This window comes from Pseudomonadota bacterium (assembly GCA_010028905.1).
Classification (GTDB): domain Bacteria; phylum Vulcanimicrobiota; class Xenobia; order RGZZ01; family RGZZ01; genus RGZZ01.
Map to the genome: position 1 here is coordinate 1 of RGZZ01000005.1, position 40919 is coordinate 40919.

40 protein-coding genes and 1 tRNA gene are annotated in these 40919 nt (G+C 66.2%); 23 read left to right on the top strand and 18 right to left on the bottom strand.

Features of this window, described 5'->3' with window-relative positions; translation table 11 throughout:
* On the bottom strand, window positions 1–441 hold a 441-nt coding region (locus EB084_00740), incomplete at its 3' end, for a YebC/PmpR family DNA-binding transcriptional regulator (protein ID NDD26782.1).
* A 61-nt stretch (window positions 442–502) separates the two neighbouring features.
* Window positions 503–1642, bottom strand: a complete 1140-nt coding sequence (locus EB084_00745; protein ID NDD26783.1) for a hypothetical protein — start codon at window positions 1640–1642, stop codon at window positions 503–505.
* A 117-nt stretch (window positions 1643–1759) separates the two neighbouring features.
* On the opposite strand from EB084_00745, the gene EB084_00750 reads away from it, so the two are divergent.
* On the top strand, window positions 1760–2359 hold the full coding sequence (locus EB084_00750) for a hypothetical protein (protein ID NDD26784.1): 600 nt from the start codon (window positions 1760–1762) through the stop codon (window positions 2357–2359).
* 185 nt (window positions 2360–2544) lie between these two features.
* Window positions 2545–3027 (top strand): hypothetical protein, encoded by a 483-nt coding sequence (locus EB084_00755; protein ID NDD26785.1) that lies wholly within the window; start codon window positions 2545–2547, stop codon window positions 3025–3027.
* A 177-nt stretch (window positions 3028–3204) separates the two neighbouring features.
* Here EB084_00755 and EB084_00760 read toward each other — a convergent pair whose 3' ends face one another.
* From EB084_00760 to rimO, 3 genes are all read right to left on the bottom strand, one after another.
* On the bottom strand, window positions 3205–4527 hold the full coding sequence (locus tag EB084_00760) for an asparagine--tRNA ligase (protein NDD26786.1): 1323 nt from the start codon (window positions 4525–4527) through the stop codon (window positions 3205–3207).
* A gap of 73 nt (window positions 4528–4600) precedes the next feature.
* Entirely contained in the window at window positions 4601–5866 is a 1266-nt protein-coding gene (locus EB084_00765) for a tetratricopeptide repeat protein (protein NDD26787.1), read from the bottom strand.
* A gap of 47 nt (window positions 5867–5913) precedes the next feature.
* Window positions 5914–7338 (bottom strand): 30S ribosomal protein S12 methylthiotransferase RimO, encoded by a 1425-nt coding sequence (gene rimO, locus EB084_00770; protein NDD26788.1) that lies wholly within the window; start codon window positions 7336–7338, stop codon window positions 5914–5916.
* 156 nt (window positions 7339–7494) lie between these two features.
* On the opposite strand from rimO, the gene EB084_00775 reads away from it, so the two are divergent.
* Window positions 7495–7899 carry a hypothetical protein gene (locus tag EB084_00775; GenBank protein ID NDD26789.1) on the top strand — a complete coding sequence of 135 codons (405 nt, stop codon included), beginning with the start codon at window positions 7495–7497 and terminating at the stop codon, window positions 7897–7899.
* Between the two features lie 362 nt (window positions 7900–8261).
* Here EB084_00775 and dctA read toward each other — a convergent pair whose 3' ends face one another.
* Window positions 8262–9506 carry a C4-dicarboxylate transporter DctA gene (gene dctA, locus EB084_00780; protein ID NDD26790.1) on the bottom strand — a complete coding sequence of 415 codons (1245 nt, stop codon included), beginning with the start codon at window positions 9504–9506 and terminating at the stop codon, window positions 8262–8264.
* A 183-nt stretch (window positions 9507–9689) separates the two neighbouring features.
* On the opposite strand from dctA, the gene EB084_00785 reads away from it, so the two are divergent.
* Both EB084_00785 and EB084_00790 read left to right on the top strand, forming a co-directional pair.
* Complete coding sequence (locus EB084_00785) at window positions 9690–10343, top strand: nitroreductase (protein NDD26791.1); 654 nt, start codon at window positions 9690–9692, stop codon at window positions 10341–10343.
* Between the two features lie 88 nt (window positions 10344–10431).
* Complete coding sequence (locus EB084_00790; GenBank protein ID NDD26792.1) at window positions 10432–10782, top strand: STAS domain-containing protein; 351 nt, start codon at window positions 10432–10434, stop codon at window positions 10780–10782.
* A gap of 66 nt (window positions 10783–10848) precedes the next feature.
* Here EB084_00790 and EB084_00795 read toward each other — a convergent pair whose 3' ends face one another.
* The 7 genes from EB084_00795 to EB084_00825 all read right to left on the bottom strand — a co-directional run bounded on the left by EB084_00795 (window position 10849) and on the right by EB084_00825 (window position 19563).
* The gene (locus EB084_00795; GenBank protein NDD26793.1) at window positions 10849–13017 is read right to left on the bottom strand and encodes a hypothetical protein; all 2169 of its coding nucleotides are present in this window, start codon (window positions 13015–13017) and stop codon (window positions 10849–10851) included.
* Window positions 13014–14150, bottom strand: a complete 1137-nt coding sequence (locus tag EB084_00800; GenBank protein NDD26794.1) for an ABC transporter ATP-binding protein — start codon at window positions 14148–14150, stop codon at window positions 13014–13016. The genes EB084_00795 and EB084_00800 overlap by 4 nt, the downstream gene beginning before the upstream one ends.
* Before the next feature lie 215 nt (window positions 14151–14365).
* Entirely contained in the window at window positions 14366–15955 is a 1590-nt protein-coding gene (locus EB084_00805; GenBank protein NDD26795.1) for a hypothetical protein, read from the bottom strand.
* Window positions 15784–16785 (bottom strand): hypothetical protein, encoded by a 1002-nt coding sequence (locus EB084_00810; GenBank protein NDD26796.1) that lies wholly within the window; start codon window positions 16783–16785, stop codon window positions 15784–15786. The genes EB084_00805 and EB084_00810 overlap by 172 nt, the downstream gene beginning before the upstream one ends.
* Complete coding sequence (locus tag EB084_00815) at window positions 16782–17882, bottom strand: hypothetical protein (GenBank protein ID NDD26797.1); 1101 nt, start codon at window positions 17880–17882, stop codon at window positions 16782–16784. Before EB084_00815 ends, EB084_00810 begins: the two co-directional genes overlap by 4 nt.
* The gene (locus EB084_00820) at window positions 17855–18478 is read right to left on the bottom strand and encodes a hypothetical protein (GenBank protein NDD26798.1); all 624 of its coding nucleotides are present in this window, start codon (window positions 18476–18478) and stop codon (window positions 17855–17857) included. The genes EB084_00815 and EB084_00820 overlap by 28 nt, the downstream gene beginning before the upstream one ends.
* Complete coding sequence (locus EB084_00825) at window positions 18475–19563, bottom strand: ABC transporter substrate-binding protein (GenBank protein NDD26799.1); 1089 nt, start codon at window positions 19561–19563, stop codon at window positions 18475–18477. The genes EB084_00820 and EB084_00825 overlap by 4 nt, the downstream gene beginning before the upstream one ends.
* A gap of 122 nt (window positions 19564–19685) precedes the next feature.
* On the opposite strand from EB084_00825, the gene EB084_00830 reads away from it, so the two are divergent.
* Window positions 19686–21416, top strand: coding sequence for a HAMP domain-containing protein (locus tag EB084_00830; GenBank protein ID NDD26800.1), 1731 nt, complete (start codon window positions 19686–19688; stop codon window positions 21414–21416).
* Window positions 21417–21438: 22 nt separating this feature from the next.
* Here EB084_00830 and EB084_00835 read toward each other — a convergent pair.
* A tRNA-Val gene (locus EB084_00835) sits at window positions 21439–21514 on the bottom strand.
* Window positions 21515–21771: 257 nt separating this feature from the next.
* Between EB084_00835 and EB084_00840 the strand changes: the two genes are divergently transcribed.
* The 12 genes from EB084_00840 (at window position 21772) to ylqF (ending at window position 31265) form a co-directional block, all read left to right on the top strand.
* Window positions 21772–23271: an SGNH/GDSL hydrolase family protein gene (locus EB084_00840; GenBank protein ID NDD26801.1), complete on the top strand. Its 1500-nt coding sequence runs from the start codon at window positions 21772–21774 to the stop codon at window positions 23269–23271.
* Between the two features lie 123 nt (window positions 23272–23394).
* Complete coding sequence (locus tag EB084_00845) at window positions 23395–24762, top strand: signal recognition particle protein (GenBank protein NDD26802.1); 1368 nt, start codon at window positions 23395–23397, stop codon at window positions 24760–24762.
* 277 nt (window positions 24763–25039) lie between these two features.
* Window positions 25040–25327 (top strand): 30S ribosomal protein S16, encoded by a 288-nt coding sequence (locus tag EB084_00850; GenBank protein ID NDD26803.1) that lies wholly within the window; start codon window positions 25040–25042, stop codon window positions 25325–25327.
* Window positions 25328–25506: 179 nt separating this feature from the next.
* Window positions 25507–25734 carry a KH domain-containing protein gene (locus tag EB084_00855; GenBank protein NDD26804.1) on the top strand — a complete coding sequence of 76 codons (228 nt, stop codon included), beginning with the start codon at window positions 25507–25509 and terminating at the stop codon, window positions 25732–25734.
* Window positions 25734–26108, top strand: coding sequence for a hypothetical protein (locus EB084_00860; protein ID NDD26805.1), 375 nt, complete (start codon window positions 25734–25736; stop codon window positions 26106–26108). The genes EB084_00855 and EB084_00860 overlap by 1 nt, the downstream gene beginning before the upstream one ends.
* Window positions 26078–26659, top strand: a complete 582-nt coding sequence (gene rimM, locus EB084_00865; GenBank protein NDD26806.1) for a 16S rRNA processing protein RimM — start codon at window positions 26078–26080, stop codon at window positions 26657–26659. The genes EB084_00860 and rimM overlap by 31 nt, the downstream gene beginning before the upstream one ends.
* The gene (gene trmD, locus EB084_00870) at window positions 26659–27408 is read left to right on the top strand and encodes a tRNA (guanosine(37)-N1)-methyltransferase TrmD (protein ID NDD26807.1); all 750 of its coding nucleotides are present in this window, start codon (window positions 26659–26661) and stop codon (window positions 27406–27408) included. Before rimM ends, trmD begins: the two co-directional genes overlap by 1 nt.
* Before the next feature lie 275 nt (window positions 27409–27683).
* Window positions 27684–28187, top strand: coding sequence for a signal peptidase I (gene lepB, locus EB084_00875; GenBank protein NDD26808.1), 504 nt, complete (start codon window positions 27684–27686; stop codon window positions 28185–28187).
* A 197-nt stretch (window positions 28188–28384) separates the two neighbouring features.
* Window positions 28385–28741, top strand: coding sequence for a 50S ribosomal protein L19 (locus EB084_00880; GenBank protein ID NDD26809.1), 357 nt, complete (start codon window positions 28385–28387; stop codon window positions 28739–28741).
* 60 nt (window positions 28742–28801) lie between these two features.
* Window positions 28802–29725, top strand: a complete 924-nt coding sequence (gene lepB / locus EB084_00885; GenBank protein ID NDD26810.1) for a signal peptidase I — start codon at window positions 28802–28804, stop codon at window positions 29723–29725.
* Window positions 29722–30348 carry a signal peptidase I gene (lepB, locus tag EB084_00890; protein ID NDD26811.1) on the top strand — a complete coding sequence of 209 codons (627 nt, stop codon included), beginning with the start codon at window positions 29722–29724 and terminating at the stop codon, window positions 30346–30348. The genes lepB (EB084_00885) and lepB (EB084_00890) overlap by 4 nt, the downstream gene beginning before the upstream one ends.
* Window positions 30349–30350: 2 nt before the next feature.
* Entirely contained in the window at window positions 30351–31265 is a 915-nt protein-coding gene (ylqF, locus tag EB084_00895; GenBank protein ID NDD26812.1) for a ribosome biogenesis GTPase YlqF, read from the top strand.
* A 65-nt stretch (window positions 31266–31330) separates the two neighbouring features.
* Here ylqF and EB084_00900 read toward each other — a convergent pair whose 3' ends face one another.
* The gene (locus EB084_00900) at window positions 31331–32074 is read right to left on the bottom strand and encodes a ribonuclease HII (protein NDD26813.1); all 744 of its coding nucleotides are present in this window, start codon (window positions 32072–32074) and stop codon (window positions 31331–31333) included.
* Window positions 32075–32258: 184 nt separating this feature from the next.
* Between EB084_00900 and EB084_00905 the strand changes: the two genes are divergently transcribed.
* On the top strand, window positions 32259–32621 hold the full coding sequence (locus EB084_00905) for a YraN family protein (GenBank protein ID NDD26814.1): 363 nt from the start codon (window positions 32259–32261) through the stop codon (window positions 32619–32621).
* On the opposite strand, the gene EB084_00910 is transcribed toward EB084_00905, so the two are convergent.
* Window positions 32622–33149 carry a hypothetical protein gene (locus EB084_00910; GenBank protein ID NDD26815.1) on the bottom strand — a complete coding sequence of 176 codons (528 nt, stop codon included), beginning with the start codon at window positions 33147–33149 and terminating at the stop codon, window positions 32622–32624. It abuts the gene before it with no gap.
* Between the two features lie 54 nt (window positions 33150–33203).
* Between EB084_00910 and EB084_00915 the strand changes: the two genes are divergently transcribed.
* The 3 genes from EB084_00915 to EB084_00925 all read left to right on the top strand — a co-directional run bounded on the left by EB084_00915 (window position 33204) and on the right by EB084_00925 (window position 36535).
* Entirely contained in the window at window positions 33204–34739 is a 1536-nt protein-coding gene (locus EB084_00915) for an ATP-binding protein (GenBank protein ID NDD26816.1), read from the top strand.
* Window positions 34740–34887: 148 nt separating this feature from the next.
* The gene (locus tag EB084_00920; protein ID NDD26817.1) at window positions 34888–35691 is read left to right on the top strand and encodes a hypothetical protein; all 804 of its coding nucleotides are present in this window, start codon (window positions 34888–34890) and stop codon (window positions 35689–35691) included.
* A 91-nt stretch (window positions 35692–35782) separates the two neighbouring features.
* On the top strand, window positions 35783–36535 hold the full coding sequence (locus EB084_00925; protein ID NDD26818.1) for a competence/damage-inducible protein A: 753 nt from the start codon (window positions 35783–35785) through the stop codon (window positions 36533–36535).
* Here the strand turns inward: EB084_00925 and mutY are convergent.
* Complete coding sequence (mutY, locus tag EB084_00930) at window positions 36520–37635, bottom strand: A/G-specific adenine glycosylase (GenBank protein ID NDD26819.1); 1116 nt, start codon at window positions 37633–37635, stop codon at window positions 36520–36522. The genes EB084_00925 and mutY overlap by 16 nt on opposite strands.
* Window positions 37596–39038 (bottom strand): cysteine desulfurase, encoded by a 1443-nt coding sequence (locus EB084_00935; protein NDD26820.1) that lies wholly within the window; start codon window positions 39036–39038, stop codon window positions 37596–37598. Before EB084_00935 ends, mutY begins: the two co-directional genes overlap by 40 nt.
* Window positions 39039–39855: 817 nt before the next feature.
* On the opposite strand from EB084_00935, the gene EB084_00940 reads away from it, so the two are divergent.
* The coding region (locus EB084_00940; GenBank protein NDD26821.1) for an FHA domain-containing protein at window positions 39856–40919 on the top strand (1064 nt) is incomplete at its 3' end.

The following is a 40919-nucleotide window of genomic DNA, read 5'->3' on the forward strand; positions in this document are numbered from 1 at the left end:
GATGGCGTCGAGGGCGAGCGAGATGATGCCCTGCTTCTTGAACATCCAGCCGACGCACCCGCTCTCGCCGAGATTGCCGCCGTACTTCGAGAACAGGTGGCGCATGTCGGCCGCGGTGCGATTGCGGTTGTCGGTTGCCGCGTCAACCATGATGGCCACGCCGTGAGGACCGTAGCCCTCGTAGGTGATCTCCTCGAAGTTGGCCCCGTCGCCGCCTCCCGTCGCCTTCTCGATGACGCGCTTGATGTTGTCGGCGGGCATGTTCACCTCGCGGGCCCGCAGAATGGCGTTCTTGAGCGAGAAGTTGGCGGCCGGATCACCCCCGCCGCGCCGCGCGGCAAGGAAGATCTCCTTGGAGACCTTGGTGAACATCTTGCCCTTCTGGGCGTCGACCTTCGATTTCTTGACCCGGATGTTGTGCCACTTCGAATGTCCGGACACGACCGTCTCTCCTTCTCGAGGTTTGCCTGGTTCTTGGGATGGATGCCGCTCTCTTCCTGTCTCAGGGAGGGCTGGCGGGACAAGGGGGAATGGGAAGGGAGAGGATGAACGCAGCGCCCCCGCTCGCCGTGCCCTCTACCCGCACGTCGCCCCCATGCGCCTGGGCAAAGGCGCGCCCCGCCACCAGCCCCAGGCCAGCGTTCTCGCTGGACGCGCGCGTGGTGTAGAACGCCTCGAAGATGCGCGCGCAATCCTCTTGCGCCACTCCCGGTCCGCTGTCGGCGACCACGATCTCGATGACCGATCCGGAGGTGCGGGTGGTCACCTCGAGCAGTCGGTCCCCCGTGGTGAGCATCGCTTCGATGGCGTTGAGCACGAGGGCGAGCACGGCATGGCGCAAGGCGCTCACGTCGACCACGATGCCAGGGAGGTGCGCGTCGAGTGAGACGCTCACGCGAATGCGGTTGCGCTTCGTGAGGTACTCTGTGAAGGCGAGGACATCATCGACGATCGGGCCCACCTCGACGGCCACGGGGGCGGCGCGATCGACGCGGCAGAAGCGAGCCAGCCGTCCCACGAGGTCGCGACAGCGCTGGGCGCATCCCTCGATCTCCTTGATGTCTTCGAGCGCTGTGCCGCTCATGCTCTCTTGCAGCAGCTGTGCGTAGCCGAGGATGCCGGTGAGCGGATTGTTGATGTCGTGGCACACGCCGCGCACGAGTGACAGGGCGGCCCCCGCTCGATGCGACGCGACAGCGAGCCGGGTCACGCGCGCCAGCTCCTGCTGTGCGAGATCGCGCTCGAGACACGCCTGCCGCCCTTCCCGGATCAAGGCGCGCACCGCTGTGGTCTGCGCCGACAGCAGAAAGATCCGCGCCAGTGCGGCTTCCTCGTCGATGACGTCGCCTTCGACCGTTTCATCGGCCCCGTTCCGCAAGGCTTCGAGGGCGCGCTCCGGCGCCCCCGAAGGGGCCAGCGCGACCACGACGGCTGTGGGGTGTGCCTGTCGCACCGCAGAGAGAAGCGCGGAAACCTCGATGTTCGCCGTTCTGAGGTCGGCGATGATGGCGTCGGCGGGCACGGCCGCGATCCGGGCCACCGCTTCGGTCGCGGCGAGCACCGTGACAGACGGGGGCGCAGACGGCCCCAGTGCCGCGCGGGCGGATGCTTGCTCGAGGGGCGTGATGAACAGCAGGTGCATGGGTCGTGGGGGCTTCTACGCGTCCGAGATGCCTCCTTTCGCTCACAGAGGCGGTGGCTCTCTCCTCCCTCCCCGTCTGCAGGAACCCTTGCATCGTGTGCGAAGAGAAAGCGCCCTATGAAGCACCTGAACCGTCGATTCCTGCTCGTTCTCGCCTCGCTGATCGTGCTCGCCGTGCCCGCGCGCGCCTACGAAGACTATCTCTTCAACTTCAGCATCAAGGGTCCGAAGGGCTGGCTCGCCATGCCCACGGCCAGCGTTCCCGGCACCTACCGCTTCGGCTGGACGTCTCCAGAGTGGGGAATGCCAAAGGCCCGCAACGTCTGGGGGTCCACCATCAGCGTGTTCGTCCAGGACACCGAGGGGCACACCGCACAAGACCTGCTCGAGAAGAACGTCGCCGTCATCTCGGGCAAGACCGAGGTCAAGCCGGATCCGCGCGCCAATCTTCGCGTCGTGAAGCAGCAGACCATCACGGTCGACGGCAATCCGGGGTTCGTGATGGAGGTGCTGGGAAACGGCACGGGTTTTGCCATCTCGGTGCCCGTCGACCCGAAGGCGAAGAACCCGTTCAAGATGGTGCCCACGCGTCAGCGCTGGTTCTGCGTGGTGAAGGGCAAGAACCTCATCGGGGTGCTCAGCACCTGCCCCGACAGCCTCTACAAGAAGTATGCGCCGACGTTCACCGCGACCGAGAAGACGCTTCAGGTGCGCTAGTACGTCAACCGAATGACGCTCCCGCGCTCGCAGTGCCGTGCACGCCCATCGCTCAGCACACTCGCGAGCGCTTTTCTTTTGCTGGCGCTGATATCGGCTGCTGGCGCCAGTCCGCCTGAAAAAGAGGTGTGTCTCACGCTCAGCACTGACCCGCCTGGTGCAGCTGTGTTTCTCGTGACTGGGTTCTGGGCGATTTTCGCCTGGTCGAACGGCTGGGGGGCGGAGCCACCGGAACCGTCTACCGCGGTGTGCCCGTGAAGGCTGTGAAAGAAGATTCTGGCCTGTCGAGCGTGGCCGTGAAAGTGCTCTCGCCGGAGCTGTCGTCTGATGACGTGTTTCGACGGCGCTTCGAGCGTGAGGCCCGCCTGAGCTTGTCCCTGAAGCACCCCAATCTGCTGCGGGTCATCGATGCCGGCGCACATGACGGCCTCCTCTACCTGGTGATGGACCTCATCCAGACCGGTTCGGGAGGCTGGCGTCCAGGCGACGGCGTGCTGAGCCCACGCGCCACGCTCGATGCGCTTGCGCAGGTCTTCGCCGGCGTGCAGGCGTTGCACGACGCGGGCATCGTGCACCGCGACCTCAAGCCAGAGAATGTCTTGTGGACCCGAGCGCGGGCTGGCCAACGTGTTGCGCAGCTGCTCCGGCGCCGTGCAGGGGGGGCATGAGCGTGCTGCGGCGGCCTGCCCCCCCCGTTGGGGTGAGACAGTGTGCGAAGCGCGTTGATCTCGCGACGCAGCCGACGCGTGAAACCTTCGTCTCGCACGGTTGCTCTTCAACCCCACCTGGACCAGGCCCCCTTGCGTGCGCTCGCTGCGATGAGAGACGTTGCTTCTCTCGCGCGGCTACGGCGTCATGCGATAGAGCATGCGCGCGAAGGGAATCGTCTCGCGAATGTGGTCGAGCCCACAGATCCAGGCCACCACGCGCTCGATGCCCATGCCAAAGCCGGCGTGCGGTACCGAGCCGAAGCGGCGCAGGTCGAGGTACCACGTGAACGCCTCTTCCGGGAGCTTGTGCTCGTGGATGCGCGAAAGCAGGGCGTCGAGGTCGTCCTCGCGCTGGCCGCCGCCGATGATCTCGCCGTACCCCTCGGGTGCGAGCAGGTCGGCGCAGCGGGCCAGCTCGGGACGCTCGGGGTTGGTCTTCATGTAGAAGGCCTTGCACGCGATGGGGTAGCTGTGCACGAACACCGGGGTCTCGAACGCCTCGGCCAGCACGGTCTCCTCATCGCCGCCGAAGTCGTCTCCCCACTTCACGTCCTTGCCCTTCTCTTGCAGCAGCTTGATCGCGTCGTCGTACGAGAGCCGCGCAAACGGTGCCACCACCTTCTCGAGACGAGCGGTGTCGCGCTCGAGCACCTTGAGCTCGGCGGCGCGCTTCTTCAGGACGCGCTGCACCACGTACGAGACGAACTGCTCCTGCACGGCCATGTTCTCTTCTTGCTCGCAGAAGGCCATCTCCGGCTCGATCATCCAGAACTCCATGAGGTGACGGCGCGTCTTCGACTTCTCGGCCCGAAAGGTCGGCCCGAAGCAGTACACCTTGCCGAAGGCCATGGCGGTGGCTTCGTTGTAGAGCTGTCCGCTCTGCGAGAGGAAGGCGTCGCTGTCGTCGACATACTTCGTCTTGAAGAGATTGGTGGTGCCCTCACACGCGTTGGAGGTGAGAATCGGCGCGTCGACCCGCAAGAAGCCCTGCTCGTCGAGCCAGTCCTCACACGCCTTGATGATTTCGTGTCGAATGCGCAATATGGCGTGCTGACGCGAAGAGCGCAGCCAGAGATGGCGATGATCCATCAAGAAGTCGACGCCGTGGTCCTTGGGCGTGATGGGGAAGTCTCTCGAGTCTCCGATCACCTCCACGTCGCGCACCGCGAGCTCGAAGCCCCCTGGGGCACGGCTGTCTGCGCGAACCTCACCCGTGACCACCAGCGAGGTCTCCTGCTGGAGCGCGCCGAGCGATTCGAACAGCTCAGGGGTCACGTCGTTGCGTCCGGCGACCCCCTGTATCTGCCCGGTCCCGTCTCGAAGGATGAGGAAATGGACGTTCTTGCTCGATCGCTTGTTGCGCAGCCACGTGCGCAGGCGCACGAGGCTTCCCTCATGAGCGCCCACGCCCTCGATGGTGGAGTACGGCGGAAGGGTCTGGACGGTGATGTCGGACATGGCTCTCCTGGAATGCGTGGAATGGCGGGCGGCGCTTCGGCAAGGGCGTTGCGCACCCCTGTGACGCGGGGGTCTATTTCTTGTTCGAGACGCGGTTGTCCCGACGGGTCACGACGAGAAGGCACTCCTGGGCCTCTTCGCAGTCCGGCTTGAGGTCGAGGGCCTTCTTCCAGGCGTTGCGCGCCTGCACCCCAAGACCTCGCGCGTGGTAGATGCGACCCATCAGCACGTACCCGTCGACCAGACAGGGGTCGATCTGCAGCGCCTTCTTGATCTCCTTGAGCGCGGCATTGTGGTTTCCCAGCTCGAAGTACGCCTGCGCCAGGCCCTTGTGCAGAACCGACGATCGTGCGTCGTTCTTGAGGGCCTCCTTGTAGCAGGCAATGGCATCTTCCCAGCGGTTGTTGCGCCCGTGCACCAGCGCCAGCGACGCCATGGCCTCGGCGTTCTGGGGCTCGAGCTCGAGCACGCGCTCGAACATCTCCTGGGCCTCGCGCTCCCGGTTCTGCTGCAGGTACAGCGAGCCCAGGAGAACGTAGGTCTCGGTGAAGCTGGGCTCGAGTCGCAACGCCTCTTCGAGACGGGTGACGGCTTCGTCGACGTACCCACGGTGGGCAAGCGAGTGGCCCAGGTTGTAGAGGGCGTCAGGATTGGTGGGTGAGAGGCGCGTGGCCCGTCGGAACTCGACGATGGCCGGATCGAGCCAGCCCAGATGCATGTAGACAACGCCCAGGTTGATGTGGGTGCGCGCAAAAGAAGGGTCGAGCTTGATGCAGGCCTTCAGCTCGTCGACGGCGGCGTGCAGCTCACCCAGCGAGAGATGGATCACGCCTCGCAGGTTGCGGGCATCGAGGTGATACGGATTGACCTTGAGGATCTTCTCGATCTGGGACTGGGCCTTCTTGTACTTGCCCTGCTCGACGTAGGCCTCGGCCAGGGACAGCCGCAGCTCCCAGTCTTCCGGGTTCAGCTGCAGCGCTTCCTGCCAGTACTTGATGGCCGTGGCGTACTCTTCTTTCTGGAAGTAGGCCAGTCCGAGGTAGAAGAGGGCTTCTTCGCAAGCGGGCCCGAGCTCGAGGGCCATCTTGAAGAAGTGGATGGCGCGTTCAAGGTCGCCTGTCTCGGCATATGCGACGCCGAGATCGAGCCGCACCTCAGCGTGCTCGCGGTCAAGTGCCGCAGCCTGGAGCCACGCCTTGATCGCCTCGTCGAGCTGCCCCTTCTCGCGATGCGCCCGCCCCATCTGGAGGCTGCTCTCAAACGAGTGCGCCTTCTGGTACGGGAACAGACTGATGACCTTCGAGTCTGCGCTTCGTACCCGACCGCCCTCGTCTTCCATGCGAGCCGTTCGCGCCTTTCGCTGATCTGGGCCTGGGGCGTCTGCCGTCAGGCGAGGGCCGCCGACACGGCGTCGATGGAGCCCACGAGGTCGTAGGGGTGCGCGCCCGTGATGCGCACGTTCTGGAACTCGCCCACGCGCGCTCCACGACCGTTCACGAACACGGTGCCGTCGATCTCGGGTGCGTCGGACTCGGTTCGACCGAGGTACCGCGCGCCTGCCGGGAACTTCACGATAGCGCGCCCGATTCCTGCCTCAGCCTCGCCGCCACGGCTCTCCGGCGCGTCTGGGCGCAGGTCGGCACCGGGCACTTCCTGGTCGATGAGAACGCGGATGGTCTTTCCGATGCGGGCCGCATTGCTCTCGTGGGAGATGCGCTGCTGCAGCTCGTAGGCGCGCTTGAAGCGGCGGCGCTTCACCCCGTGGGCCACCTGGCCCTTGAGCAGCGCGGCGGGCGTGCCCTCTTCCTTGCTGTACGTGAAGACGCCCACGCGGTCGAAGCGCACATCGCCCATGAAACCGAGCAGCTCTTCAAAATCGTCTTCGGTCTCCCCCGGGTAGCCCACGATGAATGTGGTGCGAAGCGTGATGCCGGGCACCTTCTCGCGCAGCTTCATCATCAGCTCGGTGTAGAACTTCCGATCGCCGGGCCGCGACATGGCGCGGAGCACCCGGCCGCTGGCGTGCTGCAACGGCATGTCGATGTACTTGCAGACCTTGGGGTTGCGCGCGATGACGTCGATGGTGGCGTCATCGAGCGACGTGGGATAGGCATACATGACGCGAAGCCATTCCACGCCGGGCACCTCGGAGAGACGGTCGAGAAGCTCTCCCAGGGCGCGGCGCCGATACAGGTCGCGCCCGTAGTCGGTGATGTCCTGGGCGATGAGCACCAGCTCCTTGGCTCCTCTGGCTGCGAGTCGCGTGGCTTCCTCCACGATCGACTCCATGCTGCGCGAGCGGAACCCCCCGCGGATGGTGGGGATGATGCAGAACTTGCAGGTGTGGTTGCACCCCTCCGAGATCTTGAGGTAGGCCCAGTGACGGGGTGTGGAGACCTGGCGCTCGAGGACCTGCTCATAGTCGATGCGCTCCTCGGTGAAGGCCAGCGCCTTGCCGCCTTCGAGCGTCTTGTCGATGATCTCGTCGATGCGCGGAAACTCGTCGGTGCCTATCCAGACGTCGACCTCGGGCATCTCCTTGGGCAGCTCGGCGCGGTAGCGCTGCGAAAGGCATCCCGTCACGGCAAGGAGCTTGCAGTCACCCTCGCTCTTGTAGCGTGCGAGCTCGAGGATGGTCTGAATGGATTCCTCCTTGGCCGATCGCACGAAGGCGCACGTGTTCACGATGATCATCTGAGCCTCGCCGGGCGTCGCGATGGCCTGATGCCCGCGCTGGTCGAGACGGCTCATCATGATCTCGGAATCGACGAGGTTCTTCGGGCATCCGAGGCTCACGAGATGGTAGTTCACGGTGCGGCTTCCCCTTGCGAAATCAGCCCGCAGTATAGCACTTCACGCGTCAAGTTGCAAATCTGGCGAGCAGCGTGGGGGTGACGTGACGGCGGTCACGGTCTGTCTGCCGCTGTTTGAGGGCCATCACGGTGCGCGCCGTGGAGAAGGCGTATCGTGAAGACATCGAGAGAAGAGAGCTGTGAGGAACGAAACGTGAGAACCTTCGAGGCCATCGTCGAGACCCAGGTGCGTCAGATCAACCGGCGTGAGGCCAGTCGCTACCACATGACGCCTGCGCAGATGGGCATCGGCCTGTCGTCAGAGCCTGGCGCCGAGGTGCTCGACTACAGCCACGGCGGTCTGCGCCTGCGCACATCGACGCCGCTGGCCGAGGGCACACGACATCGCTTCACGGTGAGCCTTCCCTGCGCAGCATCGCGCGACATCACCTTCCAGGTGCGCTGGTCGAAAGGCTGTGAATGTGGCCTGGAGGCCGTCAACACCCCGGAGGTGCCAGAGGCGGTGCGCCTGATGACTGAAGCCGTCATGGCCCTGGTGGCGCGCAGCGAGGCGGCTTGACCTGCCGGGGCGCGCAGCGAGGGCAGACGCGAGCGCTGCGGCCGATGCCCCCCCCAAAAAAACCGACAGGCGGCTTGCGCCGCCTGTCGACGGAGAACTCGCGCGTAGCGTGCTACGCGCCCACCCCTCCGAGGGTGGGTCTCATACTGTCAGAAGGAATCGGACCCACCTCCTTCCCTGCCGCGCGTGCGCGACATGCGAGCTCCAGGGCGGCCAACCCTCGCCCGCTATCGCGATCCCTGGCCGGGGACCGCGAGTTCTAAAACGTTGCTTGCGATGCGTGCATCGTAGCACATCTCCCCTCTGTCAGTCAAGAAGAGATGGCGTTGCGCAACACGCGTGAATCGGCGTCACTGCGCCATTCATGCCCGATCGATCGGGCCCGCGGCCAAGGCGTTGCGCGCACGATCCACATCGAGCTCTCCCTCCCAGTGTGACACCACGAGCGCCGCCACGCCGTTCCCCACGAAGTTGGTGAGCGCGCGCGCTTCCGACATGAAGCGATCGACGCCCAGGAGCATGGTGATCGACGAGACGGGCAGCGTCTGGGTGGCGTTCAGGGTTGCGGCAAGGGTGATGAAGCCGCCCCCCGTGACGGCCGCCGCTCCTTTCGAGGTGAGCATGAGCACGAGCAGGAGGAACATCTGATCTTGCAGCGGCAGCGGCGTGTTCGTGGCCTGCGCCAGGAAGACCGCCGCCATCGTCAGGTAGATGGATGTTCCGTCGAGGTTGAATGAGTAGCCTGTCGGCACCACGAGACCCACCACCGATCGAGGACAGCCCAGTTCCTCCAGGCGTGCCATCAGGTTGGGCAATGCCGCCTCTGAAGATGAGGTTCCCAGCACCACGAGGAGCTCGTGCCGGATGTAGGCGATGAAGGCAACGATGGAGAGACCGAGAGCGCGCATGGCAAGCCCGAGCACCACGAGCACGAAGAGCAGGCAGGTTGCGTAGACGCACAGCATCAGCCAGACCATGCTGGCCAGCGACTCGACCCCGTACCGCCCCACGGTGAATGCCATGGCCCCGAAGGCACCCAGGGGCGCCAGACGCATGATGAGGGCTACAATGTCGAACAGGGCCTCACTCCCCCGTTCGGTGAGCTCGAGCAGCAGATGGCCACGCTCTCCCAGTCGTGCAAGGCTGAATCCGCAGAGCACCGCAATGACGAGCACCTGAAGCATGTCACCGCTCGAGAACGCGCCGACAAAGGTTTCTGGAACGGCGCCCATCACGAAATCGACAAATCCTCGTGCCTTGCTGGGGTCGGCCACCTTGGCCAGATCGGCTGTGCCCACGGTCGACGGCGGAGGCGTCACGCCGCTGCCGGGCTTCACCAGATTCACCACGACGAGTCCGATGACGAGGGCCAGCGTGGTCATTCCCTCGAACCATATCAGGGCCTTCACGCCCACGCGTCCGACTTTGCGCATATCGCCCATGCCCGCGATGCCCACCACCACGGTGGCAAAGACCAGGGGCGCGATCACCATCTTCACCAGCTTTATGAAGATCAGCCCCAGCGGCTCGAAGCGGACCGCGAGCGCGGGCGAGACGAATCCGACCGCCGCGCCCAGTGCCACGGCTACGAGCACCGCGAGATACAGGCGTCCGGAGGCCGGAGAGGCAGAGGCGTCTGGAGTGATGGGAATCTCCTCGGGTCGTGTTGAACCGCCTCTTCGCGAATCCGGCCCCTTCTCCCTGGCTTCGGCCGACCTGCGCACCGTTCAGCTGGCGCGGGCATCAAGCGCTCAGGAGCAAATCTCATGACCGACAAAGAACCCTTCGGCATGCCCATCGAAGAGGCGATGCGCACCCAGCGTGCCATGCGCCGGCTCAAGGCCGACCCCGTCGACGACAGCCTGGTCTTGCACCTCGTCGATCTGGCCATGCGAGCGCCCAGCGGGGGCAACCAGCAGAGCCAGCAGTTCATCGTGGTGCGCGACCGTGCGGTCATTCGCCGTCTCGGCACGCTCAACCGAAGAGCGTGGCGGGTTTATGGAGGACTCGGTCGGCTTGCCATGCGTGGCAACGATAAGATGAATCGGCTCATGGACGCGGGCGATCACATGGCCGAGCACTTCGACGAGATCCCGGTCGTCGTGGTGGCCTGTCTGCGCGGGCGGGCTCCCCTGCTCCCCCATCTGGCCGTCGCCTCGTACTACGCGTCGATCTTCCCATCGGTGCAGAACCTGCTGCTCGCTGCGCGGGCGGCGGGGCTCGGGGCGTGCCTCGTCACCCTGCCGCTGTGGAACGTGCGCGCCCTGAAGCGCGCCTTGTCTCTCCCGGGGAATGTGACGCCCTGCGCCATCATCCCCCTGGGCTGGCCGATGGGGCGTTACGGGCCTACGACCCGTCGCCCGGTGGGCGAGGTGGTGCATCTCGATCGGTGGGGGAACCAGCCTTTCAGAGACCTTGGAGGCGCCACATCTGACCCGTCCTGAGCGCGAGGGTTTTGAACTGCGTGCGCGTGGGTAGCCTGACCCCCGTGCGAAGGCGCCGTGGAAGCCTTCCATCGACGAGGGAGATGCCATGGACCTTTTGCAGGTGCGCGAGCGCGCGCTGTCGTCAGAGATCGAGATCGTGGAGGTTGCCGGTGAGATCGACGTCTACACGGCCCCGCGGCTTCGCAGCCATCTCGAGGAGGTCATCGCACGCGGCGCGCCGCTGGTTGGCGTGGCGCTCGACGATGTGCGGTATCTCGACAGCTCAGGACTGGCGGCACTCATCGCTGCTCAGGCCGCACTCGACCAGCGACACGGGCGCTTGATACTGATCACGTCGAAGCCGCGCATCGTTCGCCTGCTGCAGCTCACGGGGCTGGCCGATGTCTTCACCGTTGTGGGGGAGATCAGCGAGGTGCCCCGCCTTCTCGAGGCCTGAAGGTGCCGGCTTTGGCGGGAACCGACCTGTCGAAGCCGGCGCGCGGCAGCCTCACGTCTTTTACACTCAGGCGGCGGGATCGAGGACCTCTGCCGTAAGGCCCTTCGACGTGTGGTTCGACAGGCGCTGCATCGTGGCGCTCCACAGCAGCAGCGTGAGCGAGACCATCACGCCCGTGGCCGCCACGAGGTGGACGAAGCTCACGAACGGATCGTGTGAGACGATGCCGAGGTCAGCCAGGAAGCGGGATCCTGCCGTGAGCGACGGCATGAACGAGAGCACGGCCGTGACGGGAGAGCCCGCGCCCAGTGAGGCATAGAGGCAGAAGGTGAGGCCAAGAGCCGCCACGCGTCTCACTGGAGAGGAACCGCTCGCCATCGCGCTCATCGAGCCGTAGAGAAAGCCGCCGGCCAAGACGAGCGGGAGCAGGACGGGCGCGGCGAAGAAGCTTGCCAGCACGATGGTCAGGCCCAGCAGATGGGCGTCGTGCGACGTGCGGCTCACCGCAGACGCCCACAACCCGAGCGCAGCCGCCGCGGCGGCGACAGACAGTGCATAGATGTAGAGCGAGAGCACCTCGAAGCTCGTGAGCCCCCCCGTGCAGACGAAGATGACCAGCACGGGAAAGGCCACCGTCATCTGCGTGAGGGGCAGCGTGATGGCGCCCATCAGCTTGCCGAACATGGCCTCGTCGCAGGAGATGCCGGTCAGGGCCAGGTCTTCCCAGGTGCGTCGTGAGCGCTCTCCCGTGACCGCCGTGGCCAGGAACGCGGAGAAGCGCATCGAGAGATACAGCAGCAGGAGAACGATGGCTCCCGTGAGACCGACGTGCAACGAGGTCTGAGAAGCCGCCGCTGCCTGGGTCGGGGTGATTTTCGAAACGGGCTTCGCCGGCGTGTCGAGGCCCAGGGCTCTGGCCGTTCCCGCGTCGGGTTGGCGCTGCTCCACCATGGCGGGCTGCGCGGTCTGGTTGCGGGGAGAGGTGTAGAACTTGAGCGAGCCCTTCGGCAGGCTGACGCCGTAGCTCTCGAGGAGCATCAGGCGCAGGCAGGCGATGGACGTGTGCCCCTCGACCACCACCGTCGTCTCGTATGCCGAGGTGTAGTCGTTCGGCGCACTCGTGGGGGCGACGTAGAGGGCCAGCGTCCCTTCCTTGGGAGCGGCCTCACGGGTCGCCTTCGCATCGGTGGTGTGGATGAACGCGGTGGAACGGATTTTCGCACCGCGCTCGCGAGAGGTCTTCAGATCGTTGAGGGTCCAGAAATGGGAGTAGAAGCTCGGGGCGATCAGCAGGACCACGAAGACCAGGTAGCCGGGCCAGCGGCCCGCCCCCGCCCGCAGCTGACCCACCATCTCTCGCAGGAACGACGGGTTCGAGGCGAGAGAGGGGAGCAGCCGGGTCACGAAGGTCTGCGCGCCCGCCCGATAGACGGGGTGGACCTGGGTGTCAGAGAGCCCTCCCCCACCCACGAGGCCGCGATTGAAGCGCGCGGCCGTGGCGGCCCAGAGAATCGCGCAGATCACGGGAACGGCCGCGATGTACAGGGCGGGCAGCCAGGTGTGAAGACCGCTGAATGCCTCAGGCACATCGAGCGAGGCAAGCGCGGCGAGCGGGTTCACGCTCGTGAAGACAGGAGGCGGGGTGGGCTGCAGGAACACGGCACCCACCACGAGATCGAAGAGCGGCGTGAGGAGCAGCCAGACGCCTCGGGCAACCCACCCAGTCACCACGGCCTGCGAGGTGCTGGCGCAGACGCTCGAAACGAAGAGTCCCCCCAGGGTGGCGAGCAGACCGGCCAGTGCGGCGATCACGATGGCGCCGAACGTCACCACGACCCCCTGATCGCCCCATATCCCGACCGCAACGACGGTGGGTGAGAGCACGGCCAGGAGGGTGAGCAGGCGGGTCAGCTCGGGTTGGATCTTGAGCAGGAGCACCTCGTTGGTGGTGAGCTGGGTCAGGCGCAGGCAGTCGAGGGTCTTCTTCTCGCGCTCCACTGTGAGGGCTCCGAAGGTTCCGTTGCCCACCCAGAGCGATGTGCCCAGAACCATGAAGAAGGTGGCGATGCTGAACATGGTGCAGCCGCAGACGCCGAGCATGAACGGCGTGAGAATGGCCACCGCGAACGCGAGCCCGACGGTGATCTCCCATCGGACCTGGGGAGACGCGTCGCCAGGGATGCGGCTCACAGGGGGCGTGAATGGCGTTCCTGGGCTGGTGTTCGACTGATTCATGGGGTGGAGTCCTCCCATCCTTCGCCTGCGCTGGTGACATTGAGATATGCGGTTTCGAGCGTGGACTGCTCTTCCGAGAAGCGGACGACCGGAAAGCCGTTCCGCACGAGATCGGTGAGCAGCGCGGCCAGACTGGCCTCATCGGCTCCCGCCATGCGGAAGATGACGCAGTCGGCGTCCCACCGAAGGCCATCGACATCGGTCCGGGCGCCGAGGAAGCTGAACATCTCCTCTTCGCGCGCCGCGGCCTTGACGCGGACGCGACGCCCGCCCTTGTCTGTGATGAGCTGCGCGGTCTGGGTCATGCACTCGAGGCGCCCGCGTCTGATGATGGCCACGCGAGTGCAGATGTCGGCCAGATCCTCGAGGACGTGCGAGCTGATGATCACGCTCGTGCCACGTCGCTGGGTACGCCTGAGGATCTCGCGGAGCTCGAGGCGGGCGAGGGGGTCGAGCCCGCTGGCCGGCTCGTCGAGGAGCAGCAGCTTTGGCCCGTGCTGCAGCGCGCGGGCCAGCCCGAGACGTTGCTTGAGGCCACGGGACAGGCCATCGACGGGCTGGTTCTCCATACCCTTGAGCCCAACCAGGGCAAGGGTCTCGTCGATGGCGTAGTCACGTGTCGCCGGTGGAAGGTGGTGGGCGCGCGCGAAGAACTCGAGATACTCGCGCACGAGCATGTCGTCGTAGACCCCCAGCACGTCCGGCATGAAGCCGATGCAGGCACGAACCTCTCGCGTGTCGGCCAGATCGAACCCGCACACCGTTGCGGAGCCCCGATCAGGCGAGGTGAGGGTCGCCAGGATGCGGAGCAGCGTCGTCTTGCCCGCACCGTTCGGCCCGACCAGGCCGACGATCTCGCCCGATTCGACGGTGAGCGACACGTCGTCGAGCACCGTGGTGCCGAGATAGCGCTTCGTGAGCCCGACAGCCCTTACCAGCGGAGTGGATGTCGCATCTGCGCCACCGCGCTGCCCGCGGCCCTCGCCGCGTGCCCGCAGACCGGCCAGATCGGCGTCGTGGGCAGCGCGTGACGCCACGTCGTCTCGATGGCGGTCGACGTCGACCCCGGTCTCCGTCGCGGATTCTAAAGGGACGAGGCGGCTGGTGGAGACCTGCCGCGGGTCTGTCGTCATCGGTCACGCTCCTGTCTGCTGCCCGCAATCGGGGGGAGCAGCCTGCTGAGACGTAGGGTCGTCATTGGCCATTGCTTTATTCCCAGGATGGGGGCGGATCCGTGCCCTCGACCGGCGGAGCACGGGTCGGGTGAGCGTCTGGGGCGGAAGGCCAGACTCCGCATGGATTCACGCTCGAGGCCGCCTGTTCCTTCGTCTGCGGCGGTCTGCGCGGGTCAGAGAAGAACGTAGGTAGGCATCTGACCGCCGCCCGTGGTGACATTGCTCACCCGGCTGCGCGACATGCGGCTCATGAAGCCGTGCATGCGCTCGCGGTAGAAGAACGGATCGATGTCTACGTAGTAGGGGTTCCAGGCACCGTCGAGATCCGGGAACGACGACTCGTGCAGCGCGATGGCGCACTGCACGACGTACCCCCCCTCGTGCGCTGCCCGCTCGACCTCGGCAGCCCAGGCATCAGGGGTGGCCTGCGAGCCGAGCAGCAGACCCTTGCCGCCGTAGTCGTCGTTGGGCTTGAGCACGAGCTCGCGCTGGCGGTCACGCGCCCAGGAAACCACGTTCGTGCGCTCTCCTTCGATCTCGGCCTCTCCGTTCGTCAGGGCGATCGTGAACGGCACGTGCGCGCGCGCCAGCGCTCTCTCCTCTTCGGTGAGGCTGCCGGTCCATCGCGGATCGTGCAGCAGGGTGAACACCAGCTTCTTGTGCAGCAGCTTGGTCCGGAAGCTGTTGACGAAGCACGCGGCCTGACGTCGGTAGGCCTCCTCGAACACGGCGCACGTGTCCTTGCGCTCGATGAACTCGGCGGTCAGCAGCCGGCGGTAGACGAGGTCGATGGGCCCGCCCCCGCCGTAGAGACGACCGTCGCGCAGCTCGAGCGCCCGCGGATCGACGATGACCGTGTCGATGTCGCGCGCGCGGAAGTGCTCGGCGAAGATCTCGAACTCGCCGCGGGTCACGACGGTCTCCCAGTCGACGATGCCGATGCGCGGCGACGAGCGGCCTCCCCATTCACGCCAGCAGGACAGCAGCGTGTCGAGGACGTCGTCCGCGCCGTCTTGTCGGTCGAGCGGCCGGGTGCGCCGGAAGTCGACGAGCGGAGGCAGGCGGTCGAACACGCGGAACAGGCGCTGGTTGTATCCGACGCCCGTGGGGCATTCGGCGTTGTACTCAACCAGATGGACCCCTTCAGCCGACACGAATGTGTCGAGGCGTGAGAGCGCGCTGAGATCGCTGTACCCTGGATCGACGGCGATGAGCGAGCGCTCGGCCTCGGTCACGCCCAGCGCGTCCTGCATCTCTCTATCTTCGAGGGCTTGCCGCGCGATGCGGTGCAGGGCGCGGGTCAGCGTGGTCACGACGTGGGTGATGTGATCGTGTAGCGCGGCGGTGAGGAAGTGAGGGCGGAAGGTGCTGCAGAGCATGCGGTTGGGGCCGTAGTCGAGACGCTCGGCGCGCATGTCTGCCTCGAATGCGGCCCGCAGGGTGGGCGTGGAGGCCAGATGGGCGTCGAGCACGGTGCGATAGGCCTGCGCGGCGGTTTCTGTGCGCTGCACCTCAACGGCGACGTCGAGGTCTGGGGAGACTTCCATGGGGCTCCCCTTCTCGGTTTTTCGAGCGGGCTCCTCTCGCGCGGTCAGCGGCTCGCGGGGGGGCGCAGCGCTTCGATGTCGTGCAGGATCGATGGATCGACGCGTCTGCACGCGAGCGCGCGCGCCATCGAGAGGGCCGCGCCGAGCTGCGCGCGCTGCCTCGCGTCGAAGGTGAGAAGCCGGTGCGCCCGCTCCGCGCTCGCCCGCCACGCCCATGACAGGCGCTGCGCTTCGTCGCGGGCTGAACGCATCGAGGCCAGGGTCGCTCTCCAGATGAGGAGACGATTCTCCGGCGCCAGCTCGTCGAAGAACCGACGATTGGCGATGAGAACGCTGGCGCTGATGGCGTGACGGGTGTCGAGCGTAAGCGGCCAGGACACGTCTGCGCTGCTCGCCCTCAAGCTCGAAGGCGCCAGGTCAGCGCCGTCCACGAATCCCTTCTGCGCCATCTCGGAGAGCCGTTCCAGCGGGGCAGGGACCGCCTCGCCGCCGAGCGCTTCCACGAATGCACCGGCGCTCGTGCTCTGCAACGTGGCCATGCGTGTCGACCGCAGCGTCAGCGGATGCCCCAGGCCCGCGGGTCCGACGAGCACGCGGAAATCGGGCCCCAGAAAGGCCAGGCCACGCATCCCTGCGGGACCGAGGGTGTCGAGGAGCGCCCTGCCGCACGGGCCGTGCAGCACGGTGATGGCGTGCGCCTCATCGACGAAGAGGCCGGGGGCATCGAGCACATCGAACGACGGGGAGAAGTTGGTGAGGGCCGCGCTGCTCACGACGGCCGCGGGGGGATCTCCGGCGATCACCGCTCTCACGAGCTCGAGCTCGCTGGCACTCGGCCGCCCCCACAGCGCGGGTCCAGCCACCGAGGCGTGCATCCGCCCTCCCGAGATGCGTTCGATCTCGGCACGGAACGAAGTCGCGGCCGCCTGCCGAATGGGATCACCGTCGGCGCCCAGCCCTATTCGGAGAGGGATTGCGCCCTGCACGCACGGGATCGTGATCAGGGCGATCAGAATCGCCGCGATGGCCGCTGCACGCACCCTCATGACTGCGTGTCCAGGAGCTTGTTGAGCATGTCTCGCCAACGGGCTGAGTCCACGGTGCGGCCAAGATATGACTCGGCCAGGGTGAGAAGGTTGGCGACGCGGCTCTCGAGGGGGACGAGCGGCAGGACGAGCATGAAGCGCGTCACCTCGCCTGCGACCCCCGTGCTCTCCACGCTGATGCTCCCGCCGTGGGCCACCGCGATGGCTTTTGCCAGAGGCAGTCCAAGTCCAGACCCACGAGGGCGCTCGAGCTCACGGCCACGCGTGGGCTTCGTGACCTGCCAGAAGCGTTCGAAGATGGCGACGTGATGGGTCGGATCGATTCCGCACCCCCGATCCTCCACCACGATGCACACGTTGCCCGCGCTTCCTGGATCGCTCAGGCTCACCCGCACCGCCGCGTCTGGCGGACTGGCGTGGACGGCGTTCTGCATCAGCTCGCTCAGCGCCTGTGCAAGCCGCTCGAGATCTCCCTCGATGACGCGCTCGTCTGCGATGAGCAGATCGATGCGCACGGCCCGCTCCTGCGCGACGATCTCGGCAGGCTCGAGCGCGGCACGGGCGAGGCGCGACAGAGAGAAGCGATCTCTTCTCCAGTTCATGCGCCCCGCATCGATGCGGGAGAGATCAAGAAGGTTGTTGATGAGGCGGGTCAGGCGCTCGGCCTCTCGCTGGACGATGGTGAGGAACTCGATGCGCATGGCGGGCTCATCGACACCGTCGATGAGCAGCTCGGCAAACGCCTTGACCGCGGTGAGCGGCGTGCGCAGCTCGTGCGAGACCACGACGAGGAAATCTGTCTTCTGACGGTCGGACAGCGAGAGGCGGGCGTGGGCTTCCTGCAGGTCATGGGTGCTCTGCTCGAGTGCGGCGCGGAACCCCTGCTCCTTCGCCAGAAGCGCGCGCAGCCGTGTCAGGATCTGGTTGAAGTCGTCGGCCAGCTGCCCGAGATCATCATCGGCGAACACGTGCGCCTGCTGCTCGAGATCTCCCTGACTCACCTTTGTGGTGAACTCGAGCAGTCGCGCCACACGCTGTCCGAGCAGGGCGCGCGCGCTGCGCTCCGCCCTCACCCTGCGCTCGAGGCGTTCCGCCATGCGATTGAACGTGACGCCCAGCGGCTCGAGATCACCGCGAATCCCGTGCCGACCGACGGGCACGCGATGCCCAGAGGCAGCGCCAGCCGGTGGGCCGCGATGACCGTGAGCACGGAGACGGCCAGCAGCAGCAGCAGGGAGGTCACCAGAACCTGCTGACGAGCCTGCCCCACGGCGTCGAGCATCGAGCGCGTCGAGAGCGACAGGTCGACCCTTCCGAGCGATCGCCCGCCGAGCGTGACGGGCGCGCTGACGTTCAATGTCTCGCTTCCCGCCGCCTCCGGCTGCGCGGGGCTGCCGCTCAGGGACGGGTCGCTGCAGGCGATGACCCTGCCGTGCGTGTCGATGACGCTGACCTGACGCACGTCCGGCTGAAGGAAGGCGCTGTTGACGTTCGACTGCAGCAAGGTCGGGTTCACGGTCTGCATCGCGTAGGCGCTGCTCGATGCCAGCAGGTCTGCCGTGGCCTGCGCCCGCGCGCGTGTCTCCTCCGCGAGCTGGACACGCTCACGACGCAGCAGCAGCAGCGAGTTGTAGGCCGCGAAGAGAAGCAGCACAGGCAGGGCGGCAATGAAGAGACGTGATCGCAGCGTCATCGCGCGAGGGTCCAGTGGCCGCTCTCGACCCGGATCATCACGAAGGCGTCGCGCCCCAGACCGTTGTGATCTGCAGGCGAGAAGTGGTAGCGCCCTCCGGTTCCGATGAAGTTCCGGGTCTCCTCGAGCCACGCGCGCAGCTTGACGCGAGACGGCTCACCGCCTGCCATCGGCAATGTCGCGTTCAGGCCGTCCCGAAAGAGGTTGAGGGCGTCCCAGGCGTGTCCGCCGAACGACGAGGCTGGCGTGTGGAAACGGCTCTCATACCATCGGCTGTACTGCGATTCGACCGCGCGCAGCGGGTGGTTCCACGCGAGCGTGTCAGACACCAGGAGGAGGCTTCCCGGGAAGAGGATTCCCTCGGCGGCCGGACCGGCCTCGTCGAGGAACTCCCGGGATGCGATGCCGTGACTGAAGATCAGCATCTGCGGCAGATCTGAAGCGCGAGCGAGACGCGCCACGATCGCGGGCCCCGGGCGCGTCGCCCATGTGATCAGCGCGCCGGCGTCGGAGCGCTTCACGTCGCTGATGAAGCGAGCGAGCGCTGCGCTGTCCGGGGTTGTCGCACTGAAGCGTGTAGAGGCGACGACGCGAATGCCCGCCGCCTCGGCCATCTCCTTCAGCGCAGCCTCCCCGCCCCGCCCGAATGAATCGTCGGCGCAGGCGATGGCGACGCGGGCCACATCGCGACGGGCGAGATGGTCATAGATGCGGCCCACGGCCTGGGTGTCGCCTGGAGCGTCCTTGAAGACCCACGGCCGCACCGGCTTCACAACCTCGTCTCCGGCTGCGAGCGACATCAACGGCACCCGGGCCGCTTCCACCACTGGGACGACCGCCATCGTCTCGGCGGTCGTGCTGGGGCCGATGATGGCCGACACCCGCGGGTTGGCGACCAGCTGCCGGGCGGCAGCGACTGCCGTATCGGGCTCGCCTCGCGTATCGAAGAGCTGCAGCTCGAGCCGGTGGCCATCGATGCCCCCTGCGGCGTTGAGATCGTCGATGTGCGCCCGCAGGGTGTTTGCTTCCGGCTGTCCGATGAACGAGGTTCGGCCGCTCGATGAGACCAGGGCGCCCACGACGATGGGTGCGGGCGCACATCGACGAGCACCCCGTCACGCTCAGTGCGGCCAGGGCGACGACGCAGAGCAGGCCGGTTCGCATTGACCGGGAGGGTGTGCCGTAGACGCGGGGAATCAACCCGACTGTGTTCGGCCTGCCCTTCCCCTGGCCCCTTCCCGAGCGGTTTCGCCTGCAGCCTCTGCTCCGCTCGCTCGTGCTCCGCTTCATGATCGTCGCGGTGCCGCTCCTGCTTGTGTTCGTGGTGTTCAACCTGTTCTTCGTGGCCCAGCGCGAGCAGGTCGTTCTCACCGAGGCCCTTCGCACGCGCGCCTTCTCCCTGTGCCGCAATCTCGCCCTCAACGGCGCGCAGGCGAGGGAGTCGTTCGGCGATTACCTGCTGCAGCCGATCTCGCGTGCCGCTTCTCGACTTCCCGACGTGGCGTGGGTCGTGTTCGCCGACGAGCGGGGGCACGTGCTGGCCGAGGCGGGTCCCGACACGGTCGAGGCGCATCGAAGAGGTCCGCTGGCTGACGCGCTCCTGCACCAGCACGAGGCCGTGGAGGTGATCGACGACGGCGCCCCCGGCTTCATCGGTGTCTGCGTTCCGATGAGCTCGCGAGAAGGCGGGATCGGAACGGTCTCCCTCGGGCTGAACGCCCAGCGCCTGCGGGTCGCCGCGGCGGGTTCGCGACAGGACGCACTGAACCTGACGCTCCTGCTGGTGCTGGGCATCAGCACGGTGACCTTTCCCCTCGTCTACCTGGCGGTTCGCCCGCTCAGCCGCATCGTGCAGGCCGCGCGCGAGATCTCGAAGGGGCGCCTCGAGACGCGGGTTGCCGTGGAGCGCAAGGACGAGCTGGGACGACTGGGGCTTGCCCTCAACCGGATGGCTGAGCGCCTGGGAGGCGTCATGGCCAGGGAGCGGGCGAAGCGCGCGGTTCTGGAGGCCCGCGTGGCCGAGCTGCGTGCCTGTGGGGAGCGGGTGGCGTCTGGAGATCTGGCGGCCCGTGCCCCGGCGGGAGATGATGAGCTCGGCAGGCTCGCTTCCGGCTTCAACGAGATGGTGGAGCACGTGCAGCGCCTGCTCCACGCGGAGCGTTCGATGCAGAAGGACCTCGAGGCCAACCAGGCGGTTCTGCAGGCCGCGAACACCCGCCTGCTTGACCTCGACCGCAGGAAGAGCGATTTCCTCAACACGGTCTCCCACGAGCTGCGCACCCCGTTGACGTCCATCAAGGCCTTCACCGAGATCCTCCTCGACCAGGAGGGCAGATACATCTCGGGCGATGAGGCTTCGGGTCGCGCGGAGGAGCGCGAGTTCCTCTCGATCATCGACCAGGAGGCTGATCGGCTCACGCGGCTCATCGATGATCTCCTCGATCTCACGCGCATCGAGGCAGAGTCGACGGCCGAGGCCTTCGTCACCTTGCCGCTGGGCGTCGTCGTGGAGGGAAGTGTGCGGTCGTGCCGCGCCCTGGCGGAGCAGAAGGACATCTCGGTCTCCCTCGACATCAGCGGTGAGGTGACGGTTCGTGGAGACCGTGATCGCCTGGCCCAGGTCGTGACCAACCTGCTCAGCAACGCCATCAAGTTCACCCCGTCTGGCGGCAGCGTAACCGTGACAGTGAGCCGTTCCGGCACCGATGCCGTGCTGTCGGTGAGCGACACGGGCGTGGGCATTGCGCACACCGACCTCGAGCGCATCTTCGAGGAGTTCCAGCAGGTCGACCGTTCGCGCGGAGATGCGCCGAGCGGGTCGGGCCTCGGTCTTCCCATCGTACGCCGCATCGTGGAGCGTCACGGGGGCCGCGTCAGTGTCAGAAGCGCGGTATCGCAGGGGAGCACGTTCACCGTGACGCTGCCGTCGGTGGGCTGAACGCGCGCATGGACAAGTTCTGTGGTGGGCGAAGAGGGATTCGAACCCCCGACCCTCTCCGTGTAAAGGAGACACTCTAGCCGCTGAGTTATTCGCCCGAGGTTCACGCATCTTATCACTGCCCCGCGCCCGTGGTCAAGGAAGGCTTCGGCGAGGCAGGTTCACGGGCAGCGACGAAAGTGCTGCGGAACGCGTGTTCACCCGACTGGAACATGCGTTCTGTGGTAGGAACACATGTTTGTCGTGTGCGCCCTGAATCTGTTGGTGGCCCGTTGAGGGCGCTGCGGTCGCCGGCGAGATACAAGCCCCCTCCCCAGGGCCGAGGGGGAGCGGCAGATGCCGCGAAATCACCCGCATGAATCAGTCAGATGGGCTCGACCCCTCCCGCCGTTCGGGACAGGAAGCGGTCGAACGCGGTGATCGCGCGGTCTCTCCGCGCCGACGCGGCTTTGCCGTGGCGTTCCGGCGCGCATTGCTGGTTCTTCTCGCGGTCGAGGCGATTCTGCGCCTGCTGCCTCCTCCTCCCTTCATCGCGCCTGCCGCCCTGCGCGGCAGGCCAGTGCATCTGCGAGGCGTGCGACCTGTCGTCGCCGATTACGAGACGAGAACCCCGCCGTTCGCCCGAGATCCCTCGACGACGGTCACGCGTGTGGTCTGTTGCGGGAGCTCGTCCACGTATGGCCTGGGCCTTCCTCCTCAAGGGGCCTGGCCGTGGCGTCTGGCCACGATGCTCGGGGGCAGGGGCGAGGTTGTGAACCTCGCCCGTGTAGGTGCGTGCAGCGCCGATCAGGTCGAGATCGTGCGCGCCGCGCTTCTGTTGCGACCGTCGGTGATCGTGGTGATGGAGGGGAACAACGAGCTGCTCGCCATCATGGCCGCGCGGGCCAGCGGAGCGCCGCTGGAAGCCCGTGTAGAGCGCTGGGTGCTGGAGGCGTCGACGCGGAGCCGCCTCTGCGGATGGGTGCGGGCCCTCGTGGCCTCTCCCGCGTCACCCCCTCCCGTCGACGCGCCTGCACCGCTGGGACTGGCGCAGGTCGAGGTCACCGATGACGAGCTGGCGCTCGCTCGCGAGACCTTTCGAGGCAACCTTCACGAGATTGTGCGGTTGTGCTCAGCGGCTGGGGTCGGACTGATGCTCTGCACGGTCCCGGTGAATCGCGTGCTCCCCTGCCCGCTCGAGCGCGATCGGCATCCCGTTCGTGCCAGCGACGCGCTCAACGAGGTGGTGAAGGGCGTTGGACGAGAGGACGGCACGCTGGTGTGCGATCTCGGAGGGTTCGACGCGTCTCTCTTCCTCGACGCCTGTCACTTCAACGACGCGGGCGCGAGACGCGCTGCCGAGGAGGTTGCGAGCGCGCTTCGGCGCTCGGGTCACGCGCCACCGACAGGCCCTGGAAGAGCAGATGGGCCGGCCACCGACGAACCACGGATCGGGGGGAAGCGGTCGGCCTGGATCGACCTCGCGCACTTCGGCGATCTCCTCACCTACCTCGACACGCAAGGCCGCGCACTCCCCCCTGAGCTGGTGACCCATCTGCGCGCCGCCTACCAGCGGCACACCTCGGTCTCGTTCGCCCTCGCCGACGCCCTCGAGCCGCTCGACCCCGCCCATACCGACGATCTCTCGGTGCTTGCGCTCTACGGCCACATCCTCACCACCGCGCATCGATACTCCCTGGCATGCGCCTGTTATGCCAGGGCCCGCAGCCTCGACCCTGAGGCCACCGTCGATCTCGGTTGGGCGCGATGGTTTGCGAACGACGCTGCAGGGGCGCTCGAGGCCTGGCAGCAGGGCGGACTCGACGACGTCACGCAACAGGCCTGTCGTGTGCTCGACCCGATGGCTCGCCCTTGACAGCCACTTGCACGGGGGATATACTCTTCGGGGCCTCGCGCGGCTGTTCATCACAGCGTGCAGCGTCGAGGCAACGCGCGACAACGGCGCACGACGCGCCATTTTTTGTTTAGGGCGATTTCGATGCTCGATTCCATCGGCCAGAGACTGACGGCCATCTTCAAGAACCTGCGCAGCCGCGGAAAGCTCACCGAGAGCGATGTGAGCGAGGCCATGCGCGAGGTGCAGCGTGCCCTTCTCGAGGCTGACGTCAGCCTTCCCGTGGTCAAGGATTTCGTGGCGCGGGTCAAGGAAAAGGCCATCGGCGAAGATGTCTGGAAGAGCCTGACGCCGGGCCAGCTGGTCATCAAGTACGTCCGCGACGAGCTCGTCGAGCTCATGGGCGGCCAGAACGAGAAGATCCATCTCGCGTCTCAACCGCCCACCGTGATCATGATGGTCGGCCTGCACGGTCAGGGCAAGACCACCAGCACGGGCAAGCTGGCCCGTCTGCTCAAGGAGCAGGGCCGCAAGCCGCTGCTCGTGGCGTGCGACGTGTACAGGCCTGCGGCTGTCACCCAGCTTCAGGTGCTCGGCCGCCAGCTCGACATTCCCGTCTATGCCGAGGAAGGCAGCCAGAACCCTGTCGAGATCGCGCGGCACGCACTCGAGCACGCCGAGCGCACGGCCCGTGACGTGATCTTCGTCGACACCGCGGGCCGCCTCCACGTAGACGACGGCCTCATGACCGAGCTCAAGGAGCTGCGGGCTGCGGTGAACCCTCACGAGACCCTGCTCGTGGTCGATGCCATGACCGGCCAGGACGCGGTGAACGTGGCCAAAGCCTTCAACGACGCAGTGGGCGTCGACGGTGTCGTGCTCACGAAGTTCGACGGCGATGCGCGCGGTGGCGCGGCGCTCTCTGTGAAGGCCGTCACGGGCAAGCCCATCAAGTACATCGGCACGGGGGAGAAGCTCACCGCCCTCGAGCCGTTCCATCCAGACCGCCTTGTGGGTCGCATGCTCGGCATGGGTGACGTGCTCACCATGATCGAGAAGGCTGAGCAGACGATGTCGGCCGAGCAGGCCGAAGAGCTCGAGCGCAAGCTCCGCTCACAAGACTTTGACCTCCAGGACTTCATGGAGCAGCTCGAGCAGGTACGCAAGATGGGGCCGCTCCAAGAGCTCCTGGGCATGCTCCCTGGCTTCTCCAATGCCGCGGCACTGAAAGACCTGCAGGTCGACGAGCGCCAGTTCAGCCGAATCACGGCCATCATCAAGTCGATGACCCCGAAGGAGCGGCGGAACCCGGATCTGCTGAACGCGTCGCGCAAGCGTCGCGTCGCCAGCGGCTCGGGCACCCAGGTCGAAGACGTGAATCGCCTGCTCAAGCAGTTCGACATGACCAAGCAGATGATGAAACGTCTCACCGGAGGCGCAGGGCCGTTCGGCGGAGGTGGCAAGAAGAAGCCCAAGAAGCGCATGAAGCTCCAGCTCCCGTTTGGCTGGTAGTCGAAGGCGACGACCTAGACATTGCAGAGGAATCCCTGACCCCAAAAGCATATAACCGTTGTCCTGGAATCGCCCGTCCGCTCCATGCCGAATGGCACGTGTCGACGATTTCAAGACCGTCCAGGCACAGATGTCCCGTGAGCACCCGCGGCGCGCAGCCTCCATCCTTGCAGGTCTGCCTCAGCGCCGCTCCGACCGCGTCCGAAGATACGGCGCGCTCAGATGCGAACGGGGTCTTCCAGGTTGAAAGTCCCAACAACAGCGAGGTGACAAACACATGGTCAAGCTCAAACTGCGTCGGCAGGGCAAGAAGAAGCAGCCCACCTATCGTCTCGTGGCCGCCGACAGCCACAGCCCGCGCGATGGTCGATTCATCGAGATCCTCGGGCACTACAACCCCCGCACCGAGCCCCCGACGGTGGTGCTGAAGGAAGAGAAGATCCGCGAGTGGCTCGGCAAGGGCGCCCAGCCCACCGAGTCGGTGCGCTCTCTGCTGCAGTCCGCCGGCATGCTCGCGCGTGAGGTCTCGTCGCCCAAGGCCGCGGCCGCCGTCGCCGCCGAGTAGGCGCTCGCACCCGCTCACGAAGTCGTGGGTGGGGCCTGCGTTCGACGGGTCGCTCTCGTTTCCCCGATCTCACGGCATCCGAGCGGTCTCCTATGATCGCTCGCGATTTCCTTTCCGTTGCGTCGCCCGCCTCGTCGTTGACTCACAGGTGGGACGGCCGGTCAGACAGTGGAGGACACATGAAAGAACTGCTGGAGTTTCTCGCCCGCAACCTCGTCGACCATCCAGATGCCGTCGAGGTCGACGTGATCGATGAAGATCGCACCACGGTGCTCGAGCTTCGGGTTGATCCCGACGATCTCGGCCGCATCATCGGTCGCCAGGGACGTGTCGCACAGGCCCTGCGCACCCTCGTGAAGGCGGCCGCCGCTCGCGACGGCCGTCGCGTGACAGTCGAGATCGTCTGATGGGCGCTTCCGCCATCGAGCTGCGTCGCCCGGTGGACGTCAAGGTCATCATGTCGCCGGGGTTTCGCGAGCAGCTCACTGCTGAAGCGCGTGACACCCTTGCACGCATCGACCGCAACCTGTCGATCATCGAGGGACTTCCCGAGCCACGTGATGCGCAGCAGGAGACGGAGCGCGCACGCCTTCTATCACTGAAGGCGCAGCTCGAGTGGCGCATGCGCGAGGTCGAAGGCGTCGAAGATGGCGCGGAGCTGCCGTTCCGCTCCTTCGAGGGAACCGTGACCCTCGCTGAAGGCGATGACTTCCTTCAGAAGATGGGGCACGCCGAGGTCGTGCTGCTCGACTGGAAAGTGGTCGAGATCCGCGGGCTGTGAGCACGCAGGACTGGATCACCATCGGCACCGTGGCCGCACCCCACGGGGTGCACGGTGAGCTGCGGGTGAAGATCGAGACCGATTTCCCGGAGCGCTTCACCGAGACCGACAAGCTCACGTTTCTCCCCCCCGCGGCGCGAGGTGGGCGTGAGCAGGAAGAGGAATGTCCGCGGGCCTATGCGGTGGAAGCTGCTCGGCCGCATCGCGGCATGTTCCTCCTGACGCTTGCCGGGGTCGCGTCGCGCGAGGATGCAGACCGCCTGCGCGGGCACCGCGTGGTGGTGCGTCGAGACGAGGTGAAGCCGCTGCCCGAGGGCACCTGGTACATCTTCGAGCTCGAGGGCCTCGACGTGTACACCACCCAGGGGGTCTGGCTCGGCGTTCTGACAGAGGTCCTGCAGCCCGGCGCCAACGACGTCTATGTGGTGAAGCGCGACGGCCGGGAGACCCTTCTGCCGGCCATCAAGCAGGTGATCGTGGGCGTCGATCTCGAGCGTCGCCGCATGACCGTCAATCCGCTCGAGGAGTACGAGGAGTCCGCACCGTCGTGATGCGCATCGACATCGTGACCCTCTTCCCGGAGATGTTCGCGCCGCTCGAGCACAGCATCATCCAGCGCGCTCGCACCGCCGGCCACATCACCGTCGCGCTCCACCAGCTCCGCGACTACGCCACCGACAAGCATCGCATGGTCGACGACGAGCCCTACGGTGGAGGCGCGGGCATGCTGTTGAAGCCAGAGCCCGCGGCCGCAGCCGTGCGGGCGGTGCAGCAGATGGCCGTTCCACGGGCACGGGTGATCCTGATGTCGCCCCAGGGGGCCCCCTTCAGCCAGGCCATCGCGGAGCGCCTGGCGGGCTACCCCCGGCTCATCGTCTTCTGCGGTCACTACGAGGGGATCGACGAGCGGTTCGTGGAGGCGCTCGTCGACGAGGAGATCTCCATCGGCGATTTCGTGCTCACGGGAGGAGAGATCCCAGCCATGGCACTGGTCGACGCGGTGGCGCGCCTTCAGCCTGACGTCATCGACGCGGCTTCCCTCGAGCAGGAGTCCTTCACCCATGGCCTTCTCGAGGCCCCTCACTACACCCGCCCCCGCACGTGGGAGGCGATGGAGGTTCCCGCGGTCCTGCTGAGCGGGCATCACGCCGAGATCGATCGATGGAGGCGTCGGGAATCGCTGCGGCGAACCGCCCTGCGCCGACCCGACCTGCTGGCGCAGGCTGAGCTCAGCCCGGTCGATCGGCGCATGCTCGAAGAAGCGCTTGCCCATACGCCTTCCGAGGGAGTCGACGCGTGAGCTCGAAGGTCTTGATCCTGGCGGTCATCCTGCTGGCCTGTCTGCGCCTGTGGATCTACGTGTTCCCACAGCGTCGCATCCTCGCGCTCCCGCTGAAGGGCGTGCTGCTGGCCATGCTCGGATCCATCACGGTCTATGCCTGGGTCAGCGAACCGCTCGACAGCCTCTCCCCTCCCCTGCGGATCGCGCCGGTCATCGTGCTCCTGGCGCTGATCACCATCTTCCGACTTCCCCAGGGCGAGCTCGACGACGATCAGAAGCGCGAGCTGATCGAGATGCTCGACACCCTCGTCATCGCGGGGGTTACGGCGCTTGCTCTCATCGGATTCGTGGTTCGGCCGTTCTTCATCCCCAGCGAATCGATGGTGCCGACCCTCAAGGTCAACGACATGGTCCTGGTGAACGAGACCGTGTACCGCGTCTACGACCCGTCCCGTGGAGACGTTGTGGTGTTCCGCCCCCCCGCCGAGGCGAACATGGGAGACAAGGACCTCATCAAGCGCATCGTCGCGGTGGGGGGCGATACTCTCGAGATTCGCAACGCGCGTCTCTACATCAACAGCGTTCCGCAGAACGAGCCGTTCATCAACAGCAGCGGCCCGTTCGGCATGGGCGACTTCGGGCCTGTGCGCATCCCTGAGGGCGATGTCTTCTGCATGGGTGACAACCGCGGCAACAGCGACGACTCTCGGTTCTGGGGCACCCTGCCCCGCAAGAACATCATCGGAAAGGCATTCTGCCGGTTCTGGCCGCTACAGCGCATCGGCATCCTTCACTGAGCACCGGGCCCAAACTCGGTGCGCGCGAGCGTTGCGACGGCTTGACAGGCGTGATATAATCTGGCTTGTCTGAAAATTCGCCGTACCAGGCATACGAGCGGGCCACTCCCGACACGCCTGACCACGGGCCCGCAGCCGACCACACTCGAAGCGGCCTCCCGAGACGCGGCACACCCGACCAGAGAAGGGAACCCACCATGGACCTCATTCGCGCAATTGAGAACGAGCAGCTGAAGAAAGACGTCGCTGACTTTCGTCCTGGCGACACCATCCGCGTCCAGATCATGGTCGTGGAAGGCGGCAAGGAGCGTCCGCAGGCGTTCGAAGGCATCTGCATCGCCCGCGGCAAGGGAGGGCTCAAGGAGTCCTTCACCGTTCGCAAGATCTCTCACGGTGTGGGAGTAGAGCGTACCCTGCTCCTCCACTCGCCCCGCGTGACCAAGATCGAGGTGCTTCGCCGCGGCGACGTCCGCCGTGCGCGTCTGTTCTACCTCCGCGACCTGGTTGGCAAGGCGGCTCGTGTGCGCGAGAAGAAGCACGGCGAGAAGGGCTGAGAACCAGCCGCGACCCTCTCTCGCAGTGCGGGAGAGGGTGCGTGCTGACGTGCCCGCCCGGTGACGTCCCAGGGCCTCTTGTTCATCGTGGGAATCCTCTCGGTCATCCGAGGGGGTTTCCTGCTTTTTCCCGGGTTGCGCGTCCGACCGTTCTGGCTCAAGGCGGGGCTCCTCATCGCAATTGCCCTCGTGTTTCGCTACACGGGTGCATTTGCCGCGGCGGCGCCGCCGGATCAGCCCGACGCGCCGCCCTTCGACACGCGCCGCTTCACCGTGCTGGCCACTGCCCTGATGGCCGTCCTCTTCATCCCCAACGGCACGCGCGAGCATGCACCCGACGAGAGCGACGAAGAGGGTGACGAGGGCTCCTCGGAGACCGCCCACCACGAAGCCCCGCCTGCTGCGTCAACGACCCCCTCTGCGATCAGCAGCGCCTGGTCACGTGAGCAGACGCGGGTCATGCTCGAGTATCTCGATTCGATCATCGTCGCGGGGGTCACGGCGCTCTTCCTGATCCACTTCGTGGTTCGCAGCTTCTACATCCCATCTGAGTCGATGGTTCCAACGCTGCTTGTGAACGACATGATTCTCGTCGATGAGCTGGTGTATGACTTCTATCGACCAGGCCGAGGCGACATCGTGGTGTTTCGCCCTCCGGAGAGAGCCCACAGCGAGGGAAAGGACTTCATCAAGCGCGTGATTGCCGTCGAGGGAGACACCGTCCGGGTCACGAACGATGTCACCTACGTGAACGATCAGCCGCTCGTCGAGCCCTATCGCAATCCGCCGTCAGATCGCTACGGCTGGCAGGGCCTGCGAACCTTTGACCCGGTGACGGTTCCCCCCGACCACGTGTTCTGCATGGGCGACAACCGACCGAACAGCGAAGACTCCAGGTACTGGGGGGCCGTTCCCGTCAAGAACATCGTCGGAAAGGCGTTTCTGACGTTCTATCCGCTGCGCAGGGCGAGGCTGCTGCGTTGAGCTTCGAGGAGACGGGTTCCACAACGCCGGGCGCGAGCCGCCAGGCGTCCGAGGAGACGGTCGAGACCCAGGGAGGAGAAGGCGGCGTGACCGCTGCGCCCGCTGGTGCCCGGCAGCGCCTTCCCCGGGTTCACGGTGTCCTCATGTACGCCCTGCAGGTGATGATTCTCACCGTGCTGCTGCTGCACTTCGTGGGGCGGGTATCGGTGGTGCAGGGCGCTTCCATGGAGCCCGGCATCATGACGGGCGAGCGCATCGTGGTCGATCTCGTCACGTACTCGTTTCGCGCGCCGCGTCGCGGTGACGTGGTGGTGTTCCGCAGCCCTCGCAACAAGAGCCGTGACTACATCAAGCGCATCGTCGGGCTCCCGGGTGAGGAGATCGAGATCCGAGAAGGGCAGACCCGCATCAACGGGGTTTCCCTTGCTGAACCGTACGTCACGCTGCGTGACCGTGACGACACCCCCCGCACCCTCATCGCCCCGACCTGTGTGTGGGTCATGGGAGACAACCGAACCAACAGCGAGGACTCCCGTCGGTGGGGTCAGCTCCCGATGTCCCTGATTCGCGGCAAGGCCAGCATCGTGCTCTGGCCGCCGGAGAGAATGGCGGTGCTGCCGTAGCCATGTCGTTCAGCTGGTTTCCAGGCCACATGGCGAAGGGGCTTCGTCAGATTGGTGAAGACCTGAAGCTCGTCGACCTCGTTCTGCTCGTGGTCGACGCGAGAATCCCACGCAGCAGTCGACACGTCCAGATCGAGACCATGCTGCGCAGCCGCGGCAAGGGGTACTGCATGGTCCTCAACAAGACCGACCTCGCCGAGCCTGTTGCGACGGCAGCGTGGGTCGCCCTCCTGCGCAAGGAGGGCGTTGCGGTGGTGTCGGCGTCTGCCCTGATGGGACGTGGCATCGAACCCATCAAGAAGGTGGTGGCCGATGTCCGAGGGAGAGTGCTCGAGCGCGCACGCAAGAAGGGGCGCCTCGATGCCCCGGTGCGTCTGCTGGTGGCGGGAATCCCCAATGTCGGCAAGTCGTCGCTCATCAATCGCCTGACCGCAGATGCCGGCGGCTCCCGCGGCCGCACAGCGCCTGCCCGCACAGGCAGGCATCCGGGCGTGACCCGCAGCCGGCAGTGGATTGCGCTTCCAGGTGGGCTCGAGCTTCGCGATACGCCCGGCATCCTGTTCCCCCGCATCGCGTCTCGCGAGATGTTCCTTCACCTGGCGGCTACCGGCGCCATCAAGGAAGACAACCTTCCGCTCGACGAGGTCGGAGAGGGCCTCGCCGAGCTGCTTCGCAGACGCGGCGCGCTCGCGGTTGCGCCCCGAGACGGCCAGTCGATGCTCGAAGCCGTTGCGGCGAGCAGGGGCATGCTCCTGAGCGGTGGGGTTGTCGACGTTGAGAGAGCGGCTCACTTCCTGCTCAAGCATACCCGGGAAGGGCGGTGGGGTCCGATGACGCTGGAAAAGGTCGATGATGTCCAGCCGGAAGACACGCCCACCACCCAAGACGACGACGAGGTCGACGAAGACGCGCTCTAGCGCGCACGAAGAGGCAGGCGTTTCTCAACGTCCTGGGCCCACGTTCCGGGCCAGCAGAGCGCCCCTCAGAAGAGCGGGAGCTGCTGCTCGAGCGCCCGCGCCACCGGCCCGAACCGCACGCGATGGGCCTCACAGGGGCCAAGACGCGCGAGCGCCTCGAGATGATCCGGGGTTCCATAGCCTTTGTTCACCGCGAAGCCATAGCCGCTGCACCGTGCATCGAGCTCGGCCATCCGGCGGTCCCGGATCACCTTGGCCACAACCGAGGCCGCGGCAATGCTCACAGACGAGGCGTCGCCCTTGACGATGGTCTGCTGTGCGCACGACAGGCCGGGAACCGCGTGGCACCCGTCGACGAGAACCAGGCTCGGCTGTGGCGCAAGCTGGGAGAGCGCGCGCCGCATGGCCTCGAGACTCGCCTCGTGAAGATTGGAGGTGTTCAGCTCTTCGACCTCGACCACACCGACCCCCACGCTCATCGCTCGCTCGAGCACCAGCGCGTGGAGCGCTTCGCGCAGCTCTTCCGCCAGCTTCTTCGAGTCGTCGAGCATCGGGATCCAGGGCTGGTCGTCAAAGATCACCGCCGCCGCCACCAGGGGACCCGCCAGGGGACCACGCCCCACCTCATCGACCCCCGCCACGATCTCGAACCCTTTTTTGCGCGCGGCACGCTCATGCAGCTCTAGGCTTCGCAGACGCGCGCGCTCTGCCTCGAGCAGGGCAGTGACGTCGTCGCGCCCGCGTTCGAGCGCGGCCACCATCGGGTCGTCGAGAAGCAGCACTCCCCTGCTCGCCTCTGCCTCGAACATCCGCTTCCAGCGCGTCCAGGTCAATCGCGAAGACAATTCAGTGGCGCTCTCGTCTGCGCATCAGCGAAGTACCGCAACGCAGCGTGATTCGAGCCGTTTTAACATCGCGTTCACGGCCTGTTCTTTGCTTTGTGGCTTCCGGGGCTCTATGATGGCGCCACCTCAATCCGAACGGAGGCACTGCATGCATCTCGAGTCGAAGGAGCTTGCACGTCGTGGTGAAGCACTGGCGGCCCGCTTCCTCGAGGAGCGGGGATATCAAATCGTTGCTCGCAACTGGCGGGTCCGCGGGGGTGAGATCGATCTCATCGCGACGGCTGGGGAGCAGATCGTGTTCATCGAGGTGAAGACCCGCTCGGGTCGAGGATTTCCTGCAGCGGAAGGGGTCGATGGGCGAAAGCAGCACCGCATCCGCGCGCTGGCGCTCCAGTGGCTGTCGCAGGCGCGCTTGCACGGTTCGCCTGTGCGGTTCGACGTGCTTGCCGTGTACATGGCGCGGACCCCTCCCTATGCGGCGCGCGTCGAGCATCTCGAGGGCGCGTTCTGATCAGGGAGTGGAGGTCGACGCAGAAGGGGCGTCGATGACGTCACCTGAGGGGGAGGGTTGAAGGCGCGCGCGCTCAGGCGACGACGACGCATTGCCGGAGGGAGCGTCGCCAGGGGTAGGCTGGCTGGAGCCTGTGGCTGACGGCGATTCACCGTCAGACGTGCGAATGGCTTCGGTGCGCAGCACCTTGATGGTTCGCGCGAGCAGAAACGAGGCGTCACCGGAACGGATGGTGCGGAACAGGACCTTCACCTCCACGCCGGCCTGCACCCGCGTGTTGCCCCGCAGGATGAAGCGCGTGTTGCCATCGATCTTGAACTGCATGTTGTCTCCCCTGTGGGGATGCAGCACAAGCTTTCGGTCGTCGATGTCGACGACGACGCCGGCATACGAGTTTCCGCGCCACCACATCGGCGCTTCGTCACCCATGTCGTCTTCACTCGTGCCAAGCAAGATGTAGAACACGAAAAAGACCATTCCGAGCGTAGAGCCCAGTAGCACGTAGGTTACGATTCTCTTGACATCCACGGGGCGGGGACTTCGGTCCACCGCACTCCTGATCCTGCATCTCGGGAGGAGCCCATGCTCGCCAGAACCCACTCCATCGCCATCATCGGACTGCAGACCCATCCGGTGGAGGTCGAGGTCGTCGTCAACACCGGCGTGCCTCGTTTTGACATCGTCGGCCTGCCAGACGCCGCCGTGTCGGAATCTCGTGATCGCGTTCGCTGCGCATTGCGCACCAGCGGGCTGACGTACCCGGAAGGTCGCATCACCGTCAACCTGGCACCTGCGGACCTGCGAAAGGAAGGACCTTCCTTTGACCTGGCCATCGCCCTGGCCATCGCCGCCGCTACCGGTCAGCTCTGCCCAGACCGCGTGGCGGCGGTGTCGGCCATAGGAGAGCTCTCTCTCGACGGGCGCGTCCGCGGCGTTCCAGGCGTGCTTCCCGTGGCGCTCCACCTGTCACGGGAGTCTGGTCGCAGAACACTGGTCCTGCCTGTGGAGAACGCAGCGGAGGCCAGCCACGTCGGGGATCTGCCTCTCATCGCCGTGGAGACGCTGTCTGAAGCGGTTCAGGTGATTGCGGGCAAGCGTCCCCCGCGTGACGTGTGCACCCTCACCGACGATCCGATCGACGAGCCTGACCCGTCCCACGATCTCTCGGAGGTCCGCGGTCAGGCACTGGCCTGCCGCGCCATCGAGGTCATGGCTGCAGGAGGGCACAACGCGCTGCTCGTCGGCCCTCCCGGATCGGGAAAGAGCATGCTGGCTAGCGCGCTCCCTGGGATACTTCCCCGCCTCTCCCGCACCGAAGCGCTCGAGGTCACCCAGATCTACAGCGTGGCAAACGCGCTGCCCCACGACAGCGGGATCATCTGGCGCCCCCCGTTCCGCTCTCCCCACCACTCGTGCTCTCCTGCGGGTCTCATCGGTGGCGGCTCGAATCCCCGGCCTGGTGAGCTCTCTCTCGCGCACTGCGGTGTACTGTTCCTCGATGAGGCGCTCGAATTTCCGAGGTCGGTGCTCGAGACGCTTCGTCAGCCGCTCGAGAGCGGCCTGGTCACGCTGTCGCGAGCACAGCTCTCTGTGACCTACCCCGCGCGGATCATGCTCCTGCTCGCCCTCAACCCCTGCCCCTGCGGATTCCTCGGAGACGCCCAGTCTCGCTGCGGGTGCTCGGCGCACGCGGTAGAGCGCTATCGCGCGCGCCTGTCCGGACCGCTCCTCGACCGCATCGACTTGCACGTGGAGGTGAGCCGAAGAAGCCTGACCGAACGCGAGAGCCTCTCGAGCGCCCCGCCATCGGCGCAGGTGCGTGCCGCCGTCGAGGCGGCTCGGGAACGTCAGCGCGCGCGATCGAACGGTCTCCTCAACGCACGTCTGCGTACGCGAGACGCGGCACGCTGGTGTGTCGCGACGCCGACGAGCGCTCGCTTCCTGCGGGAGACGGCCGAGCGCCTCGGATGGTCTCAGCGCTCTCATCAGCGGGTGCTGCGGGTGGCCCGCACCATCGCCGATCTCGAAGGGCGCGAGCGCATCAGCGACGATCACGTCGAGGAGGCGATCACGCTTCGCAGGGCGGGCTATACCGAGTCTCCCCTCATCCTCCGGTGATCGCCGCCGGACCTCTCCGATAGATGCTGAAGGTCGCCCCAAGAACCGAAAGGCTTTCGACAGGGGCGATGCGAAGGCTTCCCGTCCGACGTCGTCCGCACATTGCCGCCAGCGTGCAGCCGTCAGCAGCGACCGGCACACAGCGCCGATGTCTCTGCCAGTTCCCGAAGGGCCCTCATCCATGAGCAAAGCCGCGAGCTCTCGCTGCCCTCGCGTTCTCTATCTCGGCGACGTCCAAGGGGCGTCCGCGCGCTATCTCGTCGGGGTGCTGAGCTGGCTCGGCTATCCCTGCACCCATCTCGACATGCATCAGCCTCCTCCCGCCGCGCTGCACAAAGGGAAGCGTCCGTTCGACGTGATCGTGCTGAGCGATTATCCCTACGAGCGATTGGGGCGGGAGAGCGACGCCAGAGTCGCCCAGCTCGTGCACGACGAGGGCGTGGGCCTGGTGATGCTCGGTGGCTGGTCATCCTTCACGGGGCTGAACGGCGGGTATCGAGGCAGTCAGGTCGCCGCGGCTCTCCCCGTGCGCATGGCAGACGAAGACGATCGGCGCAACGTGCCCAGCGGTCTTGTCGCCTGGCCCTCCGCGGGGCACACCCTGGTCGACGGCCTGAGCTTCAGGCGCCCGCCCGTCATCATGGGCTACAATGCCGTTCTGGCTCGCAGCACCTCCACCGTGGTCTTGAGCGCCTGGGAGATGCGGTTCCGCGGCCGCGGGAAGACCCCCGTCTCCGATCTGGGCGCCGCCCGACCGCTGCTCGTCATCGGGCAGCACGGCGCCGGGCACACCGCGGCGTTCACCACTGACGTTGCGCCGCACTGGTGCGGCGGTCTCGTTGATTGGGGGCGGGGTCGCATTCGTGCGGGAGACGCGGAGGTCGGCGAGGTGTACGTCGAGTTCATCCGACGCCTGCTGACCTTTGCCGCGTTTGGAGAGAGCGCCCTGTGAGCGGTGAGGCCGACGGCCGGGAGAGCGGCGGCCGAACCCTGGGGCTCACAGGTCGCCAAGCGCGCCTGGCGAGCGCATCCAACGCGCTCGCATGAGCGCCCTTCCCTCCGCGGCTTCAGCCACCGCCGCGATTCTCGTCATCGGAAACGAGATCCTCAGCGGCAAGGTCACCGATCTGAACTCTCCCTTTCTCTGCAAGGAGCTGCGCGCGCTGGGCGTGAGCCTGCGTCGCATCGAGGTCGTTCCCGACGAGATCGATGTCATCGCTGAAGCAGTCGCACGATTGAGTCAGACCTACGACCACGTGTTCACCTCGGGGGGAATCGGACCGACCCACGATGACAAGACCATCGAGGCAGTGGCGCAAGCGTTCGAGGCCGCCGTCGAGCAGAGCCCCCTGCTGGTCGAGCTGCTCGAGCAGTGGTACGGCGACACGTTGAACGAGGCGCGGCTGCGCATGGCGCTCGTTCCCGCTGGGGCGGAGATCGCGCACGGGGGAGACGTGAAGATCCCGGTCGTGTTCGCGCGTAACGTCATGATCCTTCCAGGTGTGCCGGAGCTCTTCCGAAAGGCCTTTCGCCCCCTGCGCGAGCGATTCTTGTGCCACCCCTATCACTGCAGGCGTGCGTATGTCACGGTCATGGAGGGAGACATCGCTGATCTGCTGACCCGGATCGAGCGCGACCACGAAAGCGTCGATGTGGGTTCCTATCCTGTGTTCGAGGCAGACAGCCCCTACCGCGTCATGCTCACCTTCGACAGCAAGAGCGCGGACGCTGCGCAAGCGGCACTGAATGCGTTTCTCTCGGAGGTTCCTGCGGCGGGGGTCTACAAGGTCGAGTGAGCCCGTCTTCCCTTTGTGCGGCGAGGGCTGCCGTCGAAGGCCAGGGCGAACACGTGGTGCGTTGCTCTCGGAAAGGCCAGCGCGTCACGTTCTCTCGGCTCGATCCACCGCGAGATCGCAGACGCCGACGCCTTCTCGTCACAGGTGCACTCGAAGGCGTGCAATCGCATGCGGAAGTGTGTGAACACGTGCGCTACCACCCCCATCTTGCGGATGATGCGCCCCTCCCGCTCGGTCCAGGTCTGGAGGGCTCTCGTGCAGGTCTGTTCAACGGGCTCACGACTCTCCCGTTCCGCCCACGGCAGGTCCCAGAGACCGCCCAGCAGCCCTTCTGAGGGCCGTCGCACGACGAGGAAGCGCTCGCCGCTCCATACCAGCGCTGCAACCACATCACGCTGAGGCAGGGCCTTCACGCGCTCCTTCTCTGGGAATCGCGTCGGATCACCGAGACGGCGCGCAGCGCAGAGCAGCCCGAGAGGACAGACGTCGCACTGGGGAGCGCGCGGGGTGCACACCGTCGCACCGAGCTCCATCAGAGCCTGGTTGTGTGCGGAAGGGTCGCTGGAGCCTCTCACCAGGGCTTCCGCAAGCGGCCATGGATCGAGCCGGGATGCGGCCAGCAGGCGCGAGAGCACCCGCTCCACGTTGCCGTCGACCGCGGCCACGGCCTCGCCGTATGCGATGCTCGAGATGGCGCCCGCCGTATAGCGCCCCACCCCGGGCAGCGCGAGAAGGGCGTCCCGCCCGCGTGGCATGCCCGACTCGGCGACGATGCGCGCCGCACGGTGAAGATTGCGGGCGCGCGCGTAGTAGCCCAGCCCCTCCCATCGCTTGAGCACCTCGTCGACAGGCGCTCTCGCCAGCGACTCCACCGTTGGGAAGCGCTCGAGGAAGCGCTCATAGTAGGGAATGACGGTGTCGACCCGCGTCTGCTGCAACATGATCTCGGAGATCCAGATGGCGTAGGGATCGCGGCTGCGACGCCAGGGCAGATCGCGATGCTGGCGAGCGAACCAGCGCCCCAGGCGATGGGCGGCATCTGCCGCATCGAGGTCGACGCTCAGCGCGGAGAGGCTGTCGCTCGAAGGCTTTCCGCGCATGCCGCCACCTCGCTCACCACCTGCTCGACCTCTTCGGTGGTATTTCCAACCCCAAGGCTGAATCGCAGCGCGCCGAGCGCGAGCTCGCGCGACACGCCCATGGCGGCGAGAACGTGGGAAGGCTCGGTCACTCCCCAGTGGCAGGCGGCGCCATTCGAAGCCGCGATGTGGGGAAGGCGGCGCAGCAGCTCCGTGCTGTCGAGTCCGGGGATGCAGACATGGAGCGTGTTGGGGAGATGGCGATGGGGATGGCCGCTGACGTAGATATCCGGGAAGTGCTTCTTGAGACCATCGAGAAGCTGCTGTCGCAGGGTGAGCAGATGGGTTCGATGGACCGCGATCCTCTGGGTGACGATCTCGATGGCGGCACCCATGCCGACGATGCCGGCCACGTTCACCGTGCCCGCGCGACGCCCACCCTCGTGGGCGACCCCGTGCACAAGCGAGACGAGCGGCGTTCCTCGCCTCACGTAGAGCGCACCCACGCCCTTGGGGCCGTAGAACTTGTGCGCGGCAATCACGCAGAGATCGACATCGAGTGCCCTCACGTCGACGTCGATCTTGCCCACGGCCTGCGACGCGTCGGTGAGCATCGTAACGCCACGGGCCCTGGCCTGTGCGCTGACCTCCGCGACAGACATCACGGTTCCCACCTCGTTCTGTGCGAGCATGAGGGCACAGAGAACGGTATCGTCTCGAAGGGCCGCGACCATCTCATCTGTTCGCACGCTGCCGTGGGCGTCTACTCCGATGGAGGTCGCACTGGCGCCCTGCTCACAGAGCCAGGCGACCGAGGCCCGAACAGACGGGTGCTCGACTGCGCTGTGCACGAGATGGCGCCCGCGTTGATGGCGAGCCCAGGCTGTGCCTTTCACGGCAAGATTGTTGGCCTCGCTGCTCCCGCCTGTGAACGTGACCTCGTCTGCCTCGCATCGGAGGGCGCGGGCAACCTGCTCGCGGGCGTTCTCGAGCCCACGCTTCGCCGCGGCCCCGAAGTCGTGGCCGGTTGCGGAATTCCCGAAATCGGTGAGAAGGTAGGGCCGCATGGCCTCATACACCTCGGGCAGCAGCGGCGTGGTCGAGTTGTGATCGAAGTAGACCTGCGTCAACGATACCCTCCCCCCTGACTGAGAAGAAGAGTGAACATCTGAGACCCGTTGATGTACCAATGGCCATCGTCGGAGACCAGCTGCACGGCATCGCGCACCGGGTTCGACTGCGGTGCCTGACCCGGCGCACTCAGCGTGACCGTGTAGCTGGCTTGCACGATGCACGCTGTCTCGCTCTTCTGGGCGACCTCGAGGGTGCGCTGGTCGACCCGCACGGTGAGGCCCTTGGCCTTCATCTGCTCGAAGACGGTGGGAAGGCCAGCGTACATGGCGCGCTCGGCCGGTCTCACGCATTCCAGGACCTTGCTGGCGTTCCACTCTTGAATGCCGTCGAGACAGCGATTCACCACGCTCTTCGGCTCGCTTCCGGTCAGATGGGTTGCCACGTAGTAGATCAGCGCGAGCGCGATGATGATGATGACCGCCGTGCGATTGCCCCCTGTGCCTGTGGGACCTGCCGACGGTGGAAAGCCCTGTGGAGGTCCGGCAGGCCAGGCTCCTGACCCCCCCTGCGCATAGCCTGGCATCTGCTGACCCTGCACGGGCGGCATCTGGCCATAGCCTGGCATCTGCTGACCCTGCACGGGCGGCATCTGGCCATAGCCTGGCATCTGCTGACCCTGCGCGGGCGGCATCTGGCCATAGCCCGGCATCTGCTGACCCTGCGCGGGCGGCATCTGGCCGTAGCCTGGCATCTGGCCGTGGCCCGGCATCTGCTGACCCTGCCCGGGCGGGGCCGGCATCGGAGGCGTGAAGGCGTGCTCTGTGCTGTAGGGAGACGGGTTGGGGGCACCGCTCGGACGCAGCGTGTCCGGCGCGCTGCTTGCGGGCGGTGGAACGGCGATTGCCTCTCCGCAGGCGACACATCGGCTGGCCCCTTGATCGAGACGGGCACCGCATACTGTGCAGAAGGCCATGGCTGCTGCTCCTAAGACCCACAGGGAATGATGCTTGCGGGGCTTCAGGCCGTCAGAGCCCATTTCCTTCCCCGACGAGGCGGGCGCGTCAGAGAGGGGGCGCTGCGACTCGACCTCCTTTCGAGGCAGGCATGTGCGCGTGCTCTGGCGAAACACCCATAAACATCTCCCTGAGCACTCCGGAGCATCACGGCATGCCGTTCAACTGGTTGCAGACAAAGATGAAAAGGCAGGCGCGCCGAGAAGACGCCAATCCGGTCGCAGCCACCGTGCCGACGTCTCCCGCTGTGTTCGGGCCCGTGCCGTGGGCATTGGAGTACGACTCTGGCCTCGAGGTCGTGTGTGAGGGGGGGCGCGACAACGGCCTCACCTTCTCTCTCGACCACGGATTTCTCGTCATCGGCCGCGGGAGAACTGAAGAAGAGCGGCGCAAGGGCTGGCTGCTCTTCACCGATGAGACGGTATCGCGGCGGCAGGCGGTTCTGGCGTGGAACGAGGAGAAGGGCTGCTACTTCCTGTTCCATCTCGAGGGCGCAACCAACCCCACCTTCGTTGACAAGCGCGCGGGAGAGCACTGGCGCATCGGCGTCGGCAGCACCGTGGAGATGGGGAACTGCAGGTTCAGGGTTCAGCGACGCATCCGGCACGGGAAGCCGTCTCCCTTTGCCAGCAACCTCACGACCCGCTTCAATGGCGTCGGAGACGACGCTTGCGTCTCGTCCGGCTTTGCGCTGACGATCATGAACGGCCCCAACAAGGGAGACACGTTCATCCTGTCGCGCAAGCTGCACGTTCTCCACGACACCGTCGACGAAAACGGTCATCGGCTGCTGGAGCGCGGCCAGCAGAACACGCTCGAACGCGACGCGCTGGTCTGGAACGACGAGGCGTCGAGCTACGCGCTCGTACACAACACCGACTTCACCAGTGTCGACTTCTCCAGCACCGTGGTCTACGCGGGACGCGCTCGTCACGGATCTGACCTGCGGGCTGCCCCACCAGAGCCTGGCGTCGAGGTGGTGAGCGAGACGCCCATGCTGCTGCGTGACGGCGACACCATTCGCCTCGGGTCGCTTCGGCTGCGCCTGCATCGCAACGTCCAGTGTCTGCTCGAGGGCTGCGTGGGTCACATCATGCAGAAGGGGTACATCGAAGAGATCCCGGCGCCGGAAGACATCATCGCCATCTCGCTCGGCACCCCCACCCTGGTTGACGCCCCTGTGGCGGCCGTCGATGTCGTGCAGGGTGCTGATGCTGT

Excerpts from the sequence above, each read along its gene's own strand:
- EB084_00745 (NDD26783.1), bottom strand. The coding sequence starts at position 1,642 with ATGCACCTGCTGTTCATCACGCCCCTCGAGCAAGCATCCGCCCGCGCG.
- EB084_00915 (NDD26816.1), top strand. The coding sequence starts at position 33,204 with ATGCTCGCCAGAACCCACTCCATCGCCATCATCGGACTGCAGACCCAT.
- EB084_00765 (NDD26787.1), bottom strand. The coding sequence starts at position 5,866 with ATGGAAGACGAGGGCGGTCGGGTACGAAGCGCAGACTCGAAGGTCATC.
- EB084_00840 (NDD26801.1), top strand. The coding sequence starts at position 21,772 with ATGAATCAGTCAGATGGGCTCGACCCCTCCCGCCGTTCGGGACAGGAA.
- EB084_00925 (NDD26818.1), top strand. The coding sequence starts at position 35,783 with ATGAGCGCCCTTCCCTCCGCGGCTTCAGCCACCGCCGCGATTCTCGTC.
- EB084_00805 (NDD26795.1), bottom strand. The coding sequence starts at position 15,955 with ATGGGCGTGGCGGGCGAGCGCGGAGCGGGCGCACCGGCTTCTCACCTT.
- EB084_00800 (NDD26794.1), bottom strand. The coding sequence starts at position 14,150 with ATGACGACAGACCCGCGGCAGGTCTCCACCAGCCGCCTCGTCCCTTTA.
- EB084_00900 (NDD26813.1), bottom strand. The coding sequence starts at position 32,074 with ATGTTCGAGGCAGAGGCGAGCAGGGGAGTGCTGCTTCTCGACGACCCG.
- EB084_00820 (NDD26798.1), bottom strand. The coding sequence starts at position 18,478 with ATGACGCTGCGATCACGTCTCTTCATTGCCGCCCTGCCTGTGCTGCTT.
- EB084_00845 (NDD26802.1), top strand. The coding sequence starts at position 23,395 with ATGCTCGATTCCATCGGCCAGAGACTGACGGCCATCTTCAAGAACCTG.
- EB084_00810 (NDD26796.1), bottom strand. The coding sequence starts at position 16,785 with ATGAGGGTGCGTGCAGCGGCCATCGCGGCGATTCTGATCGCCCTGATC.
- EB084_00795 (NDD26793.1), bottom strand. The coding sequence starts at position 13,017 with ATGAATCAGTCGAACACCAGCCCAGGAACGCCATTCACGCCCCCTGTG.
- mutY (NDD26819.1), bottom strand. The coding sequence starts at position 37,635 with ATGCGCGGAAAGCCTTCGAGCGACAGCCTCTCCGCGCTGAGCGTCGAC.
- EB084_00905 (NDD26814.1), top strand. The coding sequence starts at position 32,259 with ATGCATCTCGAGTCGAAGGAGCTTGCACGTCGTGGTGAAGCACTGGCG.
- EB084_00815 (NDD26797.1), bottom strand. The coding sequence starts at position 17,882 with ATGGCGGAACGCCTCGAGCGCAGGGTGAGGGCGGAGCGCAGCGCGCGC.
- EB084_00860 (NDD26805.1), top strand. The coding sequence starts at position 25,734 with ATGGGCGCTTCCGCCATCGAGCTGCGTCGCCCGGTGGACGTCAAGGTC.
- EB084_00935 (NDD26820.1), bottom strand. The coding sequence starts at position 39,038 with ATGCGTGAGACCGGCCGAGCGCGCCATGTACGCTGGCCTTCCCACCGT.
- trmD (NDD26807.1), top strand. The coding sequence starts at position 26,659 with ATGCGCATCGACATCGTGACCCTCTTCCCGGAGATGTTCGCGCCGCTC.
- EB084_00920 (NDD26817.1), top strand. The coding sequence starts at position 34,888 with ATGTCTCTGCCAGTTCCCGAAGGGCCCTCATCCATGAGCAAAGCCGCG.
- EB084_00850 (NDD26803.1), top strand. The coding sequence starts at position 25,040 with ATGGTCAAGCTCAAACTGCGTCGGCAGGGCAAGAAGAAGCAGCCCACC.
- ylqF (NDD26812.1), top strand. The coding sequence starts at position 30,351 with ATGTCGTTCAGCTGGTTTCCAGGCCACATGGCGAAGGGGCTTCGTCAG.
- EB084_00880 (NDD26809.1), top strand. The coding sequence starts at position 28,385 with ATGGACCTCATTCGCGCAATTGAGAACGAGCAGCTGAAGAAAGACGTC.
- EB084_00760 (NDD26786.1), bottom strand. The coding sequence starts at position 4,527 with ATGTCCGACATCACCGTCCAGACCCTTCCGCCGTACTCCACCATCGAG.
- EB084_00750 (NDD26784.1), top strand. The coding sequence starts at position 1,760 with ATGAAGCACCTGAACCGTCGATTCCTGCTCGTTCTCGCCTCGCTGATC.
- lepB (NDD26808.1), top strand. The coding sequence starts at position 27,684 with ATGCTCGACACCCTCGTCATCGCGGGGGTTACGGCGCTTGCTCTCATC.
- EB084_00785 (NDD26791.1), top strand. The coding sequence starts at position 9,690 with ATGCCCATCGAAGAGGCGATGCGCACCCAGCGTGCCATGCGCCGGCTC.
- EB084_00855 (NDD26804.1), top strand. The coding sequence starts at position 25,507 with ATGAAAGAACTGCTGGAGTTTCTCGCCCGCAACCTCGTCGACCATCCA.
- EB084_00790 (NDD26792.1), top strand. The coding sequence starts at position 10,432 with ATGGACCTTTTGCAGGTGCGCGAGCGCGCGCTGTCGTCAGAGATCGAG.